The sequence below is a fragment of the Marivirga sp. genome (assembly GCF_051117495.1).
Lineage (GTDB): Bacteria > Bacteroidota > Bacteroidia > Cytophagales > Cyclobacteriaceae > Marivirga.
This window is the reverse complement of record NZ_JBNPEF010000022.1, coordinates 1-57,671: the sequence shown is the minus strand read 5'-3', so window position 1 is coordinate 57,671 and position 57,671 is coordinate 1. Positions and strand designations below refer to the sequence as shown.

The window sequence follows — 57,671 nt, the reverse complement described above, 5'->3', positions numbered from 1 at the left end:
ATCATTTTCTATTTTAACGGTACTCATCCGGATTATCACCAGCATACTGATACTGTGGAAAAAATTGAATTTGATTTATTGAAGAAAAGAACTGATTTAGTATTTTACACTGCTTGGGAAATAGCCAATAGAGAAAACCGTTTGACTATTGATGAAGTGGAAGAAGAAACCGAAGAATAAATTTATTATGAAAAAGCTATCAACCCTTATTTTGATTTTAATGATTTCAGCCTGTGGGCTAGTAGAAGTTTGTGTGGTTTGTACCGAAGCCAATACAGGCATAGAGGAGGATTATTGTGGTTCTCCAGAACAGGTTCAAGAGTTTGAGGATGAACTGGAGGATACAGGAAATCAGTATGGCCAAGATTGGAATTGTACCGGAGCTTAAAAATAATAGTAGATATAAATTAAAAAGCTAAGCTAAAAATTTTCTGCTTAGCTTTTTAATTTTTAATAAATCTCAACGGCTTTTATAAGGGTATTAAATCAAACACTTTGCTTCTTTAGTAGCCAGGCGGTTATTTAATTGGTATTAATAATTATGTCAGTAATAAAAAGATTTTTTAAGAGGAACTCCCATAACAAATTATTTAAAGGGCTGGCTGGCTTTGGAAGAGCACTAAACCGGTTATATGAAAATAGAAACCATGACTTATACAGTAACGGAGAATTTACTGTTCTAAAAAAAATATCTAAACTCAAGCCCGCAGTGATTATAGATGGTGGAGCTAATATAGGTAAATACACGCTAGTTTGTAATGAATTGATGCCCAATACCTTAATATATTCACTTGAGCCTGTGAAAGATACTTTCAAACTCTTATCACAAAATGTAAGTACTCATGAAAATATTGTAGCTGTTCAAAAAGGACTTTACAAAACCAATACCAGCAAAGAAATTAATATTTTTAATTCCAATACTCATTCTTCATTGGTTGACATACAGGGCTTATCTTACGAATCGACTCAAAAGCAGACAATTGAACTGACAAAAGGGGACGATTTTTTGAAAGAACATAAAATTGATGAGGTTGACCTATTAAAAATTGATGTGGAAGGCGCTGAATTTGATGCATTGTTGGGTTTCGATGAACATATTTCGAATGGAAAAATAAAGATGATTCAATTCGAATATGGATATATTAATATCACTACTAAAAAATTGTTAATAGATTTTTACAATTATTTCGAGAGCAAAGGCTACTTACTAGGAAAAATTTTCCCGAAAACGGTCGAGTTCAGAAAATACGAATTTAAATACGAAGACTTTTTGGGGCCCAACTTTATTGCCGTTAAGAAAACCGAAACCGATTTGATAAATCTTTTGGAGAAAAAGTAAACAGTATTTTCTTACTCATGGGGTAAGGAATTTTGTTTATCTTCTCGATAGATTGTGTACCTCTATCCCTTTTTGAGTAGTCATTTCTTCAATAGCACTTTTGATCTGGATAGAAGTTTCTTTTCTTGTTTTATAAGGAAAATATTCTAATCCTGTTTTGTCCTTAATCCCAATTAAATAGTAACCTATTTCTATTTTCTTAACATCATCCCAATTGAAGAAAACTGAGTTTTTGAAAACGCCTGTTTTGATTTTAATTCCAGTATCTGAGATTAGAAAATGAGGGGCATATCTTGAGCTAGGGGATAATTCAAAATGGGCTCTGAACAAGAATATACAAGCTGATAAGAAAAATAATACGCCTGAAATGATTTTATAGTTAAACTCAGTATCTATAAGAACAAAACTGATGATATAATATAGTGAAGAAATCATCATTAGCCCGCCTGCTATATAATTTAATTTTATAGCAGTTTTTTCAGACATACTAATGTCTCCTGATCCTAAAGTAAATCTTTGGCTTTGCTCTATTGATGGTGTTTCCATTGGTTCTGGACTTTGGTTAGAAGACATTATAGTCGTATTGTAAAAATAAGTTTACTTTCTTAAAAGATTCTCCACCTCTATTCCTTTTTGAGTAGCCATTTCTTCAATAGCCCTTTTGATTTGAATTGATGTATCTTTTCTGGTTTGATAAGGATAATATTGCACTCCTGTTTTGTCTTTAATTCCAATTTTATAAGAACTAAGCTCCACTTTCTTAATATCATTCCAATTTATCAATATAGATTTTTTGAATACCCCTGTTTTTACCTTAATAAAATCATCAGAAATCATAAAATGCGGGGCGTATTTTGAAGTAGAAGATAACTCGATTCGAGCTTTAAGGAAAAACAAAAGAGCAGTGAAAATATAAATGAAGCTAGTAAAAAAGTGTCTGCCTAGTTCATGCTCTTTTTCCATATAATTGATAAAATATGAAATTGCGGTCAACATAAACAATCCACTCAATACATAATTCAACTTCTTAATTGCATCATCTGAGAATTTCACCCTACCAGCCCCTAAATTAATCCTTTGACTTTTCTCTATTGATTGTGTTTCCATTGGTTCTGGATTACAGTTAATAGTTCTTGATAAATTTCTTGTGGGCAAGATAATATTTCCCTGCCAAAAATGTAATCTTTATCACCATTAAATCGGCTTACTTTTCCCCCGGCTTGTTGTACAATGAAGGCACCTGCCGCAACATCCCAAGCATTCAGGTTGTATTCAAAATAACCTTCATATCTTCCGCAGGCCACGTAGGCCAAATCCACTGCTGCACTGCCAAATCTTCTTAATCCATGAGTGTTTTGCATTAAATGTTTTAAGATTGATAAATAGTCATCCATTTTATCAAAGTCATTATAGGGAAAACCAGTTGCAATTAAACTTTGAGAGAGGTCAATATTTTTAGAAACAGAAATAGGCTTTCCATTCAACTTTGATGATTCGCCTTTAACGGCCTCAAAACACTCATCTCGATTAATTTCCAATACTATTCCGGAAACTATTTCATCATTTTCTTGCAATGCTACACTGATTGAAAATACAGGCAAACCATGTACAAAATTAGTGGTGCCGTCCAAAGGATCAATTATCCAATTATACCTTTCTCCTTTTTTATTGGAGGTACCTTCTTCTGCAATGAAACCTGATTCGGGCAAGATTTCACCTAGGCCTTCTACTAATCTTTTCTCCGCTTCTTTATCGACATAACTCACCAAATCGTTAAATCCTTTGTGCTCTACTTTAGCAGTATTGAAGTTTTCGGATTCTTCTCTTATGAATTCACCTACTTCTTTGACTAGCTTTTTTGCTTCTTGATGAATAGTGTTTAGTTTCATCTTTTTAGTTTATATCTTTTTCGTTTGGTAGAAGATTTAATCATTGCATAGCGTGACCTCAAGTAATAAGTCGGTCTTAGACCGTTATACATTCATTTTTTTGGTTCTGTATAAAAGGTTAAAGGACTTAAAGGCAAAATATAAAACAATAGGCAATACTGCCGTATGCATGGCTTGTGGCAGGGTATAGAAAAATCCCAATACCATAAATTGAACAATTCCGAATAAAGCGTAAAATACCGTATGCCATTTTTTTGCTGGTTTTTTGAAAAGTAAAAAGGCTAACACCACATTTAATGGAAAGGCCCAAATCATGTTCCAGTTATTGACCGTTGCCACATGGTCCGATAGAAACCATAGAAAGAAGATTAGACAACCAACAAGCCCTGTAATGACAAATAATAACCTGTTGAACCAAACATCGCTTAATTTGGATTTATGATGTCTTACGCTCAAGAAAATCCCAAATAAACAAAGAAACCAAGTGACATATTCAGGCAAAATTTGAAAGCCAACAGTGGCTTGATCTTCTTCTGCCTCATAAATGATGATTTTTTCTTCCACTATCGGTTTTCCATTATAAGTAGCTTCGTCAAAATGGAACATCAAAAGATCGGGCAGGAACATCTCATTCCTTTTGTCGGCAATTTGGTCTGTAGGTTGCCCTAGGACCAAATCGATACCGAAATCTTGCCAAGGTTTGTCTGCTAAATAGATATCTAAATACTCTCTAAAAGTAAGTCCTTCAGCTTCTCTTTCCCAAACCAATCCTTCACCTAAAACATCTTCCAATAAATCCCTGAAGCGTGTTGAGCAATTGTCAAAGAAAAAATCATACTGGTAAAATCGATTTTCTGGTCTGATGTTTTCTATCAGAAAGCTATAGATTTCATTTTTCTGTTTCGGGCTTAGGTTTAGTTTTTGCTGAATTACACTTCTTTTCTCGGCCTTAGCAGAATTGATTAAATATGATATTCTTCCGGCAGAGAGCATGTAATCAAGCTTCCCCCTTACAAATTTCATATAGAAACCAGGCGTTTCAAAATCAAATGTCCCGTAATTGAAAACTACGCTTAGGCCTTTACTTTCATCTTCTACCCATAGCGCAGAATGACCAAAACCTGAATAAAGCTCATCTCCTGGTGCAACGGTAATCAAACTCATTTTAGCGTCATCTGAAAGCGTATTTTGAGCTGATATTGAAAATGAAAAAGTGGATACAATTAATAATCCTATAAAAAGTTTTTTAATCATGATTTTGCATTTAATACCAATACAATTTCTCCTTTAGGGGCAGTTTGCTCAAAATGTTCAATGAGTCCTGCCAAGGTATCGGTTATGGTTTCTTCAAATAATTTTGTGAGTTCTCTGGAGACAGAAGCCATTCTTTCTTCGCCCATCACTTCGGCCAGTTGTTTCAATGTTTTCAGCAAACGATGTGGTGATTCATAAAAGATGATCGTTCGCTCTTCTTCCTTTAAATTTTCTATTCTGGTTTTCCGTCCTTTTTTATGTGGTAAAAAGCCTTCAAAAATAAATCGGTCATTTGGGAAGCCAGATTTGATAAGAGCGGGGATTAAGGCAGTAGCGCCTGGAAGGGATTCCAGTTTAATGTCATTTTTTAAAGCTTCACGAGCCAATAAAAAACCCGGATCTGATATTCCGGGTGTTCCAGCATCTGAAATCAATGCCATGATTTTTCCTGCTTTTAGTTCTTCAATTACTTGCTCAACTTTCTTATGCTCATTATGGATATGAAAACTCTGCAGTGGTTTTTTGATATCATAATGCTTGAGCAGTTTTCCGGAGGTTCTGGTGTCTTCGGCTAAAATAACATCTACCTGATTTAGGATGTTGACCGCACGATAGGTCATGTCCTCCAGATTGCCAATGGGGGTGGGCACCAAGTAAAGTTGTGTTTTTGATTGCTCCATCCCCAAAATTAAAGATTTTATTAAACTAATTTATCAATTTCCTCGGCTAGCTTTTTATCTTTTTCTGTTATGGTGTTACCTTCATCGTGCGTGGTCAGCTCAAAGCTTACCTTATTGTAAACATTAGACCAGTTCGGGTGATGCCCCATTTTCTCAGCTATGATGGCCACTTGAGCCATAAAGCCAAAAGCTTGCGTGAAATCTTTAAATTCAAATGTTCTTTTAAGCGTATTATTTTCTTCTTTCCACATAATATTAACTTTTAGTGTATTTAACCGATCAGAAAATGATTTGTTACAGTACCTAAAGCTATAAGGCAATTACTCCTTTTACCTTATTGGTTTCCAGATACTTTTCAATAATCTGCTCTGCAGAGTTGGCTAACATTTTAATGGTTAAACTCACATACTTGCCTTTACTAGAAGGTTTAACTATTACCTCATGATTTTCAAATATATCTTTGATTTCATCTTGCTGTTCTGCAGGCACAATAAATTTGAACATATAAAGGCTAGGCCATTCGGTAACAGCTTCCAGTTTTTCTTTAAATGATGCTATTTCTTTCTCAGTACTCATTACTTTTCCTTTTCTTTTTCCATAAAAAAAGGGGCTAAAAAAGCCCCTTTAAATATTAATGATTTAATAAATTAAAAGAACTTATATCTTTCATCTACAATGTCAGCTTTTTCTTCAATTGCTGATTTAATTTCAAAGGACACGTTGTTGCTTCTGCTTTGTGCCAATTGGTTTTTGTATGAATTGTAGTCCGCTATTTCCGGAGCCGGAGTTCTATTCAATACATTTACGATTACTATACCATTATTGGCCTCTAAAGGTTGCGATTGCGTATTCAATTCAATTCCAAAAACAGTCCCAATAACTTTAGGTGCCTGACCAACATTTGGAATAGAATTTGAAGAAATTTTTAAGTCTGTGGTAGAATAAACATTAGCATCTGAACCATAGGCTTCCGCTTTTTCATTTAAACTACCTGATAATTCGGCTAATTTTTCTTTAATGATATCTGCTTTCATTTCTTGCTTCAATTCTCTAGCAACAAAGGCTTTTGAATCTTCAAAATTAGCTTCACCTTTATCGGTTTCATTTGTCAGAACTGCCACAACAAAATGAGAGTCTGTTTCGAAAACCTCTGAGACTTTTCCTTTAGAAGCATCAGTAAAGGCCCATCTTACAATCGGTCTAGACGCGCCTAGATTTCCTATAGTTCTTTGGTTTGGAGACATTTTCCCAGAGCTTCTAACGCTGTAATTACTTTCCTCAGCAGAAGCTACGAATTCTGCATAATTTGCATTGGAAGCTGCAAATAAGTCTGCTTTTCTGTATAAATCGTCCCTAGTGGACTCAGATGGTAAAATATCTCTGTGGATAGTGGCAATTTTATAGGTTTTTGCGGTTTTTTCTTCCGTTACTTTTATAACGTGGTAACCATATTGAGTTTTAATTACTCTATTGATTACACCAGTTCCAGAATAATTAAAAACAGCTTCGTTAAATTCATCTACCATTTGACCTTCCTTGAACCAGCCTAAGTCACCACCTCTTGTAGCAGAAGGTCCGTCACTATTGTCCTTAGCTAGTTCAGCAAAATCTTGTCCACTCCTTGCCTTTTGCAATACTTCTTGAGCCTCTCTTTTAGCTTTGGCATCAGCTTCATCGCTATCATCTTCAGCTTCAATTAAAATATGGCTTGCTTTTACAGATGAAACCGTGTCGTCATAAATTTTAGAAGTTTTATATAAGATGTAAGCACCGTCTTCAATATATGGTCCTATTACATCACCTTCTTTTAATATATTAGTATTAGAAGCTAATATTTTTGGCAGCTGTGCTATTGTATAAGTTCTAAATGAGTTGCTTCTGTCAGAATTCATTCTAGCATAAGCAGAATCATCTTCTACTTTCTGAAATTCTTTTTTAAGCTCTTCTACTTCTTCTTTTATATAAGTAGAGTCTTTTCCTGAAGGCAATAATTCAAAGCTTACATAACTAATAGTTCTTGAAGCATCAGTTTCATACTTTTCTTTATTCTCATTGAAATAGCTTTTCAATTCCGCCTCAGTTGGTGTTACCAATGAATCATTTACAGAGTAGAAAGGTACATATAAGTAGTCAACTTCTGCTGTTTCATTTTCTTTTTGGTAAGCTTTTTGAGCTTCAGCAGTGGTAATGTAGCTAGTTTTTCCTAATAGCGCATCGTATTTGGTCCTTGCTCTTGCAGGCACCAATGAAGACTCAAATGAATACCACTGTGCTTGCTGTTCAGCAGGAGCTTGTGCAATATTTCTAATGATATTGACTACTTGCTCTTTATTGAATTCACCGGTTTCAGGGTTTGTAAAATTTTGCCTTACAATAGGGCTGATGTTATTTCCTTGCACCATGTCCACTAATTCTTCATTAGTAACCTCAAGTCCTAATTCATCATATTCTTTTTGAAAAGCTTTTTCGATAATAAGGAAATCCCACGCCTGCTGACGGATAGAATTCATTTCCTGATCTGTAGGAGTCCTTCCGTTTCCAGCTCTGAAGTTGTTTTTAAACTCCTCTATTTTTCGCTGATATTCCGGTAAGTTGATGGTTTCCCCAGCAATTTCACCCACATCATTAGATCTTCCGCCACCTAAAAGCATTGAGTCTGGCCCAAGTAAATCGGTTAGCAAGAAAGCTAGAATGGATAATCCTATTAGGGCGATCAATACCGACCCCATTTTTACTCTTAATGTATTAAATACTCCCATGTTTGTTTATTTCAAAGATTCGCAAAATAATAGTATAAATGATTAATATCAAAGTGATTCCATTTATTACTTTTAGCTTAATTTGGGTTTGTGATAATTAATTTTACTAGATTGATTCTGTTTTCTTCCATACTTTCGATCACAAAGCGGAAAGGAGGACTACTCACTTCATCTTTTAACTGCGGAAAATTTTCTGTTATAGATAATATAAAACCTCCTAAAGTGTCATAATCTCCTTCAGGTAAATTCAATAAATATTTATCATTTATATAATCAATTTCCAATCTAGCACTAAAAATAAATGTGCTGGCTGAAACTTGTTCCTCTACCAAGTCCTCATCATCATGTTCATCCTGAATTTCACCAAAAATTTCTTCGATAATGTCTTCCAAGCTTACAATGCCGGATGTGCCACCGAATTCATCCACCACCAAAGCCAAACTTTTATGCTCTTGAATGAATTGTATCATCAATTCATTGGCGGGCATGGTTTCCGGCACTATGATGATAGGTGTTAATATTTCTTTGATAGAGGAAGGCTTTTTAAATAAGGCTAGTGAGTGACAATAGCCTATAACATCATCAATGGTGTCCTTATAGATCAAAACTTTAGAATGCCCGCTTTCACTGAATGCATCTTTCAGTTCTTCAGTTGAATCTTCAATATCGACTGCTACCACTTCAGTTCTGGGGATCATACACTCCCTCACCTTTATGGTTTTAAATTCTAGCGCATTATTGAATATTTTTTTATCCAATTCCACTTTGCTTTCCTGATGATCAAGTTGGACGGTATTTTTTACAAAGTGGTCTAAATCAGTTAAGCCAAAAACCGGCTTATCTTCTTCATATTTCAATCTTAAAACATATTTGATAAATATTTTAGATAAACTGACAATGAAAAATACTATTGGATAAGTAATATAATAGATAAGCCAGAGTGGAATGGCAAAAAATGATAATAAGCCATTTGGATTAAGTAAGAAAATACTTTTAGGAGTGAACTCGGCTACAAAGAGTACAAAAATGGTAGCAATAAAGGTTTGTGCTAGGAGAATAAAAATATCGTTTTGGAAGAATAAAGGTAAATTGGTAATTAAAACCGGTTCAACCATTTTGGCCATATAAATACCATAGACTACCAATGAAATGGTATTCCCAATTAAGGTCGTACCAATAAAAGAAGAGGGTTTCTCTAAAAATTTTGACAGTATTTTACCTGAAATTATTCCTTGCTGACTTTGCAATTCGATATGCAATTTATTGGAGGAAATGAAAGCAATCTCTATTCCTGAAAAAAATGCAGAGAAGAGTAAAGATATGATGATATAAATAAAATAACTGCTTTCCATTTTCTATTTAGAACCGCCCTCTGTTCTGTTTTTTTGTTTAAGATATCTATGTAAAAGTAACAGACTTATGGATAACATAAAAATCCAGTAGGAATATTCAAAACCTACTGTAATGGATTGGTGGATCCCGATTACGAATAAGGCAAAAGCCAAGCCTATAATAATAAAATTAGGCTTAGAAGGCTGCGGTTCAGATTCCTTCCCTTTAATTGTCATCTTTTTTCGGCTCATCGGCTCTTTTTATGATTTTTTTAGCGGGTAATTTTTTTGTGGTATCACCCGTGATTTTTTTTGTCGGTTTAGGAGTAGTTGGTGCTTTATTCACTTCTTTTGAAGTTGAGTCTTGCTCCTCCAAATAGATAGTACCACTTGGTTTTAAAATTCTATAGCTTGAAAAATCTTGTTTTGCCCGCAAACCAGTACCTGTCGATATTTGGTCTTCTGACTGTATCCTCACAAAGGTTTCAGTATAAATTTCTTCCTTTTCAGGTTCCCAGTATAATTCCTCTGAATTGAGTTTTCTTGGTTCTATATAACCAATAACTTCCACATCACCTTCTGCTTTATAAATATTCGTTTCTTTGGTGTAGTATGCTGAATTTGCCTCTAATGTGGATGACATGGTTCCGTCAGGCTCATAAAACTCTATATAAATATCATTGGGGAATTCCCTGTCACCATTTTCAAAATCCAATTGTTTTGAGGCACTTACAATAACCCTGACTTTAGCTGAATCAGAATAGATGATTTCAACAGTATCTGCTTCCATAATGGGACCAGAATATTCTTCAAATTTTTGTTTTGATTCCAAACCCGAGGAGCACGACTGTATGATTAGAAACAGTATTAAAAGATGAAAATATTTCATGTGTATTGGTTTATTTTCAACAGTCACATGGAATAGTCAAAGTTCAAAATCATTGTTCACCAAACTTCAATGACCTGTTATATTCATTTCGGTTGGTATGCCATATTTATGACTATTTCATATTGTAAAAATAAAAAAAGCGGTCAAGATAATGAACTCAAGACCGCTTTAGTAAATTTTATTAAAAGATTAATCTCTTATTTTAACAGTAACAGTTTCACCAATCCAACATCCAACTTTTACTTCATCACCTATTTCGTAATCATAGTTGAAGATATCTTCGTTCGAAGGAAATTGTTCCTTGGCAACCGCCATTCTAGTAGTGGCTCCACCTTTTTGATACATTTCATATGCAGCGATATAAACAGCTCTGTCTTTCACTACATCATTACCGCCTTTACATTCAGTAAAGCTGTTCAAATAAAGATCACCGATAATAGCATAAGCCTCTTTTCTGGACGGATCTTCATCTAAAGCATCGTATGCATAGCTTCTAGCTTGTGTTTTATTACCCATTTTAGAAGCGATATCAGCTAACTCGATATGAACATCGGCTTTTTTGATATTATCCTCAGTTAATTTTAATGCTTCTTCAAAATATGTTTTTGCATCATTCAAATTATCGTTTGCTTTAGACCTTAAAGCAATCATTCTTGCCAACCCAAATTCCGGAACATTTTTATGCACTACTTTTGCCGCTCCAAGAAATGAATCAGAACCGGTACATCCTCCAGCAAGTGCAAATTTTACGATTCTTTCAGCATCCTCTAATTTTTTGCCGTCTTCAATAAACTTAGGATATAGTTTTTCGTCAATTATATTACAATCAATGGTTACGGAAGCATTGAATAATTTTTCCACATAGTCTCTGGCTCTCTGAATATTCTGTTCATTTTCTCCATTGGCCAACATTTCGTCAAGTATCTCTTGTACTTGATCATAAATCTCGATTACGTCCACATCAGTTAAAGGACCTCCTGTTAATTTATAACGTCTAACAGCATCCATATAATGGAAAGTATTGGAAATGAACCCTTTGGCTCCAACCATCTCAATAGCCTCTTTATGGATTTCATATAAATCTTTATATCTGTCCTTTCTTTCTTTCCAGACATCATAAGCACCTGCTGCTTTTCTGTTAGTTACATTTTCTACATCATTGAAATATTTCATTCTCAAATCGTAGAGTAAAACAACAGAATCTTGTAGGTTTTCCTGTTCTTTTCCAGTAGTGGTCTGAGCTAAATTCTCATATATTTTTACTCCTTGTATATAAATAGAAGGATTAAGATCAGGAGTTTCTTTAAGCAACCATTCCAATGGTGGTTTTGCCGCCTCATATTTTTCTGCTGTAAGCATATCAGAATACAGCGCATTTTTTTCAACGGCTTTTGCTTTCTTTTCCGGATCTTCTGGCCAGTTCCAGCCACTTTGCCCAAGCATTGAAGCTTGAACACCTATTAATACTGCTAATGTTAATAGAATCTTTTTCATCTTTCTTAAAATTTAATCAAACTGTCTTCGTAAAAACCATCTATCGTTAAAAGTAAAACTCAAATTAAAATTTAAATAATTTTCTTGTACTAAATTATTTAAAAGTGTTCCCCTTTGGCCTACTTCAAACGCTAAATTAACGTTTGATATGTTATTTATAGGTAGGGTAGAACCAAAAGTTATGCCAAATGAATTTATTGAGTTATTATTAATAACTAATGGGCCGTTGGAAATGTTAAGTCCTGCTCTGTAAGTTATTCTCTCATAGTACTTTGTACCGGATTGAGCGTCTGGGGTAAACTCTCCTCCAAAATTTAGTTTCATGAGTTCTCCAAAATTATTGTCTGAAATTCCGAAGCTATTGTATGCTGACCAGTCCTGATAAGAAACATCAGCAAGTATAGCCCATGCATTTTGCTTCATATAACTTAAACCAATACTTATTTTTTGCGGAACTATGGTGGTACCTTCTCTATCAGACTCTAAAAATGAATTATCAGTGTTTTCAGCCCTTAAAGGATTTTCAGTTAAACTTAAAAGCTGTAAAAATGAATTTCTGGTGGTATTTAAACTTGCCTCTAAATCGTAAGTAGCGCCTAAAGACAAATAGTTTTCACCTAATTTTTTGGTGAAATTAGCGCCCAATACAAATGAAAAATCAGAAAAATTGTCAGTGTATTCGGCTGAAACTAGATATGGGACATTTAATGTGTCTCCTTCATTGATGATATCTTCATATATAGTCCTATCAGTAAGATTTCCGAAATTATAATTTGCTTCTGCGCCAATGGCTATGTTTTTGGTGATGTTCCATCCGTTGGCCAAACTAAATTGCGAGATAGTTCCTTCTCCTTCAAACCTAGATGTTTTAGCTTGTGGGTCAGGTATTTGATCAGAACTTCTTCTCAAAATTTCATAATTTTTAGAGGAAAGAGGTCTTAAGGCCACTGAAATGGCATATTTCCCGGGAACAATAGGGAAAGCAATTGTCGCATATTTTAATCCCCCATTAACTTGTGTGAATCTAGTTACCTCATCGCTTATATTGTTTTGAGATATGCTTAGCCCGGCTTCAAAAGAAGTGAAGCGTTGCCCTCCTAATAAAGCAGGGTTCAAAACAGGAATAAACCATGGGCTTTGATATGCAATACCTGCATTTCCCATTCCATTATTGGAAACATACCCTTTTTCTGCCATCAAGCCTATTCCATATGCGGAGTATGGCGAGGACATCTCCTGGGAATATGATGATGAAATAAAAATTATGGAAAAAATACTGGCAACTAAGCCGGTCTTAATTTGACACATTATATCTTAAAATTGCATTTAAACCCACTAAAACTAATTCAGGGATTGCAAAGATGGGGGCTTTTATTTTAGATTCAAAGAATTTTGCATCTCCACCCGTAATTATTGTCGTGAGCGGTGAATATTTCCTTTTAACCAGCTGAATATAAGCTTCTATCTCTGCCTGAATTCCGAATACAACTCCACTTTGCATAGCGCCTATAGTATTGTTTGCTATGTAAGCATCAATTGGTTCAGGTTTTACCAACGGTAATCGGGCGGTAAAATTATGCATACTCTTAAATCTCATGTGCAAACCTGGTGAAATAGCTCCCCCGTGGTAGATATTTCCTTTTTCAAGTACTTCATAGGTAATACATGTGCCCAGATCAATTGTTAGTGTATTTTCTTCTGGGTGTAATGCTTGAGCTCCAGCTACTGCCGCAATTCGGTCTAAGCCAATTGTAGTTGATTTATATTCGTTTTTAAAAGGCAGGCTTGTTTGTTGATTTAATAAAATTGGGTTTTTAAGGTTCTTTAATTCTTTTAAAATATCTTCGTAAGAAATATTGACACTGGAGATAATCACAGCATCAGTTTCTTTGGAATCCAAAAATTGGTTGAGCTCAAGTAGAGAATTAAAAGTTTCGGTAGATTCTAATCGGTCTTCCTTAAAAAAACCTATTTTCGTTTTAGTATTGCCTATGTCTATGGCTAAGTTCATATTCCTTTTTTTGAAAGCCTAAAAGTAAATAATTTTATGCAAAAACTCACCTACAAAGCTATCGGTCTAATGTCAGGAACCTCCTTAGATGGTTTGGATATTGCATTTTGTCAGTTCGAAAAGTTAGCAGATAATAAATGGAAATGGGAAATATCAAAGGCAGAAACCAAAAGCTACCCTGAAAAAATCAAATCAAAATTAAAGGATGCAATCAGGTTAAGTAGCCTAGATTTACATTTGCTAGATGTTGAATTAGGAAAATGGATGGGGAAAGCTGTAAAGGATTTTATACATACAAATAATTTAAATGTCGATTTCATAGCTTCTCATGGGCACACAGTTTTTCATTCGCCCGAAAATCAAATGAGCTTGCAAATTGGGAATCCTAATTTTATTCATGCAGTCACTCAGTTTCCTGTAATTTCGGATTTCAGAAGCTTGGATTTGGCAAAAGGAGGTCAAGGAGCTCCACTCGTGCCCATTGGGGATGAATTATTATTTAGTGAATATGATTTCTGTATTAATTTGGGAGGTATAGCCAATTTGTCATTTAAAAATAAAAAAGGCAAAAGAATTGCCTATGATTCAGGTGTGTGCAATATTTTATTGAACACATTGGCCAATCTTAAAAAATTGGAATATGATGAAAAGGGCTTAATTGGCCGATCAGGATCGATAATCCCTAAGCTTTTAAATGAATGGAATGATTTTTCTTTTTTGAAAAGGGATCACCCTAAAAGCCTTGGGATAGAGTCGGTAGAGCTTGAAATTCTTGCAAAAATTGATCCTTCCCGTTACAAAGTTGAAGATATGTTGGCCACTGCCATAGAACATATAGCTACTCATATAAGTAATGCTTTAATTTCAGCTAAAACTGAAGGTGAGGTTTTATTAACAGGAGGAGGTGCTTTCAATGAATTCTTGATGGAAAAAATCCAATCCAAACTGCCTAAAAATTTTAAGTTGAAGGTAGCGGATCAAAAATTGGTAAACTATAAAGAAGCCTTGATTTTTGCATTTTTAGGGGTTTTAAATGTGAGAAACGAATTTAATACCTTGTCCTCCGTTACCGGTGCTCATTCCAATAGCGTATCTGGTCAAAAGCTTGGCAATATTTGAAATATATTTTTGTAGTTTTGGCGTTTTGGAAACTTAGATGAATTCATTCATCAAAACTTTTTGTGAAACGACTAATACGTAAAATATGAAAGAACTCTTAGAGAAATTTGAGAATAAACGACCTGAAGTAGTATTTGAATGGAATGATCCTGAGACGGAAGCAGAAGGATGGGTAGTTATCAATTCACTGAGAGGGGGTGCGGCAGGAGGCGGGACCCGCATGAGGCCTGGGCTTGATAAGCACGAAGTGGAATCATTGGCCAAAACAATGGAAGTGAAATTTACCGTTTCTGGTCCCGATATAGGGGGTGCAAAGTCCGGGATAAATTTCGATCCTAATGATCCTAGAAAAAAAGGAGTGTTGGAAAGATGGTATAAGGCAGTATTTCCTTTATTAAAAAATTATTATGGTACCGGAGGAGATTTGAATGTGGACGAAATCCATGAAGTAATTCCTATCACTGAAGAATATGGTTTGTGGCATCCGCAGGAAGGTGTGGTAAATGGTCATTTTAACGCTACCGAGCCAGAAAAAATCAAAAAATTAGGACAGTTAAGACAGGGTGTGATTAAAGTAATTGAAGCCCCCAATTATAGTCCGGATATTAGAAGAAAATATACCGTAGCAGATATGGTGACGGGTTTTGGTGTATCAAAATCAGTTGAGCATTATTATCATATCTGGGGTGGGAAACTTCATAAAAAAAGAGCCATTATTCAAGGATGGGGGAATGTGGGAGCATCCGCAGCCTTTTTCTTAGCACAAGCAGGGGTTAAAGTAGTGGGAATAATAGATAGAAATGGAGGGTTAATTAAAGAGGATGGCTTTTCATTGGAAGAAATTACTCATTTGTTTTTAACTCGAAAGGGCAACGAACTAATAACAGATGATTTAATCCCATTTGAAGAAATAAATAAAAAGATTTGGTCACTGGAGGCAGAAATTTTTATTCCGGCCGCAGCATCAAGGTTAATTACCAAGGGACATGTGGAGGAAATGATTGCTTCAAAATTGGAAGTGATTTCAGCAGGTGCAAACGTACCATTTGCCGATAAAGAAATATTTTTTGGCCCTATAGCAGATTTTGCTGACAATCAAGTAGCTGTAATTCCTGACTTTATTGCGAATTGTGGAATGGCCAGAGTCTTTGCTTATTTGATGACAACGGATGCCGAAATTACGGATGAAGCTATTTTTGAGGATACTTCTCGAACAATTGAAAGAGCGCTCCGTAAAACTTTTGAGGCAAGCAATTCGAATGTGAATATTTCAAAGACTTCTTTTGAAATCGCCTTAAGTCAATTAATTTAACATTTAATTAATCAATTCCCCTTAAGTATATTTATAGGAAACTTCCTAAATTGGGGATTCTTGAAAAATCATTTGCATGAGAACATCGATATTTTCTATTTCAGCAATTATTTTGACCTTTTTATTTTCGACTATTTATACTCCTCAGGCATTTTCTGAGGAAGTAAATGTAGCTACTGAAGTTGTTGATGAAAGTAATCAGGACGAGCATTCTGCTGAAGTAGAAGGTGAAGAAGAGGCACATCATTCTGCCCCTGCTTGGACAGTGATTCCATTCGTTTTGTTGCTATTAATGATAGCAACGGGACCTCTATTTTATGAACATTTCTGGCATAAAAACTATCCCAAAATAGCTGTCATTTTAGCAGTATTAGTGGTGAGTTACTATTTGTTTGTAATTCATAATGTCCACAGCCCTGTTCATGCCGGATTTGAATACATTCAGTTTATATCTCTTTTAGCTTCACTTTACATAGCATCGGGCGGCATTGTAATCAATGTCAATAAAAAATCAACCCCAATAGTCAATATTGTGATGTTGCTAATAGGAGCGGCAGTTTCCAATTTAATAGGAACAACGGGGGCTTCCATGCTTTTGATCAGGCCTTTTATTCGTTTAAATAAGAACAGGATTAAAGCTTATCATATTATATTTTTCATTTTTATGGTCAGTAATATTGGTGGTTCCTTAACCCCAATTGGTGATCCGCCCCTTTTCTTAGGATTTTTGAAAGGAGTGCCGTTCTTCTGGACTTTAGAACATAACTGGCCAGCATGGATTTTTGCCTTGATCATTTTATCAATAGTATTCTATTTTCTTGACAAAAGGAATAAGTCTGGTGCCGAAGAAGATGAGAAAGAAGTTTTTGATAATAAGATTACCATCAATGGGAAAAGAAATTTCCTTTGGTTGACAGTGATTATAATATCTGTTTTTATAGATCCAAATGTATTTTCATGGGTGCCTGGTATTACTTATGATGGACAGGAATTTTCCTATATCAGAGAAGTAATTATGTTAAGCGTAACCTACTTATCCTATAAATTCGCAAAAGAAAATGTTCATGATCTAAATGAATTTAGTTTTGAACCGATTCGGGAAGTGGCTTTTATTTTTATTGGAATTTTCGGAACAATGATGCCTGCATTGGATTTGGTAGGTGATTTTGCCAAATCAGAAACAGGAGCCGCTTTGATTACGCATAACACACTTTATTGGGGAACGGGTGTTTTATCAGGTTTCTTAGATAACGCACCTACTTATTTAAATTTCTTGGCAGCTGCCATGGCATCCCAGGGTGGTAGCATTTCTGTATTAGCGGAAGTAACACAATTCGCTAATGGAGGAGTTTTTCATGATTCTGTAGCAGATTTAACAGCTATCTCTATTGCAGCGGTATTCTTTGGCGCCATGACTTATATTGGGAATGGACCTAATTTTATGGTGAAATCAATTGCGGAGCAAGTTGGAATTAAAATGCCTTCTTTCTTCGGGTATATTGTGAGATACTCTATTCCGTTTTTATTACCACTTCTATTTTTGGTGTGGTTGTTATTTATTAGGTAAAAGCAAAGGCAGGTCAAAAGCCTGCCTTAATTCTTTATTTTTGACCGTATTCCTTTACTGCCTCTATAAACCATTTTACATGATCTGGATTGATGTCCGGATAAACCCCATGGCCTAAATTGGCAATATGTCTTCCATTGCCAAATTCTTCAAGCATTCTTTTGGTCTGTTTTTGAATCGTGGCTTTATCAGCATAAAGCACGCAAGGGTCAAGGTTTCCTTGTAGTGTTTTATGATCTCCAACAATTCTTCTCACTTCTTTAGGATCCATTGTCCAGTCCAAACCAATGGTATGATACTCAAGACTGCTTAGATCTGCGAAAGCGGCATGAGCATCTTTTGCAAAAATGGTTTTAGGAACTTCTTGAATGGCATCAGCAATTTTCTTTAAATATGGAATAGAAAATTCCTTGTACTGGTCATGCGATAGAATACCAGCCCAACTATCAAAAACTTGCACTAAATCTGCACCAGCCGAAATTTGAGCTTTTAAATAGGCAATGGTGCTATCCGTGATTTTTTGTAAAAGTTGATGAGATAATTCTGGTTCCGTATAAAGCATAGCTTTTGCCTTAGAAAAAGTCTTGCTTCCGCTACCTTCTACCATATAGGCAAAAATCGTCCAAGGTGCACCGGCAAAACCGATCAGAGGAACTCTACCATTTAATTCATTCTTAGTGATTTCGATGGCTTTGGTAACATAAGATAGGCTCTCCTTAACATCTGCAACTCTTAATTTTTCAACATCTGCTTTTGATTTTATGGTTTCAGGAAATTTAGGGCCTTTTTTCTCAATCATTTCATAAGGCAATCCCATAGCTTCAGGGATCACTAATATATCCGAGAAAATAATAGCGGCATCCACACCCAAAATATCCACAGGTTGAATGGTAACTTCAGCTGCCAATTCAGGAGTTTGAGCTAATTCGATAAAACCACTTACACTTGCTCTTACTTTTCTATATTCAGGTAATATTCTACCCGCTTGCCTCATGAGCCAAACAGGAGTTCTTTCTACTTTTTCGCCTAACGCTGCCCTCAACAGCAAATCGTTTTTTAATTCCATGCTGCAAATATACATTCATATTATGCTTCTGAATTATAATAATGCTAAACTTTTCTGTTTCTTTGCCGATTAATGCATTAGGCTAAATACAAACTGCTATGTCAATACTTTTTAGTGATTTTAAAGGATGGAAGGAATATTGTGAGGAGAAAAATGTTAAACTTTTTGAACCCGTATTGGAATATGAAAAGGATCAAAAGGGCAAGGATGCGGAATTTGTATGGGAAAATCTGCAGAAAGCCTATGATGTAATGCGAGATGCTGTTAAAACTGGTTTAGAAGAAGACATGCAGTCACGCTCAGGAATGATCAATAATGGAGCTAAGAAGGTATATCAAAATCCTTTAACAGTTCTTGATCCTAATTTCCAGAAATTGATAGCCCGGGCACTGGCTGCCAAAGAAGTCAATTCCTGTATGGGAAGAGTTGTGGCTGCCCCAACTGCAGGAGCTAGTGGAATTTTGCCCGGCACCATGTTTACCTTACAAGAAATTCATGGGCTTGAAGACAGGAAAATTTTAGAAGGACTTTTGGTAGGTGCTGGAATAGCCTTAATCATTGAACAAAAAGCTTCTTTAGCAGGAGCTGTTGGCGGTTGTCAAGCTGAAACAGGAAGCGCTGCCGCTATGGCATCAGGAGCCATTGTTTATTGTTTGGGCGGTGACATTGATCAGGTCTTTAATGCAGTGGCTATAACCATTCAGTGTATGTTAGGCTTGGTATGTGATCCAGTTGCGGGTTTAGTTGAAGTGCCATGTGTAGTCAGAAATGCAAGTGCGGCCGCTATTGCCAATTCATCTGCTCAAATTGCCTTGTCCAATGTGAGTGGTGTTATCCCTGTAGATGAATGTGTGGATGCATTGGGCGAAGTGGGACAGAGCATGGAAACTAAATACAAAGAAACCGCAATGGGAGGTTTAGCCATGACATTGACAGGTCAAAATATTTCTAAAAAAGTATTGATTCAGGATATAGAATTGCTTCCTGATGAGGATGAAGTGGAGTGATTGAATACAGCTATGAAATCACATTGATAGTATAATAGATGTAAATTCCTAAAAGGATTAAACCTTCATAGCGATCGACTATTTTATTGAGTGCCATAAAAGGTAAAATCAATAAAGTTATGCCCATCATCCAAATCATATCAGAGTTGACAATTACTTCACTCACTTCTATTTCTGCAATTAGGCTAGTAATTCCCAAAATGGAAAGTATATTAAAAATATTGGATCCCATTAAATTTCCCAAAGCCATATCAGTCTCCTTTTTAAAGGCGGCCACAACTGAAGTAACCAATTCCGGTAAGCTTGTTCCCAATGCAACGACCGTAATTCCAACTATTCGCTCACTTATGCCCATATAAATGGCTAAATCTTTGGCACTGTTAACAAACCAATCCGAACCGAAATAAAGTCCTGCTCCACCTATCAGTATCAAAGAAAAATCTTTAAGCATATTTTTTGTTGAACCCGGAGTGGGTGACTCAACCTCGATTCCCAAATCTTGAGGGCTTATATGATTTTTTCTTGATCTGCGGATGATGAAGATAATATATAGAGCTAGAAGTAATATAAAGCCCAATCCCTCATAGTCATTTACATAACCTTCTTGAACCAAAAAATATAGCAATATAGTACAGCCCATTGTCATAGGCCAGTCAATCTTTATCGAATCAGAATTAACCGGTATGGGGGCTATTAAGGCTGTTACTCCCAATACTAATGCAAGATTGCAAATATTGGAACCGATTACATTACCCATCGTAATGTCAGGGCTTCCTGCCAATGCGGCCTGAATACTTATTAATAATTCGGGAGCGGATGTTCCAAAAGCCACTATAGTTACACCGACCACCAAAGGGGACATTTTCAACCTCAATGCAATTCTAGAGGCACCTCTAACCAATAGCTCTCCTCCTAAGATCAGAACAGCTAAGCCCACTATAAGCAATATGGTATTTGATAAAGGCATTTATTAATTTGTGTGTTTTTGACCGTAACTTAAATCCCCTGCATCTCCCAAGCCCGGTAAAATATAAGCTTTTTCATTGAGTTCTCTATCCAAAGAACCTAAATATATATCATTATTTCCTTTTATATTTTCAGTGATGAAATTCACCCCTTCCGGAGTTCCAATTGCGGCCGCTATTATGATTCTTTCTGGCCTTGCAATTTTTGTAATGTGATCCAAGGCCTTAACCAATGATTTCCCCGTAGCTAACATAGGGTCTGCTAAAATTAAAGTTCTGTCTTTCAATGGAGGTAAGGCCTCATATCCCATTTCTATTGTGAAATCATTGCCGTCAGAATGTTTTCTGTAAGCGCCAATGAAACCTGAGTCTGAATGGTCGAAAATATTAAGAAAACCTTGGTGAAAAGGTAGTCCAGCACGCAATACACTCACAATCACGGGGAAATCGTGCATCAAGGCTACTTGGGTTTTTTCTAGTGGAGTTTGTATTGTTTTTTGTTGAAAATATAAAGATTTTGAGATTTCATAAGCCAGTAATTCCGCTATCCGCTCTAGGTTTCTCCTAAATCTATAGCGGTCTTTCTGAATATCGACTTCTCTCAACTCAGCTAAAAAATGGTTCGCAATGCTATTTTCTTTATCTAAAATATACATTTATGGAGTAGGTTGACAATAATTTGTGCCAAAACCTAAATATAATTTTATTTTTTAAGAAAAAAATTAAAAAATGGAAATATCCCCATACTTATTGCTTTTCTACTCTTAAAAGATTTTAACTTTGCGCGAATGACAGATTTTAAACTACTTCAGCAATTATGCGGTATTCATGCTCCTTCAGGAGAAGAATACATGATGAAAAATTTCTTGCTTCAATATATAAAGAATAATTATGGTGATTGGAAAGTGGAACCCAAGCTCTATCATGGCGAAGATTTCCAAGATTGTTTAGTGTTGGTTTTTGGTGAACCTAGAACCGCGGTTTTTGCACATATGGATTCTGTAGGCTTTAGCGTTCGATATGAAAACCAGTTGATTCCAATTGGCGGACCGGAAGCCAAAAATGGCTACAAATTGAAAGGGGAAGATTCACTAGGACCTATTGCATGTGAATTGGAGGTCAATAATGAAAACCAAACTTTTTATAAATTCGGTAGGGGAATTGACAGAGGAGCAAGTTTAACTTTTGAATGCGATTTTAGGGAAACAGATGATTACATCCAATCATGTTATTTGGATAATAGATTGGGTATTTTCAATTGCCTTAAATTAGCGGAAAATTTGGAAAATGGCATGATTGTATTTTCTGCTTATGAAGAACATGGCGGGGGAACAGTGCCTTTTTTAGCTAAATTTATGGTCGAAAAATATGGAATCCATCAAGCGCTAATCTCCGATATCACTTGGGTGACCGAAGGAGTTAAACACGGAGAAGGTGTGGCTATTTCCATGCGTGATAGAAATGTTCCCAGACAATCTTTTGTGCAAATGATTATCAATATGGCAGAAAACTCAGCTATACCTTTTCAATTAGAGGTAGAAGCTAGTGGAGGCAGTGATGGCCGTGAATTGCAAGAATCCCCTTACCCAATTGATTGGTGTTTTGTGGGCGCTCCTGAAGATCATGTACATTCCCCAGATGAAAAAGTACATAAAAAAGACATTGAATCAATGCTGGCCATGTATCAACTCCTAATGAGCGAATTATAAAATGGTTAGAATATTAGACAAAGAATTTGAGCCCTACATTTCTTCCGAAGAAATCAAAAAAAGGATAAATGAGATGGGTTCTGAAATAAGTAAAGCTTATCAAGATAAAAAACCCCTTTTGGTCAGTGTATTAAATGGGTCTTTTATTTTTACAGCTGATTTAATCAGGACAATAGACACGCCAATTGAAGTGACTTTTATTCGAGTGGCCTCTTATGAAGCCTTGAAGTCAACAGGAAAGGTAAGGGAAATACTGGGCTTAAAGGAAAACGTTTTCGGCAGAGACATACTGATTCTTGAAGATATTGTAGATACGGGTACCACACTTGAGCATCTATCAGAAGCATTTCAAGATTTGGGCACGAAATCCATAAAAGTGGCCACCTTGTTGCATAAGCCTGATGCTCAGGAAAAAGCATCCAAACCTGATTTTGTTGGCTTTGAAATTCCCAATAAATTCGTGGTAGGTTTCGGCTTAGACTACGAAGGAATGGGTCGAGAGTTAAAGGAAATTTATCAAATAAGCTGAGCTCAGTTTTAAATCCTTCTGAAAAGTGCTTAGACTGTAATATCGGAATTTTTATTTTTTATTTTCCTTTAAAATAAAATCATCCGTGATCTCTAATTGAGAATTTACTGGAGATAGCCGATAAATTTGGCAATTTTAAACATAAAACTTTTATATTTGATTTTCTATTAATACACAATCATGTTAAATATTATATTGTTTGGCCCTCCCGGAGCGGGAAAAGGCACGCAGAGCGAAAAAATTATTGATAAATATAAATTAACCCATATTGCAACAGGAGATTTATTCCGTAAGCATTTGGGAGAAGGAACCGATTTAGGAAAGTTAGCCCAGAAATACATGGACGAAGGAAATTTGGTGCCTGATGAAGTGGTGATCGGTATGGTGGATGAAAAAATTAAAGAAACCCAGGCGCAAAGTGGTGGTTACATTTTTGATGGTTTCCCAAGAACAGTTCCACAGGCAAAAGCTTTAGATACTTTATTGAAAGAGAAAGGTGAGAAAATTGCTGGAATGATTGCCTTGGACGTTCCGGAAGAAGAATTGAAAAAGCGAATTAAAGAAAGAGGAAAAACTTCAGGACGGGCAGATGATCAAGATGAGAAAAAAATCGAAAACCGTATAAAAGTTTATAAAGATGAAACCTTGCCTGTTGCCAATTATTATGATGGCGAAGGAAAGTATGTGAAAATCCACGGAGTAGGTACTATAGACGAAATTTTCAGTAAAATTTCCAGTGAAATAGATCGATTAAAGTAATTAAATTTCATTTTTAAACTTCAATTAAAGCGGTTCTAAACTTCATTTCAGAAATTTTTATTTTTATTTTTTCGAAAAGAAAATAATCCGAAATATTAATGTGAAGCTGATTTAATTAATCAATATCATAAATTTAAAGTAGCCGGCTAATTCAAAATTAGTCGGCTTTTTTATTTCCTGCCTAAATTAAACTAAATTTGCGCCTTAAAATCTTGTCCTATGGCCAATCCCAATTTTATTGATTATGTTAAATTCTGTTCTCGCTCCGGAAAAGGAGGGGCAGGTGCTGTTTCCATGCGAAGAGAAAAGCACGTTCCCAAGGGCGGGCCAGATGGCGGAAATGGAGGCCGAGGGGGAGATATTATTTTAAAGGGCAGTTCTCAACTTTGGACTTTGCTTCATTTAAAATATAAAAAGCATGTAATAGCCGATGCCGGAGCCCCTGGTGGAGGAGCCAGAAGTTCAGGTGCTGATGGTGAAGATGTTATTTTAGAGGTGCCATTAGGAACTGTTGCAAAGGATGCTGAAACAGGTGAAGTCAGATTTGAGATTACAGAAGAAGGAGAAGAAAAAATATTGACTCAGGGTGGAAGAGGAGGATTGGGCAATGCCAATTTCAAAACGGCCACCAACCAAACCCCCCGCTATGCGCAGCCAGGAGAAGATGGAAAAGAAGAATGGATTATTTTGGAGCTGAAATTACTGGCAGATGTTGGATTAGTTGGATTTCCCAATGCTGGAAAAAGTACTTTGTTGTCCGTAGTTTCTGCGGCAAAGCCAGAAATTGCCGATTATGCCTTTACAACATTAACCCCTAATCTAGGTGTGATTCCTTATCGCGATCATAGATCATTCGTGATGGCGGATATCCCAGGTATTATTGAAGGTGCCGCGGCCGGAAAAGGGTTAGGCACTCGCTTTCTGAGGCATATCGAAAGAAATTCCATTTTGCTTTTCATGATTCCTGCAGATAGTAAGGATGTGAAAAAGGAATATCAGATTTTAATTAACGAACTAAAGGAATATAATCCGGAATTGTTGGATAAAAACCGATTATTGGCGATTACAAAATCGGATTTATTGGATGAGGAGCTTATGGATGAATTAAAGCATGAATTGCCCAAAGAATTACCCTTTATTTTTATTTCATCCTTAACGCAATTCAATATTGATACACTTAAAGATATGATATGGAAGGCTTTAAATGCGTAATGCCATCTTGTCAGTGAACTACTAATTGGCAAACTCCTTGTTCCCAAATGCTGAAATTAGATTAAATAACATAATACAGTTATGGCTAAAGAAGAATTAGACGAAAAAGATTTGAACAAAGAAGCAGAAACTGCAGAAGATATAAAAGACGAGCAAAATTCTGAGGAAGAAACTCAAGACGACAGATCAGAGGAAGAAATAGCGGCAGAAGCAGAGGCTCAAGCTCAAGATGAAGAATTGTCAGATTTCGAGAAGTTAGAGATAGAACTGGCAGAGTCTAAGGATAAATTTTTAAGGCTTTATTCTGAGTTTGAAAATTTCAGAAGAAGAAATGCCAAAGAAAGATTAGAGTTAGTGAAAAATGCCTCTGAGGAATTGATTTCAGATTTATTACCTATAATGGATGACTTTGAACGAGCTGAGAAATCCTTTGAGGATCAGTCGGATAATGAGGCACTAAAAGAAGGGTTTACTTTAATTAAAAATAAATTCGAAAAGACACTCATCAATAAAGGTTTAAAAGCTATGGATAGTGATGCAGGAATCGAATTCGATCCTGAAATTCATGAAGCTATAACTAAAATACCAGCCCCTGATAAGAAATTAAAAGGAAAAGTGGTGGATGTAGTGGAAAAAGGCTACTTATTGAACGATAAGGTAATCCGATTTGCAAAAGTAGTTATTGGAGAATAAATAGTGCCTATCAGGCAATTATTAAAGGTATTTTGCCCAGATAATTTTGGGCTTTATACCCAATACCAAATAAGAAACATTTATGTTTTTAATGATTAGAATATAGATAAGATGGCGAAAAGAGATTATTACGATATACTAGGTATTAGCAAAGGAGCTTCGGATGCAGAGATTAAGAAGGCTTACCGTAAAGTAGCCATCAAATATCATCCAGATAAAAATCCTGATAACCCTGAAGCAGAGGATAAATTTAAAGAGGCAGCGGAAGCTTATGAAGTTTTGCGTGATCCGCAAAAGCGTCAGCGCTATGATCAGTTTGGTCATGAAGGCGTAAAAGGCGGAGCTGGTGGCTTCGGAGGCGGAGGTATGAATATGGAAGATATCTTCTCACAATTTGGCGACATCTTCGGTGGCGGAGGTGGTGGCGGCTTCGAAAGCTTCTTTGGCGGAGGCGGAGGTGGCCGTAGAAGCCGTGGAAGAAGAGGTTCCAATCTCCGTATAAAGCTTAAGCTTGATTTAAAAGAAGTTGCACACGGAGCTGAAAAGAAAATTAAAGTAAATCGTTTAGTAGCTGCCGATGGGGTTACCTATAAATCTTGTGAAACCTGTGGTGGTTCAGGACAAGTAAGAAGAGTTACCAATACTATGCTGGGTCAAATGGTTTCGGCCAGTACATGTCCAACTTGTCATGGTTCCGGTAAGTTTATTGATAAAAAGCCACCTCATGTGGATAATACAGGTCTTCAATCGAAAGAGGAAGTTATTTCTGTGAAAATTCCCGCAGGAGTTACCGATGGCATGCAACTTTCAATGTCAGGTAAAGGAAATGAAGCGCCTATGGGCGGAGCTGCAGGGGATTTGGTAATCTTGATTGAAGAAATAGAGCATGATGTATTGAAGCGTGATGGTAACAATATTATCTATGATTTATATATCAATTTCGTGGATGCCGTATTGGGAACCACGGTAGAAGTACCGACCATAGACGGAAAAGTAAAAATTAAGATCGAGACTGGAACTCAATCCGGTAAAATATTGAGACTGAGAGGCAAAGGTGTAGGTGATGTCAACGGATATGGAAGAGGCGATCAACTCATTCATGTGAATGTGTGGACTCCTAAGAAGGTTTCTGATGACGAAAAGGAAATGTTGGAAAGCATGAGAGCTTCAGATAATTTTAAGCCGAATCCTACAAAAGCTGACAAAGGGTTTTTTGATAGGGTAAAAGAGTTTTTTAATTAAGTCTTTTGGGTTTATTAGAACATCTGCCTTTATAATTTTATTTAATGCAGAGGCACTAACTTGCAATCAAATGACATTTAAGCCACTATTCTTAAAAGAGTAGTGGCTTTTTTGATTTTATCCACAACTAATTGATTCAAGCTACCGTAATAACCCCATTATGAATAGGGTTTTTCATTTTTCAATATCATTTCTGGCAATACCATTTTTTGCTTTTTCGGTTTCAGGTCAAGAACTTCACAAACATTTTGAATTATCTGATTCAAAGGGCGTTGACAAAATTGAGCTGAAAGTTTCTACTAAAGCCGGAAAATCCTTTTTGAATGCCGTTAATAATGATGAGCCTATCGTAATCTTAGGTGCAAGCGAAAATGATGTGGCGGCAAGTTCATTTAAAATTGTAAAAGAAAATAATACTCAAAAGGTTGATGCTCAATTAACCTGCAAAAGCCATTTAGGGTTAAATTTTACTGAATCTGTTGCCAATAGTTTTTTTTCTACTGCAAACCAGGTTCATGATATTTGGCAGATCAATTTATCGGAACATCAAGCCTTTGACTTGGATTTAAGTTATTTAATGGGCGATGCGAATGTTGATTTAAGTAGAATGGCGGTAGAGCGTTTAAAAATCAATTCTGGAAGTGCAGATGTAAAGGTTAGCTATACCGAAAAAAGGATGAACAGCGTGGCAATGGACACCTTTTTTGTAAAGGTTAATTTTGGAAGCATTGAAGTAGAGGATTTAAATTATGCCTTAGCAAAGGATATTATCGCAGAAGTTGGATTTGGTTCCATTTCCATTGATTGCGGATCTGACTGGAGGATTAACAGCAGAGTAAATGCCTCAGTGGGCGCAGGAAATTTGAAGGTTGTTTTACCACCTGAGGATATTCCTGTAATTATCAGAATTCATAATTCCCCGCTTTGCAATATTAAAATGGCTCCAAATTTTGAAAAAATAGGACATAATGCCTTTGGAAACAAAGCCTATGCAGATAATCCTGATGAAAGCATGGAATTCATATTGGATGTAGGCATGGGCAGTATTGTTTTTATGAATAGATAATGAAAGGAAATTAGATGCAGGCTGTAAAATTGCACAAATATGCATTTCAGTACCAAAGATCGGATATTGAGCTTTATGAGCTTAGAAGTTGGTAGAACCTATGTTTGATACTTTATCAACATTAAATCAAGCTTGATTTTTAATATTTTTCCCCTATATTTAAGCTAGAAGTTCAAAAATCACCAAAACTTACATTGTACTTTCCGATTTGAAATGATTTTATTTGATGTCATGAAAAAAATAATGCTAGTTTTTATAGCGCTATATATATTCTGTTCATGCGAAGGGGATAATGATACCTCAAACCCCACCCCTTTTTTAACTGATTACAGTAAGATAGAGAAAATCTTAACTCTCAAAAATGATCATCATGATACCATCTACCAAAAAGAATTTCTTTTAGATCAATTTGGCAGAGTATATGAATACAATTTTTACAATCCAGATTATTCAGAAAATAAATTTAAGACAACATTCACTTATGATGATCAGCACAGACTGCTTGAGCAACGCAAAAATGGCGATGCTTTTATAAATTATATTTGGATGGGAGATACTGTAACTTTAGAAGTGGTCTCTACCGGGGAAACACAAACTGTTATTTATGATAATCAAAAAGTTCAAAGACTGAAAGGTTCAGATACCGTATATGTGGATTTTGTCTGGAGTGGGGATAATTTTTCGGAATTGTATTATAATGATGAGTTAAAAACAGAATATCATGGATATGATCAAAACTATATCAACCCAGACTATTATCTTAAATCAATTGAATTAGAATTTCTTCAAACTATTTTACGTCCTATTTCCAAACATCCCTATAAATTCAAAACAGATCAGCCCTGGAGTGGAGATGACTTTTCAGTGCCTTTGCGAACTTATGAGTTCTTCTATGAATATGACGAAAAAAACAGGGTTAAGAATGAACATAATGATGTCAACCGCATATACACAACCCACTTTATATACTACGATTGATATAGACTTTTTTGCTCAATGCTAAATCCTTTCTGGTGTTTTTATCCTAAATGATCCCTGCCTTTTGTGGTTTGGACTTAGGTATTAGCTAAAGCCTTAAACTATTGATTTACAGTTTGAAAACCTTCAGAGAAAGCTTTTTAACTTTCGATTTGTTTTTCTTTTGCTAACTTCAAGGTGAAATAAAGGCCTTGGGAACTGAATTGGAGATAAATGTAGTCTAAGATTTAAAAGGATGAAGAATTTTAACGTAAATCTATTTTTGATAGTCATCTTCATGGTACTTTTCGTCTCATGCAATACTGAAAATAATAATCCCCTAGCAGACTGTGAGAATGAGGAGTTTTTCTGTGAGTTCGACTCCAGGAATTTTGAAATGGGTTTCAGCACTTGGCCCTACGCTTCTACTGTAGCATCTGTTGAAAATACTTATGACTTCATTGGAGTAAATGGGGATATCTATTCAGAACATATTGATTCCAATATACCTTGGAATGCATGGATCAATGATTTGTCATTACCCGCTAAATTTACAAATGATATAGCGTCTAGAGCTTCTAGGAAAATACCTGATGCCAAACTCACAGTTTCTGTAAGTTTATTGAATAGTTCAAGAGATGAATTGGCTTTTGATTATGACGGAAGCATACCGGATTATATGGCCTTAAATGATAAAGAAATTGAAGATGCTTATTTTAAGCACTTACATTATATAGCTGAGCAATTAAATCCTGATTATTTGTTGTTGGCCATAGAGGTGAACGAATTATTGAAAAATGCCCCTGAAAAATGGGAGGCTTATAAATTGCTAATGGCCAATATTAGAAAGAGAATTCAAGAGGAATTTCCCACACTGCAAATTTCAGAGTCAATTACTTTGCACAATTTTTACCAGCCAGATGTTCCTAATCCAGATGGTTTTATTGAAGAAATAGCTAATTATGCTAACACTATGGATTTAGTATCGATTAGTTTTTATCCGTTTTTTAAAGGCTTAAAGTCAGAGCAAGACTTTATGAAAGCATTCGACTTTTTGCACGAAAAGATTGAAAAACCGATTGCCATAGCAGAAACAAGCCATTTGGCAGAAGATTTATCTGTAGAATCCTTGGATTTGTTTATTTCAGGCAATGAATCCGAACAAGAGGATTATCTGAAGACATTATTAACGCAGGCGCAAATCCACGATTACGAATATATCATTTGGTGGGCCCACAGAGATTTTGACGCACTTTGGGAAACATTTCCTGAGGAAGTTAAAGACCTTGGGAGGATATGGAGAGATACAGGCTTGGTGGAGGATGATGGAGTTGAAAGAAAAGCATTTCTTAGGTGGAAAGCGGTTTTTATTAAATAAATCATATAGATTCCAGATGCCGAATAATTGATTTCCTTAAAAAAAAAGCCCATCAAGCTTTTACCTAAGCCTGAGTTCTTCTGGCAAAAAGATGGTGAATACCCTTATGTAATCAGCCTTATAAAATTCTTGGGATAGGTTTTTATTGTTTTGGAAAAAAGGGGGAAAATTTACTTGAATATGCAAGCAAACAAATAGATATTAATGCTTTATGAAGCAACCTTCAATATTGTTAATGCATCATATCTAAAAAAGTGATGAAAAAATTATTGTATTTATTCGTTTTCATATTTTGTAGTAATTTTTCCTTTGCTCAGGAAAATTTTGAATTAAGAAAACCTTCTTCCTTTTTCCCAAAAGAAAGAAAACAAGTCTTGCTTGTAGGCACTTTCCATTTTAACTATCCGGGTTTGGACGCAGTAAAATCCAAAGATGAAAATAAAATTGATGTTTTGGAAGAACCGAAAAAATCTGAAGTTACAGAGCTTGTAGGTTATATTAAGAAGTACAAGCCGACCAAGATCGCCATTGAAGCGCATGATAATTGGAATGCCAATGAAAAGCTGAAAAGATATAAAAAGGGAGAATTTAGAAATAAAAGGGATGAAAGATATCAATTAGGGATGAGATTAGCTACCGAATTAGGTTTGGATACGCTTTATAATATTGATGCTGAGTCTTTTGATAAGGATTTACAGGAAGTAGATTCCTCTTATGTTCAAGCATTGTTTAAGGATTATGATTTTAAAAGTGAAGATCAGTACATGCAAATGTATTATGACCTAATAGGATATGATGATAGTCTGCCCTCTAAACTTAATTTACTAGAATATTTTAAATATTTAAATTCAAAGGAATATCATGATTTGGGTTATGGTGCTTATTTGGTAGGTGATTTTAAATTAGGAAATACTAGGGGAGCAGATATTTTGTCTATTTGGTGGTACAACAGAAATTTGAGAATTTTCAGAAAGATTCAAGAAATCGATGCCACAACTGAAGATAGAATTTTAATCATTATTGGAAATGGGCACGCCTCAATTTTAAGACATTTGTTTGAAAGCACTCCTGAATATGAATTTATCGAGTTTGAATCACTAGATTAGTGTAATACAATTTATTTTATTGGTTAGTATTTTAAATATTGGAAAAGGGCTATTTAGATATAAGGAAGGTATTGATTAATGAAGTTGAGCTACTGCAACAAATCAGCAAACAGACTTTCATGGAAACCTATTCCTCGGGCAATACAGAGGAGAATATGATGCGGTATTTGGAAGAGGAATTTTCAATTGATAAACTAGCATCTGAATTAAAGGATCAATATGCTACATTTTACTTTGCCCGCTATGATTCCAAGATAGTGGGATATTTAAAAGTAAACTTCGGTGATTCACAAACTGAACTGCATGATAAAAATACCTTGGAAATCCAGCGGATTTATGTTTCAAAGAAGTTTCAGGGAAGTGGAATTGGAAAATCGCTTTATGAGAAAGCCATTAAAATAGCCCAGGAAAAAGAAGTTGATTTTGTATGGTTAGGCGTATGGGAAGAGAACCCAAAAGCGATAAGGTTTTATGAAAAAGTAGGTTTTGAAGCTTTTGATAAGCATATTTTTGTATTAGGGGATGAAGAACAAACGGATATCATGATGAAGAAGGTAGTTTGATATTCATTATTTTACTCTGGCTTTAATTTTTACCTAGGCAAAAATATTATGTAAATACAATGATTGATAGAATACTGATAAGACCTACTAAAATTTTCCTACTAGATAGTTTAGGAGCATTGCTCACCACAATTTTAATAGGCGTGGTCCTGACGAATTTCCAAGAGTATATAGGCATGCCCTTGGACATATTATTTACTTTGGCTGGGGTAGCTTTAATTTTTTGTGTTTACTCTATCAGTTGTTTTGTGTTCTTAAAAAAGAACTGGAAGCCATTTTTGAAAGCGATTGCCATCGCCAATTTATTGTACTGCCTAGCGACTACCGTTCTGATTATCACATTCTATCCTCAACTCACCATTTTAGGCCTTCTCTATTTTATCGGGGAAATAATCGTGATTGTGGTATTGGTTTATTTTGAGTTCTTAGTTTGGCATAAAACTAAAAATTATTAATTGTAACCAAACTCCCCATACTCACTTATCACCGTCACCTGTTTTTGCTCTGAAGCTTCCACTCTACCAATGATTTGAGCATCAATATTGAATGATTTAGAGATGTCGATGATCGATTTTGCATCCTTTTCATCCACATAAAGCTCCATTCGGTGGCCCATATTGAAAACTTTATACATCTCTTTCCAATCCGTTCCGGATTCTTCTTTGATCATTTTGAAAAGTGGAGGAGTGGGAAATAAATTATCTTTTATGATATGTAAGCCTTCTACAAAGTGAAGTACTTTGGTTTGAGCTCCACCACTACAATGCACGATGCCAGCTATTTTGCCGGGCAATTCTTCCAATACTTTTTTGATAACGGGAGCATAAGTTCTGGTAGGAGACAAAACTAATTTTCCAGCATTCAAATCTACTCCTGCTACTTTATCGGTTAATTTTTTAGAACCCGTATAGATTAAATTATCGGGAACAGAAGGATCAAAACTTTCTGGATATTTCGCCATCAATTCCTTGCTGAATACATCATGACGTGCTGAAGTCAAACCATTACTGCCCATTCCGCCATTATATTCATTTTCATAAGTAGCCTGGCCATAAGAAGCAAAGCCTACTACCACATGTCCGGCTTTAATATTATCATTTGAAATCACTTCTGATCTCTTCATTCGAGCGGTCACTGTACTATCTACAATGATTGTCCTTACCAAATCGCCCACATCTGCTGTTTCACCACCCGTGCTGATGATGTTCACGCCATTATCTCTCAGCATTTGTAAAACCTCTTCTGTTCCATTAATAATGGCAGAAATGACTTCGCCTGGAATTAGGTTTTTATTCCTTCCTATAGTGGAGGATAACAATATTTTATCAGTACAACCCACACATAACAAATCATCAATATTCATGATGATCGCATCTTGTGCAATGCCTTTCCAAACCGAAATATCACCAGTCTCTTTCCAATACATATAAGCCAAGGAAGATTTGGTGCCAGCTCCATCTGCATGCATAATGGTGCAATATTCCTCATCCCCAGTTAGGTGATCAGGTACAATTTTGCAAAAAGCCTGAGGGAAAAGTCCTTTATCTAAGTTTTTGATGGCATTGTGAACGTCTTCTTTAGAGGCAGAAACCCCGCGTTGGTTATATCTATCGGACATGATGCTAAATTTTCTTCAAAATTAAAGTTAATGCTTAAAGGAAACCAATGCTTGGCTATTTTTTTATATTAAAAAGCAATCATTATTGTAATCTATAAGATTGCTTAGATAAAGATAATGCTCGGAAACTATAAAAATTAATTATATTGAAGTGTACTTGAGAAAAAATCTACTAATATGAAAAAGAGTTTAATATTAATTATGCTTTGTTATAGTCTGGGCGCTATAGGTCAGTCCACTCCAAAATGGATGCGATATGCTAAAATTTCCCCTGATGGCAATAAGATTGCTTTTAGTTACAAAGGAAATTTGTATTATGTTGAAAAAAATCAAAGTCTTGCTATTCCGATAAGTATTGACGAAAGTTATGAATATGAGCCTGTATGGTCGCCTGATGGAAAATACATTGCTTTTGCTTCCGATCGGCAAGGCAACTATGATGTATATCTCCATAACACAGATGATGGACAAACAAGTCAACTGAGCTTTCATTCCGCAAATGACATCCCTCAAAGTTTTACAGCTGATGGTCAGTCCATTTTATTTACCTCAGGAAGAAAGATGAACGCGAAAAACGTGCAGTTTCCTTATGGAAGGTTTTCTCAATTGTATAGTGTTAGCATAGAAGGTGGAATGCCTCAAATGGAGATACCATTACCTTTAGATGATGTAGAAGTTAAAAAAGATAATAGCAAATGGCTATACATGGATTTAAAGGGTTATGAAGATTATTGGAGGAAACATCATACTTCGGCTATTGCGCGTGATATTTGGTTATATAACACATCAGATCAAAGCCATGAACAGCTAACAGATTTTGAGGGAGAAGATAGAAATCCTATTTGGGCAGCTGATCAGGAAAGTATTTTTTATTTAAGCGAGCGATCTGGAACTTTTAATGTTTGGATATTAAAGCCCGGAAGCGATGATTTGCCTTCTCAAATATCCTCTTTTGATACTCATCCAGTACGTTTTTTAAGTAGCTCAGAAGATGGAACGCTTTGCTACACTTACCATGGTGAAATATATACACAAAAAGAAGGGGAAGACCCCGTGAAAAAAGCAATAAGGATTCCATATGAGCAGGCAACAGTAAAGAAATTGAAGAAAATCAATTCGGGAGCAAGTGAAATGGCACTTTCACCAAATGGCAAAGAAATCGCTTTTATTGTACGTGGTGAAGTATTTGTTACAGGAACAGAAACGGGTCTGACAAAGCGTATTACCAATACCCCTGAGCAAGAGAGATCGGTACATTTTCATCCGGATGGAAAGAAATTAGTCTATGCCGGAGAGCGTAATGGTAGTTGGAATTTATATGAAACAAGCATTAAAAACGAGGAAGAACCCTATTTTTATGGGGCCTCACTATTAGAAGAGAAAACCTTGTTAGCTGATACTAATGAAACTTTCCAGCCAAAATATTCACCGAACGGAAAAGAAGTAGCCTATTTAAGTAATCGTACTACTTTAAAAGTATTAGATCTGACTTCAGGTGAAAGCAGAATGGTCTTAGGAGGCGATAAAAATTATTCTTATTCCGATGGCGATCAGTACTATGCATGGTCTCCAGATGGGAAATGGTTTACAGTAGATTTCATTGAAAAGCAACGTTGGGTATCTGAAGTTGGTCTGGTTAAGGCAGATGGTTCTCAAGAAATTAAAAATGTAACGGAAAGCGGATATACTGAGGCTGGTGCAAAATGGATCAATGAGGGAACAGCCTTGTTATATTATTCCGATAAGCAAGGGTTTAGATCTCACGGTAGTTGGGGTTCTACAGGAGATGCTTATGCGATGTATCTCACCAAAGAAGCTTATGATAATGCGCAGATGAGCAAGGATGAATATGATTTGTGGAAAGAGCAGCAGAAAGACCAGAAGGAGGAAGAAGGAGAGGAAGACAAGAAGAGTAAAAAGAAAAAATCTGACCAAGACGAACAAAAAGAGATAAGTATAGAGTGGGATAATTTAGAAGATCGGGTTGAAAAACTAACCTTATCATCTTCTTTTATTTCTGATATGATTGCCTCTCCTGATGGAGAAACGCTCTATTACATATCAAGCAGAGATAATAGCTACGACCTCTGGCAATTAGATATTCGTGAGAATAAAACCAAAACCATTGGTAATTTTAAAGGAGGCGGAGCTTCACTTGCTTTAGATAAAGAAGGGGATAATTTATACCTAATGGTGGGAGGTAAATTTTATAAAGTGGAGACGAAATCAGGAAATAGTAAACCAATAAGTTTTACAGCCGAAATGTATTTGGATGAAGAAGCGGAACGTGCTTATTTATTTGAGCATATGTGGCGTCAGGTTTTAAGAAAGTTCTATAAGGAAGATTTACATGGAGTCGCTTGGGATCAAATGAAATCTGATTATGAACCTAAATTAGCACATATTAATAATGACCGTGACTTTGCCGAAATGATGTCTGAATTATTAGGGGAGCTGAATGGCTCGCATACTGGTTGCCGTTATTATCACCGAAATAATGAGGGTACGGAAACTGCCTCTCTCGGAATTTATCCGGATTGGAATTACACTGGAGCAGGAATCAAAATTGAAGAAGTAATCAATAAATCTCCACTTTCACTTGCTGATCAGGATATTACAGCTGGCATGATCATCACTAAAATTGATGGGGAGAGTATTGCCGCAGACGAAAATTACTATCCTTTATTAAATCACAAAGTAGGTAAAGACATTGTGTTAGAAATTAAGGATGGTAGCAATACCAAAACAGTAAAAGTTAAAGGGATAAGTTTTGGTCAGGAATATAACTTACGCTACGATAGATGGGTAGAGTCCCGTAAAAAAGCCACTCAGGAATTATCTGATGGCAGATTAGGCTATGTTCACGTCAGAGGTATGAATTCATCAAGCTTCCGTGAAGTGTATGCTGAATTATTGGGTCGTTATAATGATAAAGAAGCAATAATTGTGGATACTAGATTCAACGGTGGCGGTTGGTTACATGATGATTTAGCCACCTTATTGAATGGGGAGCAATATGTGAAATTAGTACCAAGAGGACAATATATTGGTTCAGAACCGCAAGGTAAATGGCAAAAACCATCCACAGTAATTATTGGTGAAGGAAATTATTCGGATGCACATTTCTTTCCAGTAACTTACAGAGCGTTAGATATTGGTAAAACAATCGGAATGCCTGTACCTGGTACAGCAACTGCCGTTTGGTGGGAAACACAAATTAATCCAAATATTGTGTTTGGTATCCCTCAAGTGGGTGTGGTAGATATGGAAGGGAATTATATGGAAAACTTCCAGTTTGAACCAGATGTAAAAGTGAAAAATATGCCTGGAGAGTTAGTTATTGGGGAAGATAGTCAACTTAAAAAGGCGGTTGAAGTTTTGTTGGAAGAGATAAAAGAATAAAAGATTAATCAAGAGCTGTATTATGAATCCAAAAGCTGTGTATTTATATCAGCTTTTGGATTTTCACATATTCAGTGTCAATATGATCAAAGAGTTTTATTAAATTTTAATGGATAAAAAATACAAAAGCCATGAAAACCACACCCGAACATGATGAAAGAATGGCGAAAATGACCTTTTCTTCTGTTTATCCGCATTATGTGACCAAAGTGGAGAAGAAAGGAAGAACAAAAGCTGAATTGTACAATGTAATTGAGTGGTTGACTGGGTTTGATAAAAATCAGCAACAAGAAATGGTGGAAGCTAAAGTCACTTTTGAAGAGTTTTTTCAAAAGGCCAATTTAAATCCAAATGCTAAACTAATTAAAGGAGTGATTTGTGGCTATAGAGTAGAGGAAATAGAGAATGAATTAACTCAAAAAGTGAGATACTTAGATAAGTTAGTGGATGAATTGGCTAAAGGCAAAAAGATGGATAGGGTTTTGCGTGAACCCTAATCAATAAAAGCAGAATAATGAATACGAAAGTTTAGTTTATTCCGAATCCTCTTATATTTGTGCCCTCACTAATTGAACATCATAAATGAAATTCCCTGCGGCACAAAGCATTCTTCTAATAATTGCGGCTTTAGTAACCCTGCTAACTTGGCTAATTCCTGCTGGGAGTTATCATTCCTTAAGTTATCAAGCCACTTCTGACCAATTTCAAATTGAAAGCCAAGATTCCACTTATTATGTCAAAGCTTCTCAAGAAAGTTTGGAAGATTTAAACGTTAAAATTCCACTGGAAAAGTTCACTAGCGGTGCCATCTACAAACCCATTAGTATCCCCAATACTTATCAGCAGTTACCTTCACGCCCTCAGGGATTTATTGCTTTTTTGTCGGCACCTATCAAAGGGATAATCGAAGCAGCTGATATTATCTTTCTAGTATTGATTATTGGTGGATTGATAGGTATTATGAACGTAACCGGAGCTTTCAATGCGGGCATGGGTTGGCTTTCCAAAGCTTTGAAAGGAAGGGAATTTTTACTGATTATTTTTACCACTTTACTTATTTCCTTAGGAGGTAGTACTTTTGGTTTGGCTGAAGAAACACTGGCTTTCTACCCAATTTTAATTCCCATTTTCATTGCAGCGGGTTATGACTCTATGGTCGGTTTGGCAAGTATTTTCCTGGGGTCTGCCATAGGTGTAATGTGCAGTACCGTTAATCCATTTGCCACCATCATTGCTTCTGATGCCGCGGGAATCAGTTGGACGAGTGGGTTGGATGGAAGAATGATTATTTATATAGTCTGTATGACCGTCACTATTGCTTATATATTAATTTACGCCAGAAGAGTGAAAAGAAATCCTGCTAATTCATTAGTAGATGCCAGTGCGACAAAATCATTATCATACATAAAAGAAGCAAGTGAAGGAAATATTGTTAGGCTGACCATAAGACTAAGACTTATCCTACTCATTTTTACAGCCTGTTTTGTTATCATGATTATGGGAGTTTCTCAGTGGGATTGGTGGTTTATAGAAATGACCACGGTCTTTTTTGCCGGAGCTATTGTGATTGGTTTTATTGCCAAAATGAAAGAAAATGAATTTATTAATTCCTTTCTACAAGGTGCAGGGGATTTGTTGGGAGTGGCTTTTATCATTGGCTTAGCAAGGGGAATCACCATCCTGATGAATGATGGCCTGATCAGCGATAGCATTCTTTTTTATGCAAGTGAATTGACAATGGGCATGAATAAAGGTCTTTTTGTGAATGTGCTTTTCTTTATTTACCAAGGCTTGACCTTTTTCATTCCTTCAAGTTCGGGTATGGCGGTTTTAACCATGCCAATTCTATCCCCTTTGGCTGATAATGTCAATATTGGAAGAGAAGTCATTGTAAATGCTTATCAATTAGGGAATGGATTATTCAACAGTATAAACCCAACGGGCTTGGTTTTGGCTTCCTTAGGCTTAGTAAAAATAGGATATGATAAGTATTTGAAATTTATGTTACCACTTTATGCAATTTTAGCACTTATTGGGATGATTTTTTTGACGATTTTAAGTTATTGATTGAGTTAAGGAAATTGTAAAACCAGAAAACTATTTCAATAAAAAAGCCGAATCAGATTGCTCCGATTCGGCTTTTAATTTTAAATTATAATTATATTAAGCTTCAACAGCTTTTTTCTTTTTCTTAGCTAAATCCAACACAACAGGAGTTGCAATGAAGATGGAAGAGTAAGTACCTACTAAAATACCCACCAACAAAGCAAATGAGAATCCTCTTAGTACCTCTCCACCGAAGATGAACAAGATTAAGATTACCACTAAAGTAGTAACGGAAGTCATTAATGTTCTACTGATGGTATTGTTAATGGCAGTATTGAAAGTCTCCACATTGGATGCTTTAGATTTGATGCCTAAGGTCTCTCTAATCCTATCAAATACAACCACTGTATCATTGATAGAGTAACCAATTACGGTCAAAATTGCCGCAATAAATACCTGATCGATTTCAAATGAGAATCCAAGCAGTTTTGCAATGGCAAATGCCGACAATACAAATAAGGTATCATGGAACAAGGCTACGACAGCACCTAAACCAAATTGCCACCTTCTAAACCTGATTAGGATATAAATAAAGATTGCGATCAAGGCAAATATTACTGATTCTTGTGAAGAATTTCGAATGTCATCCGCAATGGTTGCACCAACTTTGGAAGAGCCACTGATCGTGAAATTGGAATTATCAACAGCAGTTTCATCTTCCACGTATTTCATACCAGTTGCTTCGGCAATTCCATCAATGATTTTAGTTTTTACTTCAATATCCGCTTCTGTGGATTCTTCGTTAACCAAATAAGAAGTCGTCACTTTTAGGATATTATTGGCACCGTAAGTTTTAACCTCAGTCCCTGCATCCTCTAATTTTCCATCTAAAGCTACTTTCAAGCTTGTAGTCTCTACTTGCTCTGCAAATCTAACGATATAAGAACGGCCTCCAGTAAAATCAACACCTAAAGTCAATCCTTTGGTTACCATTAGAACAATACCGATTGCAATCACAATTCCTGATCCGATATAAGCCATTTTTCTTTTGCTCATAAAGTTGAAATTAATATTGCTCAATAAGTTTTTAGAGAAAGGAGTAGCAAATGAAATTTTGCTTTGATCTCCCTTTTTGCTCATCCAGCTTACAATTACTCTGGTGATGAAAACTGCTGAGAAGAATGAACAAGCAATACCAATCATTAAGGTAATAGCAAATCCTTTAACAGGCCCTTGACCCAACCAATATAAGATGGCACCAGTTAAGAAGGTAGTTACATTGGCATCTACAATTGAACTGTAAGCCTTTTCATAACCAGAGGTAATGGCTTTTAATAATGGAGAGCCAGCTCGCATTTCTTCTCTAATCCGCTCAAAAATCAGAACGTTGGCATCAATGGACATACCGATCGTTAACACAATACCTGCAATACCTGGTAGTGTAAGGGCCGCATTCAGCTGTGCTAAAATTCCCAAAATAAAGAAGATGTTGAATACCAAGGCAATATTGGCAATTAAACCACCTTTGGCATAATAGGCTATCATAAAAATTAATACCATACCCAAACCAGCCACAATGGAAATAATACCTTGAGCTCTTGCTTCTTTACCCAAAGTTGGGCCAATGATTGCTTCCTCCACAATTCTGGTTGGAGCAGGTAGTGAACCAGCTTTTAAGATGTTTGCCAAATCCTTAGCCTCTTCCATCGTGAAATTACCTTGAATGATGGATTTCCCATTAGGGATTTCACTGTTCACCACTGGCGCTGAATAAACATAATTATCCAAAACAATCGCAATTCTATTATTGATGTTTTCTCTTGTGATTTTCGCCCATTTTCTAGCTCCAGTTGGATCCATGCTCATATCAACTGCTGGTTGACCTACTTCGTCAAAAGTTTGTCTGGCATCGTTAACCACTTCACCAGTTAGTAAAGCTTGGTTTCCTCTTTGAGTTCTGACTACATAAAGCTCCAATAACTCCGTTCCATCATCCAATTTTCTTGGCTTCACATCCCATAGAAGCCTTGTGTTTCTAGGAAATAGCGCTTGAATATCTTCTCTTTGGATAATATCATTGATTTTAGCCGTATCCGTAATTTCATAAATTAATCCGTTTTGGCTTCTGATTAAACTGAAAAGTGGTGATACGTTTTGAGCATTTTCCAATGAATCAAGATTAGCGTCAGCTGTATCCGTTTCTTTTCCTTCAACTGCAGTGGTATCAGCCTCATCATCTTGCAATAGATCAGCCAAGTTTCCGCTTTCTTCTTCTGAAGCTTCAGTTGAATCATCTGAACCCAATTCATTTTTCTGATTGGCCTTTTGTTCTGCTACTAAAATTTCATTGGCTGCTGTAAGTGCTTCCGAAACCTCATTGATTGCTACTACTTGTAAAAACTCCAACTTCGCAACACCTTGCAATAGTTTCTTAACTCTTTCCGGATTGTCAACGCCTGGTAATTCAATTTGAATCCTACCAGTATTTTCTAATTTTTGGATGTTGGGTTGAGAAGTACCAAATCTATCTATCCTTGTTCTTAAGATATTGAAAGAACGATCAATTGCATCATCAACCTCAGAACGAATAATCCTTAAAACCTCAGTATCATCTGTCTGAAAGCTAATTCTATCCCTATTAGCGGAAGTCGCAAAGAACTCACTTAATTTTTTGTCAGGGTTTTCTTCCTGAAAAGCTTGATAGAATAAATCTACAAAAGAACCTTGACTTGTTTTTTGTCTTTCTCTTGCGGTTTCTAAAGCATTAATTAATGCTTCATCCTCATTATTACCACTTAAGCCTTTTATGATATCCACCGGAGACACTTCCAAAGTTACGTGCATACCGCCTTGTAAATCCAGACCTAAGTTTAACTCCATATCCTGAACTTCCTTATAGGTGAATTCTACTCCTAAAAGGTTGTAAACAGGAACATTATAAACGGAATCTAAATAATTCTGTCTCTTGGCATAGTCAATATTTCCAGCCTCATCTGTGGCTTGTTCTGTGGCATCTTCTTTTATGCCGTTTGAAACGAAGGTAAATGACAAATAATAGACACATAATAATGTGACTATGGCTGTCATAAACACGATAAATCCTCTGTTTTTCATCTGTATTTATTGTTTATTTAATTATTGTGATTTTTTAAATCGGTCATAAAAAATGAATGCGATTTAAATTTTAATTTTTTAAAAAAATTGGGTGAAATCTTGATATGAAATAGTCAAGATTATGATTTGATAGCTCAAAAACTATTATGGCGCATTTGGTGATATGATGAGCCTAAATAATGTATGGAAAAAATTATGATAAGCTTTTTCCACGTATTCCAATAAAGTAAAATCCTCTTTATCGGGATTTGGAATTTCTAGTAAAAGATCAAAAGAGTGGAATAAATTAAATTGCATTACCGGCAAAAGCACGTCATAAGCCATGACATGATATTCCGCATTTGGTTTTTCTTGATCTTTTTGCTCTGTTTTATCTGCCTTTTCAGAGTTTTCTGCAACATAAGGTTGCTGAAAAAACAATAACATAGCCATTGCCAGTCCAAATATTAGACTGCCATTTCTCTTAAAAGATTGTATGTTATTTTTGTTTTTCATTCTATGGGATGCAAATGTAGTTAAAATTCAGGAATTTCAATATAAATATCCAAAATCAAGCTTATTTAAATAAATTGGAATATACTTAAATCTGAAAGGAAGTTTGAAATGAAATTTTAAAGTATGCTTCCGCTTTACCTTTTTAAGATTATTCTAAAGGTCGTGCCTTTATTGATAACTGATTCTTTTACCGATATTTTACCATTATGGTAATTCTCAATGATTCTCTTAGCGAGGGTAAGGCCCAGGCCCCATCCTCTTTTTTTGGTGGAAAAACCAGGTTGGAATATCTCTTTTATTTTGCTGGAAGGTATTCCTTTTCCCGTATCGCTGATATCAATTAAAGCATCTCCGTATTTTCCTTCTTTTAAGGTAATGGTGATTTCCCCTTCACCGCTCATGGCGTCAATGGCATTTTTGCATAAGTTTTCAATCACCCAATCGAAAAGAGGCTTGTTGATATCGGCTGTAACTAAATCATCTTTGGAAATAAAATTGATTGCTACTTTTTTAGAGGTTCTTTTTTGTAAATAATTTACAGTCGATTGAATTAATTTAGAAATGTTTTCATCTTTTAAAACGGGGACGGAACCAATACTGGAAAATCTTGATGTTATTAATTCCAACTTACTGATGTCTTTCTCTAGTTCTTTTGTTACTTCTTTGTCTTTTAAATCATCATCAATTTTCATGATTTCCAGCCAAGCCATTAAAGATGAAAGTGGCGTCCCCAATTGATGTGCCGTTTCTTTTGCCAATCCGACCCAAACTTGATTCTGCTCTGCTTTTCTGGAATAAGAAAATGAAACGTAACCAAAAAATACAAAGGCGGCAATTACGGAAAGTTGAATATAAGGGTAGTATTTCAGTCTGTATATTAAATCAGAATTTCTATAATAAATATACTGATTATCACTTGAGTCATTTGATTCGGCTCCTGTAATCAAAATAGGCTCATATTCTTGCTCCATTATTTTGAGCTCATTTTTCAAAATTTGTTGCATGGCCTCCTTATCATTTTTACTACTATCGACTTTGATATTCCGGAAAATACTAGGGTTCCCATTGGCATCAGTCACAATTACCGGGATGGAATTATTTGGAGTAACGATTTCTTGAAAAATGAAGATTAAATTCTCGCTATTGTCAGGATCACTAGTGTATTCCAAAGTCTTTGCCCATAACTCAATGGAGCGTTCTTCTCTTTCCTTTAATTCTTCCACTATACTATTGGTATAAAGGACTGAAGCAATCCCTATAATCAATGAAAACACCAAGGCTATCCATTTTAAAGCAGCTTTGCTTTGATAAAAGGAGGAGGCATTGCCCATAAAAGGGTTTTCGGAACGGTTTACCATTGGTGTTAAAGAAGAAAATTATAAAGTTAAGCGAATAACGTAAAACTTTCACATTATTACTTCATGCTAAAAAGGAATTTGTTCGTTAATATAAGTATCAGTATTACATAAAGTAACCCTTAAGAAACTTTTTCGATAGATAATGTATGGAAAATATCGTGCAAATTGAATTATTTGGGCTTCGAATTGACGAACCTATAGTGACACTCACAGACCTTTTAGTAAGCTTTTTGTGTTTTTTATATTTCTACAAAATGTCCAAATCAAATGATAAAGGGAAGGTTTTCACCTATTTTAAATATTATTTCTTAGTTATGGGTTTGGCTACCACTTTTGGAGGTATAATAGGACATGCCTTTTACTACGAATTTACCAAAGTTTGGAAATTGATTGGCTGGATCATCAGTATGTTTGCCATAATGCTTATTGAAAGGGGGGCTATTGAGCATACCAGAATTGTCTTAAATAAGAAATATGTAAAGATTTTAGGAGTGGTCAATATTATAGAATTCCTGATTTTTCTAGGCTTGGTTTTATTTACATTGGATTTCTTCTATGTCCAACTTCATTCAGGCTATGGATTAATGTTCGTGGTATTTACTATTGAATTCCTATTGTTTCTGAAAACTAAAAATAAAGCAACACAATACATAATGGCAGGTATTGGCTTTGCGGCACTTTCGGCCTTGGTATTTGCAACCGAATTCAGTATTCACAGGTGGTTCAATTATTTATCATTAAGCCATGTAATGATGGCGGTGGCCACTGTTTTTATTTATGGTGGAGTGAAAAGAATTAAATTAAAAGATAATCAACCTAAAGAATATGCTTAGAAATTCTTTATTTAATGGAATAAATGAAGCTTCCATCTTTCATTATTTTGATAGATAGGGCTAGTCCTAGTTTTTATATTTATGCCTTTATCGAAATAGGTTAGATTTTCAAACATGATTCAAGTGGCTAGTGTGCGACCAACCATGGAATCCTCCTCGGTCGATCTGGCACATCGACCAAAAACCAAGATGAATAGTTTAAGTAAACCTGACAAAGTAAGATTAGTATAATTAGACATAAAAAAAGCCCGCCATCCTCCGATGGCGAGCCCTACTATGGAAACGACTAATTGAATACTTATTTAGAGGGTGATACTATGTTTAAAGTTCCTATCACCACTTTGAACTATGAATTGATAATTCCCTTTATCTAAAGAAGAGATATCATACCTTTTTTCAATTTCTGAACCATTGCCTAAATCTTCTTTATAAATAACATTACCTTTTTCATTGGTAATCATCACTTTAGTTGATTTAGCATTTAAATTCAAGTAATTGAAATCCACATTACCATTTTCATTTAATTTAAAGAATGGCTTGTGAACAGTAGTAAATTGGTCATGAGCTACCATTACAGAATCCCATGTGATTGTAATGGGCAACACTTCGATGTTTAATGCATTTTCAAGTTCTATTTTATAATGACCTGATGCTAAATTCTTTAAATCAAAGTTTTTCAAAATACCATTTACGTTTTCTACCGTTTCGCTGTAAATCACTTGGCCGAATTGATTTTTAATTTTTATATTAGTCATATCAGACTGAGCAGAGCCCACTCTTAAAGTGATCATTTTGTTTTCCTTGCTGGTCAATTTCACAAATGGGAAACCATCTGCAAAGCTCATTAATGGTAGTGCGATCAATGCGATGGCGATTACCGATTTTTGAATTTTTAAATTTTTCATAAGCTTTTTGTTTAAAGTACAATACAAATGTAGGGCGCTTTTTTGCAAGTAACTATGTGAAGATTTTCCAATATTAATACTATATTAACCTTTCGGTATTACCTTATTGTTATTGAGAGGTAAAATTCAATAACAATATGTAGATTTCAGCGTTATATAGGACATTATGCAATTTTATAAGCCAACACTCGAACAAATTGAACCAACCTTTGGAAGTTCTGTATTAATTAAAAAATTCGAACAGTCGAAACCCAATAAGGATCCTTTTTGGCATTTTCATCCTGAAATAGAATTGGTTTTTGTGAGAGGGGGAAATGGAAAACGCCATATTGGCAATCATATTTCTTATTATCAAGATGGTGATTTGATGTTGATTGGTTCTAATTTGCCTCATTATGGTTTCACGGATAGCCTTACTGGAAATGAATCAGAAACCATTATACAGATGAAAGAAGATTTTCCCGGGCCCGTTTTTCTAAACCTTCCTGAGATTCAGCCTATCAAACAATTGATAGAAAATGCCAAGTTAGGAATTGTTTTTACAGGTGATACCAAAAAGCGGATAGGAAATGAAATAGAAGCTTTGGTTGACAAACCCGCATTTGATAGATTAATTGGGCTGATTCAAATTTTAAAGGAGCTTTCTGAGATTAAGGATTATTATTTATTAAATTCTGAAGCGGTTTCTATTGAGGCAAAGGCCGTGGATCAACAAAGAGTAAACCTTATATATGATTTTGTAAAGGATCATTATAAAAGAAATATCCCATTAGAAGAGATTGCCGCTGAGGCCGCCATGACTGTTCCTGCTTTTTGTCGATATTTTAAAAGAATATCCAATAAAACATTTACTCATTTTGTAAATGAACATAGGGTAGTCCATGCTTCAAAATTACTTTCTGAGGGGAATCTAAATATCACGGATATTTGCTATGCTTGTGGTTTTAATAATATTTCCCATTTCAATAGGCAATTCAAGGAAATCACAGGCAAAAGCCCATCCGATTATAGAAAGGAGATAAGAAGAGTTGTTAGATAAATTTAATAATGTAGTAATTTTTACCTAAAAAGTAGAGCGGTTTAAGGAGATTACAAGAAAGTTTATCTAAAAAAAACATATTTTAATTATTTTTCGAAACATTGAAATTGAACAAAGCATCTATTATTTATTATTAAAATAAGATGCTTATGCCAATATTTACTTTAGTTTACAACAATAATTCAACTAAAAACTTCGAAGCGGAAAGCAAAGAATCTCTTATCAGGGATTTTAGTTTGGCAGATGCTACTGCTTTTCAAGAGAATGTGAAGGAAATCCGTTGGGAAGAAGAAAATTATTGTTGCGTTGAGTGCATTTCTAGTGGTAAAATCAACAAAACAGCAATAGAAAATTAATAAAAAATGATTAGGTTATAACTTTACTCCCCATCCACAAATCCCTGTAAATAGCTATATTTTTCTGTTAATTTGCCATTTTCCGCTATGGTTGCATTTTTGATTACATCTTCTTTGTCATTTCCCAAAAGATGAGGTAGCACATTTTCAATCAATTCATGTCCAAAACTTTCTGAAGCATCTCTAGGAAGTTCACAAGGGAGATTATCCACAGCCATTACAGTAATATTGCTTTCACCACTAAATTCAGGCTCAATTGTATCAGTATTGGGATTGTAATCATAGACAGGCTCATCCACTGTGGCGGGTTTTTTAGTGCTTGGAATAGAACCTTCTATGTCACAGGTGATGTCTCCAATAATTCTGGTTTTGAATTCAGGGCGCATGGCATCTTCTTTCGTAAATAAAACCGGTGCACGTGGATCCCAAAAAGCTCCTGCAATTAATACGTCAGCTACTTTGGCATATTTTAGGAAATCTCCTTCATAAAGCCCAGGGTTTTCATGGAATTCATTTCTATTATATGGGCTTCCATCTTTTTTCTTATGGTAAGTGTGGCTGTTCAACTGCGCAAATACAGGTCTGTCAAACCGCTCATTCAAAAATTCATAAGGGGTTACCTGTAAAATATCCAGTCCATACATGACTTCCATTGCTCCTTTGGCTACCCTACCACCCCCTGTAATGGCAATTTTGATTGCGGGGAGTTCCACTTTATCATATTCCGTTTTCATGTCTGCCAAATCGTAGCATTCATGTGCACGTCTAATATTGAATAGATTATATCTTTGGCCAAAAGTCCAAATTGTGTTGTATGCTCCCACTATCCCGGCAAATCGACCAAATGCCACAATTCTTTGATTGGTTTTAGGATCGAGCAAACATTCATAATCTACCAGTTTAATATTTTTCTTTAAAATTGTTTGTAATAGCTCTTGGTTATATTCTTGTTCTTTAATGGTGTGTGAAAAGAAAAAGTAAGTTTTTTCAGGTATTAATTTATCAATCGGAACTTCTTTAACCCCCATTAAAATATCACTATCACTTATGTCATCCACCATTTCAATGCCATGTTGCAGGTATTCTTCAGGCTTGAATACCCGCACATCACTTTTCTGTACCTTAACTTCAACTTCAAAATGGCTGGCCACTTTTTGACACTGAGCCGGAGTTAAAGGCGATCGCTTATCTACAGGAATTTTATCTTCTCTAATGATACCTATCTTCAACATAAAAAAATGAAATAATTACAATTGGAATAATTTCTAAAGTTATTAAAAATAGTGAAGGCTACATGAAATCAACATTAAAAATTCAGCTTTGAATTTTCAATCAATAAAGGAGGATGTTCCCAAAGTGTTCAGGAAGATCAAGTATGATATAGCCTGCCAAACTTTTCAACCTAGTAATTTAAAAGCAAATAATTTATTGATGAGAAAATAGTCCGTGCACCTCAGTATCAATTTTACTTACTATCAAGGCAAAATCTTCCACATTATTCAAATAATCAAGTTGGTTGACATCAATGATGATGAGTTTTCCAATATCATATTGTTTTACCCATGCCTCATAATGTTTGTTGAGGTTTTTCAAATATTCAATTCTGATGGTTTCTTCATAGTCCCTGCCTCTTTTTTCTATTTGACCAACTAATTTTGGGATATCAGCTCTCAAATAAATAAGCAAGTCCGGTGGGGTAATAACCGGAGACATGGAATCAAACAACTCTAAATAATTTTTATAATCGCGGTCAGACATATTGCCCGATTCATGTAAATTTTTGGCAAAGACATAGCAATCCTCATATATAGAGCGATCTTGAACAACTGTATGTTCACTTTCTCTAATTCTTTTTACTTGTTTTAACCGGCTATTTAAAAAATAGACTTGAAGATGAAAAGCCCATTGTTTCATGTCATTATAGAAGTCAACTAAATAGGGATTGTCTTCTACCGCCTCAAACTCAGTTCGCCAGCCATAATGGTGCGATAATTTGTTAGCTAATGTAGTCTTACCGGCTCCTATATTCCCGGCAATGGCTATATGTTTTAATTGATCAATTCTGTTTTCCATCTGAGCACAAAAGTAAAAAATATATGCTTTTCAAGAGTTATAAATAAAATTTAATCTTCAATAAATTATTATATAACTATTTGGGCCAATAGCAAAACAATTGTTTAACATTTAATGAAAATTTAGTATTAATGTTAAACATAAATACATAAAACATAAACATAATTATTTTTTTTAAACAATTATGAATAGCTTGTGTTTAAGGAAAATAACTAATTATTAAACACTATTAATTTTTAACACTATGGACTTATTATTCTTAGCAGATGTCATTGACATCAAATCGGATGATCCGGTAGCATTTACCTTCTTTACAGGGTATATGGCAATGTTCGCAGCTTCGGTGTTTTTCTTTTTTGAAAGACAGCAAGTTGATGGAAAGTGGAAAACTTCACTTTTAGTGTCTGGTTTAATTACCATGATTGCGGCTGTTCATTATTATTACATGCGTGATTACTACGCATCTACTGGTATGAACCCAACAGTTCTTCGTTATATTGACTGGACTCTAACAGTCCCGTTGATGTGTGTAGAATTTTACTTATTATTAAGACCTGCTGGAGCAAAACAAAGCTTTATGTGGAAATTGATTTTAGCATCTGTTGTAATGTTAGTAGCGGGTTATATCGGTGAAGCATTTACTGATGGTACAATGTTCCACTCAGTGTTATGGGGTGTAATATCCACTTTGGGTTACATTTACATTTTATATTCTGCATGGGCAGGAGAAGCAGCTCAATTGGCGAAAGCTAGCGGAAATGAATCAGTACAAAAAGGAATAAAAGCTTTGGCATGGTTTGTATTAGTGGGTTGGGCAATTTACCCAATCGGTTATATGGCAATGCCAGGCGGATGGTTAGGTCAAGACGGTTTAGGTTTATTACAACCTTCAAGTATGGACTTAATTTACAATATTGGTGATGCCATCAACAAAATCGGATTTGGTTTGGTTGTTTACGGTATTGCAATGAGCGAAACTAAAAGAGCTAAAGCATCAGCTTAATCATTTTTTTAGTTGAAAATTAGTTATAAAGGGGAATCAATTTTGATCCCTTTTTTTATTCAATATTTTCAATTGCTAAGCGTAAAAACTTATTGACAGGATAGGCTTTCTCAAATTTGTCAGCACAGAATTCAACTAATTCTTCGGAAGTAATTTTACTAGGTGGATATTGTTTCATAAAGTAAAACTGCTTTTGATACAGAATAGGAATTTCTTTCCCATATTCTTTAAAGGGAGCTTTAAGAATTTTATTCTTTTTCCCTTGAAGCGCTCCAAATTCTTTTTTAAAACCTTTCGCATTCAGCGCTTCCTTTAAATTCCCTTCATTGTAGAGAATTTCCTGTCTGACTTTATATATATTTTCCGTAGAAAGATCATAAAGGCCTCCGCCTAGCCAAATTCCCTCGGCATCAAAATGTACATAATAGCCAGGAAATTCTTCTTTTTTCGAAATTCTGGAAATAAAAGCTGCCACATTATTTTTATAGGGCTGTTTGTTCTTTGAAAACCGAATATCCCGATTGATCCTGAAGATGGCATCTTTGGGCTTTATCATTATTTCAGGGTCAAATTTTTGAATGGCAAGGATCAATTCACCCACAAATGATTTGAATGGCTCTTTGATTTCTCTTTCATACCGTTTTCTATTTTCATCAAACCATTCTTTATGATTGTTTTTCTCTAGTTCTTCGAAAAATTTTATAAAATCCTCAGTGAAATATGCCATAGTTTCTAAATATAATGGAACTAAATTAGCAATAAAAAATTGTTATGTTTGTTTAAGGTTTATTCAATTATTTTCTTCTGAATGGAAAATTACTATAAATTATTAGGGGTGAGTGAAATGGCTACTTTATTGGAGATAAAGTCTGCTTATAAAAGATTGGCCAAAGCTTACCATCCTGATATCAATCCTTCAATTCAAGCAGAGGAAAAATTCAAATTGATATCTACTGCCTATACGGTATTGAGCAATCATGAATTACGACAAGCTTATGATTTAAAACTTGCACAGGCACGCTTAAATGCTAAAAGAGCCAGTATAAGGGCACAAGAAAAAAAACAAAGCGCTTATAAAAATCCCTATCAAAATTATACTTATAGGCCACCGGTATATAGACCATCAAAAGATAAAAAAACGGAAAGAAAAGCAACCTTCTATGCCTTAGGTATTGTAGCTTCAGTTGCGATTTTGCTTTATATTGGCGTGAGTATTTTTGATTTTATTCAAGATAGAAAGCTTCAAAATAAAATCAGTCAGTTTGACGAACAAGTGCAACATGCTGATAGCCTTTATTATTCAGGAAAAGTGCAAGCAGCCTTAAATTTTATTGATAAAATTAAATCTTCCAATGAGGACTTTCAGGCTATAAAAAGGTACGAAATAGATTATTTGACTTTTAGAAGAGATCAAGCCAATATAGATTATAAAAATAAAGCCTTTCAAGATGCATTATGGGGGTATCTTTTTTTTATGGAATATAGCCAAAGTCAAAATCCTGATATGCAGTACAAATTGGCTGTTTGTTACAGAAATCTAAGAGAGCCCAATAAAGCTATTTTCATTCTCAATGAACTGATGAATAATAACTATAAAAGAATGCGGATGATTGCTTTGATTGGTGAAATTTATAAGGAGGAATTAAATGATCAGGAAGTAGCCATGCAATATTATCAAATGGGGTTGAGCAGTATTTTAGCGGAGTTTAAAAGTGTCTATGGAAATGCATATAGATTATTGGTTTCTGCAGAAAGGACTCCTGAAAGTTATAAATCTATCTATTTTAATGCAGCAGAAATTCTTTATCATCAGGAAGATTATAATCAAGCTTCCAAACTACTGGAGTGGGTTACATTCTTTAAACCCCAAAAACAAATAGCTTATAAATATTTAATCCATAGTTACTATCAGTTGGGAAATAAAAAGGAAGCTTGTGATGTTTTTAAAAAGGCAGAAAAGATGGATATTCGCCTACAATTAAAATTCGAATTAAATTGTAACTAAATGAAGTCTTAAAGGTCATCTCTAAATGATTATCTAAATTGACAACATTTGGTCAGATTAAATCCAAGATTCCATACAAATGAGAAACCTCTTAATTTTATTTTTTCTCTTAAAGCTTTCGATAGGCTTTGGCCAAAGTAATTTAGCTCAAGAACATCTTTCCATCCTAACTTCTGATTCCCTAGCAGGCAGAGGGTTCACAGAAAATGGCCAACAAAAAGCTGTAAATTTTATAGTTGATCAATTAAAGTCCTTTAAAGTAGAAGCAGGAGGGGAGAACGGGTTTACACAAGAATTATCATATCCAGTTAATACATTTCCCGGAAACGTACAGTTTTCAGTAGAGAATCAAAATGCTGTTAAAATTTATGCAACGGCCAAAGATTATCTTTTTCATTCAGCCTCAGCATCTATTGAAATGAAAGGGAAAATACAGAAAATTTCCATGGAACATCAATTTTCAAGAAAAGACAAAAAGGAAATATTTTACATTGAAAAAGGAGATGAAAATGCTAAGAAAATAGAGGAGCTAGTGACATCATTTTTGTTTGAATCTAAGTCAAATGGGAACTTATTGATTATTCAAGATAGCACTAAATGGAGTTGGTTTCCTTCTCCTCAATCATCTGAAAATGCGGTTATATACATTAAAGATAAACTTAAGGATAAGGCAGAGATTAGAGCGGTTAATGAGTCTGAATTTATATCGAATTTTAGGTCTTCAAATGTAATTGGAAAGATTCAAGGTCAAAAAAGTGATTCTGCTATTATGTTTTCTGCTCATTATGACCATTTAGGGAAGATGGGAAGTGCTATTTTCAGGGGGGCAAATGATAATGCATCAGGTGTGGTGATGTTGTTGGCACTGGCAAAATATTACGGGGAAAATCAACCCGAATTTGATACTTATTTTCTTTTTACCACTGCAGAAGAGATTGGATTGTTAGGCAGCTACTATTTTATTGAAAATTCTCCATTTGATTTAAGGAAAATTAAGATGTTGGTCAACTTAGATATGGTAGGAACAGGAGATGAAGGCATAACAGTGGTAAATGCTAAAAAACAAAACCGCTACTTTGAATTATTAGAGAAATTGAATAATGGAAGGATAACGGAAATCAAAGCAAGGGGAGAAGCTTGCAATAGCGACCATTGTCTGTTTGACAGAATCGGTATTCCTGCTGTTTTTATTTATACTTTAGGCGGAAAACAGGCCTATCATGATATTTATGACAATGGCGAAGGCTTAAGTTTAGCAGCATTTGACGAATTGCATGATTTGCTTATTGAAAGTATAAATCAATATTGATCATGCACTCAAACTAAAAATGGAACGAATTTCGGCCTCATGCTGATAGTTTTTGCCTTCGATAGCTTGCACAAAATGCTTGCTTAACTCAGCTCTGCTGAAAAATTGTTCTGCCGTAATTCTAGATGCTTTTTGATATTTCCTCAATAGTTCCGGAGAGTCAATAAAGGGCTTTATTTTTTCTCCAAATTCAGCCGGAAAATCCGAATCTGCAAAAAATCCGATATGTCGCTTTTCCACCAATCCTCTTATCCATCCTTGAATGTTGGTGATAATTAATTTACCTGAGGCAATAGCATCAAAGAATTTATTGGGGGAATTAGTCCTTAAAACTGGCTTGTGCAAAAATGATACATAGCAAGCATCTGTTACATTCATCACATCCCTTACATCTTCTTTAGTACCATAAGGAATAAAGAAAATATTTTTCAACTGATTTTTTGCTACATATGCTTTTACATCTGGCAGACTGGATCCTTCACCCATTATCAAAAACCGAATGGGTAGGTGAGCAGATAGTTCAGCACATTTTATCAAGCTCATTAAATCATTTACTGGTCCAACAGCCCCAAAGTAACTTACCACGAATTTGTTTTTTACCCCATATTGCAAAACCAAATCCTCATCTTTTTCTTCCACCAATTCAAAGAAGTCACAATCAGCCATATTGGGGATTAATTCCACCTTTACTTCCGAGGCTCTTTTTTCAATATGGTTTCGCATACCAGGGGAAAGGGCAATGACTCTCTCGGCATTTTTATAAAATTTTAATTCCTGTTTTTCAAGCCAAAATTTTAGTAATGGATTTTTAATTACGCCCATCTGTATTGGGGCTTCTGGCCACAAATCGCGCACTTCGAAAATATAAGGAATGCTAAATTTGTTTTTCGCCCAAAGAGCAATAAAGCCAACAGTAAGTGGAGTGCTGGTAGCAATTATTTTATCATAATCATGATGTTTCAAGATAAATTTCTTGCATAGCAGAATGAAATTAAGGAAAGCTTTAATTCTTTTAATGAAGCCGAATTGGTTTTCATAATGTACTGGCAAATAATGCACCATTAACCCATCCATTTTTTTAGAAACGGTTTTTATTTCATTATGAGCAGTCAACATTTCTACTTCATGCCCTTTGGCCTTTAGGGCTTGAGCCATGAAGTAAGAGCGATTGGCACCGCCTTCATCTGGTGTTTTAAAATATTGATGGATATATAGGATTTTCATTCAATCGCTAAAGTAGTGGGTTTACCCTAATTACAACAAAAAAGAGGGTATAAAATTCTTTTGGTTTTCGAAACTAGCAATATGAAGATTTAAGAATTACCAAATTGATTTAAAATCAGAGGCTTTTATATTGGCAGTCATGTTTTTGTTAGAGGTTATTTTCATTCGATTCAAATCCTTCTTTCCAAAATAAAGTGCTGTCATAACCAGTTCTCCTTCATTTATGAAAATCTCCAAAGAAGAAGCATCTTTATAAATTTCTATTTTTAACTGATCTGAACTGAAGTTCAATGGAGCTTTTTGAACTGTTTTAAATTTTGGTGAAAAATTATGATTTTCAATCAGTGACCGGTCTAATGATACTATATCCTCCTCGAAATTAATATTGAATAATAATTCCTCACCATTGTCATTAAAGAAAGTAATTTCAATTCCTTTATGATCTTCAAATGAGTTTTTAAAATTTATTTCAGTCAATTCGGAAGCTTTTTTTATTTGAAAGCTATCTTGTTCAACAATTTCCCAATCATAGGATTTTTTTTGAAGGTGGTTTTTGTAATTTTCTATTGGCTTATTAATTAAACGAAGCGTACCATTTACATTTGCTAATGATAATTCTCTGGCTATCGTCATCGCACTTCTCCAATTTTCGGTAGGTACTATGTTGGCATAATCCCAATTGCTCATCCAGCCTAAGAATATCTTTTTATCATCTACATTAGACCATGTGACCCCTGCATAGTTATCGGTGCCGTAATCAATCCATAATGTTTCTTCTTGTGCTGTAGTAAAATTTTCCCCATCAAAATCGCCAATAAAGTATTGGGTAGCTGAACCACCGTTTGGCCCTCCTGGATTAATACTTACGAGCAATACCCATTTTTCCTCACCTGCAATTTCAAGCGGAAATAAATCAGGACATTCCCAAACACCTCCGTGTGCCCCCTTTTCTTGACCAAAATCACTTTCAAAATTCCATTCCAGTAAATCAGTAGAAGAGTAAAAACTAATTTTATCCTTAACGGCAAGCGACATAATCCATTTTTGACTTTTTTCGTGCCATCTTACTTTTGGGTCTCTAAAATCTTTTATTCCTGGGTTTTTAAGGACTGGATTACCTTTATATTTTTGCCAGGTTCGTCCACTGTCAACACTAAATGCAATCCCCTGGGTTTGGTATTTATTGCCTCCTGCTTCTTCTAGTTTTGCATTGTGGTAAGTGTAAATGGCTATCAAGGGAGGATTATCTTTAGTACCTAATCCGGATGTATTATTTTGATCTAAGACCGCACTTCCACTAAAAATTGTCCCTAAGCTATCAGGATAAAGCGCAATGGGTAAATGTTTCCAGTGCACCAAGTCTTTACTAACAGCATGTCCCCAATGCATTGGTCCCCAAACAGTAGAGTCAGGATTATGCTGGTAAAACAAATGATATTCTCCTGCATAATAGACCATTCCGTTGGGGTCGTTCATCCATCCGGAAGCAGGTGTGAAATGATATTGAGGTCTATACTTTTCTTGATATTCAGAGGACTTACTTTGTTCCTCCTTTTGATCGACCTCCATACAAGAAGTTATTAAAATAGAGACAAATAAAAGTAGGAGGTATTTTTGAAGATTCATAAAACTAAAATGATTAAGGATTATAATTGGAATTAAATATAACCATATAAAACAGTTTAAGGCAAATATGTAATGCAAATAAGTATATGATGTGTTAGATCACAGATAACCTTTTACTTTTAATATTTTCCACAATCATGTCAGCATGCACACGGCTATTCTCTATAAACCATTTATTGGTTTCCATTCCACCGCAGATAACTCCTGCTAAATAAACACCCTCTACATTGGTCTCCATGGTTTTAGCATCATAAACTGGAGCAAAAGGAGGTTCATTTATTTTTTTGACTCCCATTTCACTTAAGAAGTGATAATTAGGCTCATATCCTGTCATGGCCAATACAAAATCATTTTTTAATGTCTTTTTGCCTTCTGGAGTTTCGATATCAATTTCATTTTCCCGGATGGCTATAATTTCACTTTGGAAATATGCTTTTATACTTCCTTCTTTAATTCGATTTTCAATATCCGGTTTAACCCAATATTTCACAGTTTTACGGATTTCTTCCTCCCTAATCACCATGGTGACTTCCTTGGCGCCTTTTCGATAGCATTCTAAAGCAGCATCTACAGCAGAGTTGGCCGCGCCCACAATGGCTAATTTCATATCGTAATATGGGTGGGCTTCTTTATAATAATGAGAAACTTTTGGTAAATCCTCTCCCGGAATTCCTAATTTATGGGGTAGATCATAAAAACCAGTAGCTACAATAATATTTTCAGCTTGAACTTCAAATTTATCGGTAGTAATTTTAAAACCATTATCGTTTTTATCTACCTTTTTTACAGCATTGTATAAAGAGGTATTCAATTGATGTGAACTGGCAACTCTTCTGTAATATTCCAATGCCTCCATTCTAGTGGGTTTAGGGTTGTGGGAAATAAAGGGAACTCCACCAATTTCCAATTTATCGGAAGTACTGAAAAAAGTCATGCCATAGGGATAATGGTAAAGCGAGTTTACCAATGTGCCTTTGTCAACGATCAGATAAGATAAGCCTTCAGACTCCGCTTTTATTCCACAAGCTAAGCCAATAGGCCCTGCGCCAATTATTAAAACATCTATATTTTGCATCTAATTAATATCTTGAGTTGCTATCAATATCTTAATTAATACGATAAGTGTACTGAAAGTTTTGGGAAATGCGCTTTTTATGAAGATTCTTATGATTTAAGAAGAAAGACAGCCACCAGCTAGAGCAGTCTACTCCAAACAAGTTTTTCGCTTAAGCGAAAAACCTGTTGTTTTCTTTTGCCTCTCGTATGTTTGATTCAGTTTACCAGCAACGAAATAATAGATAAATTTGGCAAAAAACAAGGAAAGGGTAGGAATAGCATTTTGTGTGAGATAACAGTTTTGTATATCGGA

The 57,671-nt window shown here is 35.3% G+C and carries 56 protein-coding genes (1 of these 56 running past the window's edge); 28 read left to right on the top strand and 28 right to left on the bottom strand.

The genetic code is table 11. The features are described 5' to 3' along the window. The 3 genes from ACFE0M_RS12365 to ACFE0M_RS12355 all read left to right on the top strand — a co-directional run. On the top strand, positions 1–180 hold the 3' portion of the coding sequence (locus tag ACFE0M_RS12365; RefSeq protein WP_434546080.1) for a M28 family peptidase. 1,281 nt of this gene lie to the left of the window's left edge; only the last 180 of its 1,461 coding nucleotides appear in the window; its start codon lies off the left edge, out of view; its stop codon occupies positions 178–180. A 7-nt stretch (positions 181–187) separates the two neighbouring features. After that, positions 188–388 carry a hypothetical protein gene (locus tag ACFE0M_RS12360; RefSeq protein WP_434546079.1) on the top strand — a complete coding sequence of 67 codons (201 nt, stop codon included), beginning with the start codon at positions 188–190 and terminating at the stop codon, positions 386–388. A 153-nt stretch (positions 389–541) separates the two neighbouring features. After that, on the top strand, positions 542–1,339 hold the full coding sequence (locus ACFE0M_RS12355; RefSeq protein ID WP_434546078.1) for an FkbM family methyltransferase: 798 nt from the start codon (positions 542–544) through the stop codon (positions 1,337–1,339). Positions 1,340–1,375: 36 nt separating this feature from the next. Here the strand turns inward: ACFE0M_RS12355 and ACFE0M_RS12350 are convergent, their stop codons facing one another. The 14 genes from ACFE0M_RS12350 to ACFE0M_RS12285 form a co-directional block, all read right to left on the bottom strand. Next, positions 1,376–1,885: a hypothetical protein gene (locus tag ACFE0M_RS12350; protein ID WP_434546077.1), complete on the bottom strand. Its 510-nt coding sequence runs from the start codon at positions 1,883–1,885 to the stop codon at positions 1,376–1,378. A 51-nt stretch (positions 1,886–1,936) separates the two neighbouring features. After that, positions 1,937–2,446: a hypothetical protein gene (locus ACFE0M_RS12345; RefSeq protein ID WP_434546076.1), complete on the bottom strand. Its 510-nt coding sequence runs from the start codon at positions 2,444–2,446 to the stop codon at positions 1,937–1,939. Further along, positions 2,428–3,228, bottom strand: coding sequence for an inositol monophosphatase family protein (locus tag ACFE0M_RS12340; protein WP_434546075.1), 801 nt, complete (start codon positions 3,226–3,228; stop codon positions 2,428–2,430). Before ACFE0M_RS12340 ends, ACFE0M_RS12345 begins: the two co-directional genes overlap by 19 nt. A gap of 84 nt (positions 3,229–3,312) precedes the next feature. Next, positions 3,313–4,482, bottom strand: coding sequence for a DUF4105 domain-containing protein (locus ACFE0M_RS12335; protein ID WP_434546074.1), 1,170 nt, complete (start codon positions 4,480–4,482; stop codon positions 3,313–3,315). Continuing rightward, the gene (rsmI, locus tag ACFE0M_RS12330; protein ID WP_434546073.1) at positions 4,479–5,162 is read right to left on the bottom strand and encodes a 16S rRNA (cytidine(1402)-2'-O)-methyltransferase; all 684 of its coding nucleotides are present in this window, start codon (positions 5,160–5,162) and stop codon (positions 4,479–4,481) included. The genes ACFE0M_RS12335 and rsmI overlap by 4 nt, the downstream gene beginning before the upstream one ends. 20 nt (positions 5,163–5,182) lie before the next feature. Beyond that, positions 5,183–5,413: a 4a-hydroxytetrahydrobiopterin dehydratase gene (locus ACFE0M_RS12325; RefSeq protein ID WP_434546072.1), complete on the bottom strand. Its 231-nt coding sequence runs from the start codon at positions 5,411–5,413 to the stop codon at positions 5,183–5,185. Between the two features lie 58 nt (positions 5,414–5,471). After that, the gene (locus tag ACFE0M_RS12320; RefSeq protein WP_434546071.1) at positions 5,472–5,738 is read right to left on the bottom strand and encodes a DUF493 domain-containing protein; all 267 of its coding nucleotides are present in this window, start codon (positions 5,736–5,738) and stop codon (positions 5,472–5,474) included. Positions 5,739–5,809: 71 nt separating this feature from the next. Beyond that, on the bottom strand, positions 5,810–7,921 hold the full coding sequence (locus ACFE0M_RS12315; RefSeq protein ID WP_434546070.1) for a peptidylprolyl isomerase: 2,112 nt from the start codon (positions 7,919–7,921) through the stop codon (positions 5,810–5,812). A 77-nt stretch (positions 7,922–7,998) separates the two neighbouring features. Further along, positions 7,999–9,273: a hemolysin family protein gene (locus ACFE0M_RS12310; RefSeq protein WP_434546069.1), complete on the bottom strand. Its 1,275-nt coding sequence runs from the start codon at positions 9,271–9,273 to the stop codon at positions 7,999–8,001. Between the two features lie 3 nt (positions 9,274–9,276). Further along, on the bottom strand, positions 9,277–9,489 hold the full coding sequence (locus ACFE0M_RS12305) for a hypothetical protein (RefSeq protein WP_434546068.1): 213 nt from the start codon (positions 9,487–9,489) through the stop codon (positions 9,277–9,279). After that, on the bottom strand, positions 9,479–10,141 hold the full coding sequence (lptC, locus tag ACFE0M_RS12300; RefSeq protein ID WP_434546067.1) for an LPS export ABC transporter periplasmic protein LptC: 663 nt from the start codon (positions 10,139–10,141) through the stop codon (positions 9,479–9,481). The genes ACFE0M_RS12305 and lptC overlap by 11 nt, the downstream gene beginning before the upstream one ends. Before the next feature lie 189 nt (positions 10,142–10,330). Then, positions 10,331–11,635, bottom strand: a complete 1,305-nt coding sequence (locus ACFE0M_RS12295) for a tetratricopeptide repeat protein (protein ID WP_434546066.1) — start codon at positions 11,633–11,635, stop codon at positions 10,331–10,333. 12 nt (positions 11,636–11,647) lie between these two features. Next, positions 11,648–12,868 carry a hypothetical protein gene (locus tag ACFE0M_RS12290; RefSeq protein WP_434546065.1) on the bottom strand — a complete coding sequence of 407 codons (1,221 nt, stop codon included), beginning with the start codon at positions 12,866–12,868 and terminating at the stop codon, positions 11,648–11,650. Positions 12,869–12,929: 61 nt separating this feature from the next. Continuing rightward, the gene (locus ACFE0M_RS12285) at positions 12,930–13,646 is read right to left on the bottom strand and encodes a type III pantothenate kinase (protein WP_434546064.1); all 717 of its coding nucleotides are present in this window, start codon (positions 13,644–13,646) and stop codon (positions 12,930–12,932) included. 36 nt (positions 13,647–13,682) lie between these two features. On the opposite strand from ACFE0M_RS12285, the gene ACFE0M_RS12280 reads away from it, so the two are divergent. The 3 genes from ACFE0M_RS12280 (at position 13,683) to ACFE0M_RS12270 (ending at position 17,644) form a co-directional block, all read left to right on the top strand. Then, entirely contained in the window at positions 13,683–14,765 is a 1,083-nt protein-coding gene (locus ACFE0M_RS12280) for an anhydro-N-acetylmuramic acid kinase (protein WP_434546063.1), read from the top strand. An 85-nt stretch (positions 14,766–14,850) separates the two neighbouring features. Then, a complete protein-coding gene (locus ACFE0M_RS12275; RefSeq protein WP_434546062.1) occupies positions 14,851–16,077 on the top strand; it encodes a Glu/Leu/Phe/Val dehydrogenase dimerization domain-containing protein in 1,227 nt (408 codons plus the stop codon). A 76-nt stretch (positions 16,078–16,153) separates the two neighbouring features. Continuing rightward, a complete protein-coding gene (locus tag ACFE0M_RS12270; protein ID WP_434546061.1) occupies positions 16,154–17,644 on the top strand; it encodes a sodium:proton antiporter in 1,491 nt (496 codons plus the stop codon). A gap of 34 nt (positions 17,645–17,678) precedes the next feature. Here ACFE0M_RS12270 and hemE read toward each other — a convergent pair whose 3' ends face one another. Beyond that, positions 17,679–18,710, bottom strand: a complete 1,032-nt coding sequence (gene hemE, locus ACFE0M_RS12265) for a uroporphyrinogen decarboxylase (protein WP_434546060.1) — start codon at positions 18,708–18,710, stop codon at positions 17,679–17,681. 98 nt (positions 18,711–18,808) lie between these two features. Here hemE and sdaAA point away from each other — a divergent pair, with 98 nt between their 5' ends. Then, a complete protein-coding gene (gene sdaAA, locus ACFE0M_RS12260; protein ID WP_434546059.1) occupies positions 18,809–19,717 on the top strand; it encodes an L-serine ammonia-lyase, iron-sulfur-dependent, subunit alpha in 909 nt (302 codons plus the stop codon). Positions 19,718–19,727: 10 nt separating this feature from the next. On the opposite strand, the gene ACFE0M_RS12255 is transcribed toward sdaAA, so the two are convergent. Next, the gene (locus ACFE0M_RS12255) at positions 19,728–20,684 is read right to left on the bottom strand and encodes a calcium/sodium antiporter (protein WP_434546058.1); all 957 of its coding nucleotides are present in this window, start codon (positions 20,682–20,684) and stop codon (positions 19,728–19,730) included. Positions 20,685–20,687: 3 nt separating this feature from the next. After that, positions 20,688–21,338, bottom strand: a complete 651-nt coding sequence (gene upp, locus ACFE0M_RS12250) for a uracil phosphoribosyltransferase (RefSeq protein ID WP_434546057.1) — start codon at positions 21,336–21,338, stop codon at positions 20,688–20,690. Between the two features lie 132 nt (positions 21,339–21,470). On the opposite strand from upp, the gene ACFE0M_RS12245 reads away from it, so the two are divergent. From ACFE0M_RS12245 to ACFE0M_RS12190, 12 genes are all read left to right on the top strand, one after another. After that, entirely contained in the window at positions 21,471–22,391 is a 921-nt protein-coding gene (locus tag ACFE0M_RS12245; protein WP_434546056.1) for a M20/M25/M40 family metallo-hydrolase, read from the top strand. Position 22,392: 1 nt separating this feature from the next. Next, positions 22,393–22,920 carry a hypoxanthine phosphoribosyltransferase gene (hpt, locus tag ACFE0M_RS12240; protein WP_434546055.1) on the top strand — a complete coding sequence of 176 codons (528 nt, stop codon included), beginning with the start codon at positions 22,393–22,395 and terminating at the stop codon, positions 22,918–22,920. A gap of 180 nt (positions 22,921–23,100) precedes the next feature. Then, positions 23,101–23,679, top strand: a complete 579-nt coding sequence (locus ACFE0M_RS12235) for an adenylate kinase (protein WP_434546054.1) — start codon at positions 23,101–23,103, stop codon at positions 23,677–23,679. 219 nt (positions 23,680–23,898) lie between these two features. Beyond that, positions 23,899–24,891, top strand: a complete 993-nt coding sequence (gene obgE / locus ACFE0M_RS12230) for a GTPase ObgE (RefSeq protein ID WP_434546053.1) — start codon at positions 23,899–23,901, stop codon at positions 24,889–24,891. A gap of 81 nt (positions 24,892–24,972) precedes the next feature. After that, positions 24,973–25,584, top strand: a complete 612-nt coding sequence (locus ACFE0M_RS12225; protein ID WP_434546052.1) for a nucleotide exchange factor GrpE — start codon at positions 24,973–24,975, stop codon at positions 25,582–25,584. A 111-nt stretch (positions 25,585–25,695) separates the two neighbouring features. Continuing rightward, a complete protein-coding gene (dnaJ, locus tag ACFE0M_RS12220; RefSeq protein ID WP_434546051.1) occupies positions 25,696–26,826 on the top strand; it encodes a molecular chaperone DnaJ in 1,131 nt (376 codons plus the stop codon). Between the two features lie 160 nt (positions 26,827–26,986). Then, on the top strand, positions 26,987–27,892 hold the full coding sequence (locus tag ACFE0M_RS12215) for a hypothetical protein (protein WP_434546050.1): 906 nt from the start codon (positions 26,987–26,989) through the stop codon (positions 27,890–27,892). A gap of 231 nt (positions 27,893–28,123) precedes the next feature. Further along, positions 28,124–28,870: a hypothetical protein gene (locus ACFE0M_RS12210; protein ID WP_434546049.1), complete on the top strand. Its 747-nt coding sequence runs from the start codon at positions 28,124–28,126 to the stop codon at positions 28,868–28,870. A 235-nt stretch (positions 28,871–29,105) separates the two neighbouring features. Then, a complete protein-coding gene (locus tag ACFE0M_RS12205; protein WP_434546048.1) occupies positions 29,106–30,227 on the top strand; it encodes a glycosyl hydrolase 53 family protein in 1,122 nt (373 codons plus the stop codon). A 257-nt stretch (positions 30,228–30,484) separates the two neighbouring features. Beyond that, positions 30,485–31,333, top strand: coding sequence for a DUF5694 domain-containing protein (locus ACFE0M_RS12200; protein WP_434546047.1), 849 nt, complete (start codon positions 30,485–30,487; stop codon positions 31,331–31,333). Between the two features lie 38 nt (positions 31,334–31,371). Continuing rightward, positions 31,372–31,896 (top strand): GNAT family N-acetyltransferase, encoded by a 525-nt coding sequence (locus tag ACFE0M_RS12195; protein ID WP_434546046.1) that lies wholly within the window; start codon positions 31,372–31,374, stop codon positions 31,894–31,896. 59 nt (positions 31,897–31,955) lie between these two features. Next, positions 31,956–32,351, top strand: coding sequence for a hypothetical protein (locus ACFE0M_RS12190; RefSeq protein WP_434546045.1), 396 nt, complete (start codon positions 31,956–31,958; stop codon positions 32,349–32,351). Here ACFE0M_RS12190 and ACFE0M_RS12185 read toward each other — a convergent pair. Continuing rightward, entirely contained in the window at positions 32,348–33,514 is a 1,167-nt protein-coding gene (locus ACFE0M_RS12185) for an AIR synthase related protein (RefSeq protein WP_434546044.1), read from the bottom strand. The genes ACFE0M_RS12190 and ACFE0M_RS12185 overlap by 4 nt on opposite strands. Before the next feature lie 177 nt (positions 33,515–33,691). Here ACFE0M_RS12185 and ACFE0M_RS12180 point away from each other — a divergent pair, with 177 nt between their 5' ends. The 3 genes from ACFE0M_RS12180 (at position 33,692) to ACFE0M_RS12170 (ending at position 38,983) form a co-directional block, all read left to right on the top strand. Beyond that, a complete protein-coding gene (locus ACFE0M_RS12180) occupies positions 33,692–36,916 on the top strand; it encodes a S41 family peptidase (RefSeq protein WP_434546043.1) in 3,225 nt (1,074 codons plus the stop codon). 131 nt (positions 36,917–37,047) lie between these two features. After that, positions 37,048–37,413 (top strand): DUF2200 domain-containing protein, encoded by a 366-nt coding sequence (locus ACFE0M_RS12175; RefSeq protein ID WP_434546042.1) that lies wholly within the window; start codon positions 37,048–37,050, stop codon positions 37,411–37,413. Between the two features lie 85 nt (positions 37,414–37,498). Next, positions 37,499–38,983, top strand: a complete 1,485-nt coding sequence (locus ACFE0M_RS12170) for a YfcC family protein (RefSeq protein WP_434546041.1) — start codon at positions 37,499–37,501, stop codon at positions 38,981–38,983. A 96-nt stretch (positions 38,984–39,079) separates the two neighbouring features. Here the strand turns inward: ACFE0M_RS12170 and secDF are convergent, their stop codons facing one another. From secDF to ACFE0M_RS12155, 3 genes are all read right to left on the bottom strand, one after another. Next, entirely contained in the window at positions 39,080–42,076 is a 2,997-nt protein-coding gene (gene secDF / locus ACFE0M_RS12165) for a protein translocase subunit SecDF (RefSeq protein ID WP_434546040.1), read from the bottom strand. 144 nt (positions 42,077–42,220) lie between these two features. Beyond that, a complete protein-coding gene (locus ACFE0M_RS12160) occupies positions 42,221–42,571 on the bottom strand; it encodes a hypothetical protein (protein WP_434546039.1) in 351 nt (116 codons plus the stop codon). A gap of 134 nt (positions 42,572–42,705) precedes the next feature. Further along, a complete protein-coding gene (locus ACFE0M_RS12155; RefSeq protein WP_434546038.1) occupies positions 42,706–43,929 on the bottom strand; it encodes a sensor histidine kinase in 1,224 nt (407 codons plus the stop codon). A 146-nt stretch (positions 43,930–44,075) separates the two neighbouring features. Here ACFE0M_RS12155 and ACFE0M_RS12150 point away from each other — a divergent pair, with 146 nt between their 5' ends. After that, complete coding sequence (locus tag ACFE0M_RS12150) at positions 44,076–44,762, top strand: DUF6962 family protein (protein ID WP_434546037.1); 687 nt, start codon at positions 44,076–44,078, stop codon at positions 44,760–44,762. A gap of 302 nt (positions 44,763–45,064) precedes the next feature. Here the strand turns inward: ACFE0M_RS12150 and ACFE0M_RS12145 are convergent, their stop codons facing one another. Further along, positions 45,065–45,667: a DUF3244 domain-containing protein gene (locus ACFE0M_RS12145; protein ID WP_434546036.1), complete on the bottom strand. Its 603-nt coding sequence runs from the start codon at positions 45,665–45,667 to the stop codon at positions 45,065–45,067. Positions 45,668–45,833: 166 nt separating this feature from the next. On the opposite strand from ACFE0M_RS12145, the gene ACFE0M_RS12140 reads away from it, so the two are divergent. Both ACFE0M_RS12140 and ACFE0M_RS12135 read left to right on the top strand, forming a co-directional pair. Continuing rightward, complete coding sequence (locus ACFE0M_RS12140) at positions 45,834–46,706, top strand: AraC family transcriptional regulator (RefSeq protein ID WP_434546035.1); 873 nt, start codon at positions 45,834–45,836, stop codon at positions 46,704–46,706. A gap of 149 nt (positions 46,707–46,855) precedes the next feature. Then, the gene (locus ACFE0M_RS12135; RefSeq protein ID WP_434546034.1) at positions 46,856–47,062 is read left to right on the top strand and encodes a hypothetical protein; all 207 of its coding nucleotides are present in this window, start codon (positions 46,856–46,858) and stop codon (positions 47,060–47,062) included. Positions 47,063–47,085: 23 nt separating this feature from the next. Here ACFE0M_RS12135 and ACFE0M_RS12130 read toward each other — a convergent pair whose 3' ends face one another. Next, positions 47,086–48,294 carry an NAD(P)-dependent oxidoreductase gene (locus ACFE0M_RS12130; RefSeq protein ID WP_434546033.1) on the bottom strand — a complete coding sequence of 403 codons (1,209 nt, stop codon included), beginning with the start codon at positions 48,292–48,294 and terminating at the stop codon, positions 47,086–47,088. 193 nt (positions 48,295–48,487) lie between these two features. Continuing rightward, positions 48,488–49,135 carry a deoxynucleoside kinase gene (locus ACFE0M_RS12125; protein ID WP_434546032.1) on the bottom strand — a complete coding sequence of 216 codons (648 nt, stop codon included), beginning with the start codon at positions 49,133–49,135 and terminating at the stop codon, positions 48,488–48,490. Positions 49,136–49,379: 244 nt separating this feature from the next. Between ACFE0M_RS12125 and ACFE0M_RS12120 the strand changes: the two genes are divergently transcribed. Then, positions 49,380–50,138, top strand: coding sequence for a bacteriorhodopsin-like (locus tag ACFE0M_RS12120; protein ID WP_434546031.1), 759 nt, complete (start codon positions 49,380–49,382; stop codon positions 50,136–50,138). A 55-nt stretch (positions 50,139–50,193) separates the two neighbouring features. On the opposite strand, the gene ACFE0M_RS12115 is transcribed toward ACFE0M_RS12120, so the two are convergent. Continuing rightward, on the bottom strand, positions 50,194–50,865 hold the full coding sequence (locus ACFE0M_RS12115; protein ID WP_434546030.1) for a DUF2461 domain-containing protein: 672 nt from the start codon (positions 50,863–50,865) through the stop codon (positions 50,194–50,196). An 81-nt stretch (positions 50,866–50,946) separates the two neighbouring features. Here ACFE0M_RS12115 and ACFE0M_RS12110 point away from each other — a divergent pair, with 81 nt between their 5' ends. After that, a complete protein-coding gene (locus ACFE0M_RS12110) occupies positions 50,947–52,143 on the top strand; it encodes a DnaJ domain-containing protein (protein ID WP_434546029.1) in 1,197 nt (398 codons plus the stop codon). Positions 52,144–52,222: 79 nt separating this feature from the next. Further along, positions 52,223–53,452, top strand: a complete 1,230-nt coding sequence (locus ACFE0M_RS12105) for a M28 family metallopeptidase (protein WP_434546028.1) — start codon at positions 52,223–52,225, stop codon at positions 53,450–53,452. Here ACFE0M_RS12105 and ACFE0M_RS12100 read toward each other — a convergent pair whose 3' ends face one another. From ACFE0M_RS12100 to ACFE0M_RS12090, 3 genes are all read right to left on the bottom strand, one after another. Then, complete coding sequence (locus ACFE0M_RS12100; protein ID WP_434546027.1) at positions 53,453–54,676, bottom strand: glycosyltransferase family 4 protein; 1,224 nt, start codon at positions 54,674–54,676, stop codon at positions 53,453–53,455. It abuts the gene before it with no gap. 96 nt (positions 54,677–54,772) lie between these two features. After that, on the bottom strand, positions 54,773–56,245 hold the full coding sequence (locus ACFE0M_RS12095; RefSeq protein ID WP_434546026.1) for a glycoside hydrolase family 32 protein: 1,473 nt from the start codon (positions 56,243–56,245) through the stop codon (positions 54,773–54,775). Positions 56,246–56,396: 151 nt separating this feature from the next. Beyond that, positions 56,397–57,377 (bottom strand): YpdA family putative bacillithiol disulfide reductase, encoded by a 981-nt coding sequence (locus tag ACFE0M_RS12090; RefSeq protein ID WP_434546025.1) that lies wholly within the window; start codon positions 57,375–57,377, stop codon positions 56,397–56,399. Between the last annotated feature and the right edge of the window lie 294 nt (positions 57,378–57,671).

Bases quoted from the DNA above. Each gene is read 5' to 3' on its own strand.
- ACFE0M_RS12130 (WP_434546033.1), bottom strand. From the start codon at position 48,294: ATGTTGAAGATAGGTATCATTAGAGAAGATAAAATTCCTGTAGATAAG.
- upp (WP_434546057.1), bottom strand. From the start codon at position 21,338: ATGTATATTTTAGATAAAGAAAATAGCATTGCGAACCATTTTTTAGCT.
- ACFE0M_RS12355 (WP_434546078.1), top strand. From the start codon at position 542: ATGTCAGTAATAAAAAGATTTTTTAAGAGGAACTCCCATAACAAATTA.
- ACFE0M_RS12345 (WP_434546076.1), bottom strand. From the start codon at position 2,446: ATGGAAACACAATCAATAGAGAAAAGTCAAAGGATTAATTTAGGGGCT.
- hpt (WP_434546055.1), top strand. From the start codon at position 22,393: ATGGTTAGAATATTAGACAAAGAATTTGAGCCCTACATTTCTTCCGAA.
- ACFE0M_RS12350 (WP_434546077.1), bottom strand. From the start codon at position 1,885: ATGGAAACACCATCAATAGAGCAAAGCCAAAGATTTACTTTAGGATCA.
- ACFE0M_RS12285 (WP_434546064.1), bottom strand. From the start codon at position 13,646: ATGAACTTAGCCATAGACATAGGCAATACTAAAACGAAAATAGGTTTT.
- ACFE0M_RS12150 (WP_434546037.1), top strand. From the start codon at position 44,076: ATGGAAAATATCGTGCAAATTGAATTATTTGGGCTTCGAATTGACGAA.
- ACFE0M_RS12295 (WP_434546066.1), bottom strand. From the start codon at position 11,635: ATGAAAAAGATTCTATTAACATTAGCAGTATTAATAGGTGTTCAAGCT.
- ACFE0M_RS12105 (WP_434546028.1), top strand. From the start codon at position 52,223: ATGAGAAACCTCTTAATTTTATTTTTTCTCTTAAAGCTTTCGATAGGC.
- ACFE0M_RS12125 (WP_434546032.1), bottom strand. From the start codon at position 49,135: ATGGAAAACAGAATTGATCAATTAAAACATATAGCCATTGCCGGGAAT.
- hemE (WP_434546060.1), bottom strand. From the start codon at position 18,710: ATGGAATTAAAAAACGATTTGCTGTTGAGGGCAGCGTTAGGCGAAAAA.
- secDF (WP_434546040.1), bottom strand. From the start codon at position 42,076: ATGAAAAACAGAGGATTTATCGTGTTTATGACAGCCATAGTCACATTA.
- ACFE0M_RS12190 (WP_434546045.1), top strand. From the start codon at position 31,956: ATGATTGATAGAATACTGATAAGACCTACTAAAATTTTCCTACTAGAT.
- rsmI (WP_434546073.1), bottom strand. From the start codon at position 5,162: ATGGAGCAATCAAAAACACAACTTTACTTGGTGCCCACCCCCATTGGC.
- ACFE0M_RS12185 (WP_434546044.1), bottom strand. From the start codon at position 33,514: ATGTCCGATAGATATAACCAACGCGGGGTTTCTGCCTCTAAAGAAGAC.
- ACFE0M_RS12255 (WP_434546058.1), bottom strand. From the start codon at position 20,684: ATGCCTTTATCAAATACCATATTGCTTATAGTGGGCTTAGCTGTTCTG.
- dnaJ (WP_434546051.1), top strand. From the start codon at position 25,696: ATGGCGAAAAGAGATTATTACGATATACTAGGTATTAGCAAAGGAGCT.
- ACFE0M_RS12275 (WP_434546062.1), top strand. From the start codon at position 14,851: ATGAAAGAACTCTTAGAGAAATTTGAGAATAAACGACCTGAAGTAGTA.
- ACFE0M_RS12280 (WP_434546063.1), top strand. From the start codon at position 13,683: ATGCAAAAACTCACCTACAAAGCTATCGGTCTAATGTCAGGAACCTCC.
- ACFE0M_RS12115 (WP_434546030.1), bottom strand. From the start codon at position 50,865: ATGGCATATTTCACTGAGGATTTTATAAAATTTTTCGAAGAACTAGAG.
- ACFE0M_RS12325 (WP_434546072.1), bottom strand. From the start codon at position 5,413: ATGTGGAAAGAAGAAAATAATACGCTTAAAAGAACATTTGAATTTAAA.
- ACFE0M_RS12310 (WP_434546069.1), bottom strand. From the start codon at position 9,273: ATGGAAAGCAGTTATTTTATTTATATCATCATATCTTTACTCTTCTCT.
- ACFE0M_RS12305 (WP_434546068.1), bottom strand. From the start codon at position 9,489: ATGACAATTAAAGGGAAGGAATCTGAACCGCAGCCTTCTAAGCCTAAT.
- ACFE0M_RS12320 (WP_434546071.1), bottom strand. From the start codon at position 5,738: ATGAGTACTGAGAAAGAAATAGCATCATTTAAAGAAAAACTGGAAGCT.
- ACFE0M_RS12090 (WP_434546025.1), bottom strand. From the start codon at position 57,377: ATGCAAAATATAGATGTTTTAATAATTGGCGCAGGGCCTATTGGCTTA.
- ACFE0M_RS12120 (WP_434546031.1), top strand. From the start codon at position 49,380: ATGGACTTATTATTCTTAGCAGATGTCATTGACATCAAATCGGATGAT.
- ACFE0M_RS12210 (WP_434546049.1), top strand. From the start codon at position 28,124: ATGAAAAAAATAATGCTAGTTTTTATAGCGCTATATATATTCTGTTCA.
- sdaAA (WP_434546059.1), top strand. From the start codon at position 18,809: ATGTCAATACTTTTTAGTGATTTTAAAGGATGGAAGGAATATTGTGAG.
- ACFE0M_RS12100 (WP_434546027.1), bottom strand. From the start codon at position 54,676: ATGAAAATCCTATATATCCATCAATATTTTAAAACACCAGATGAAGGC.
- ACFE0M_RS12140 (WP_434546035.1), top strand. From the start codon at position 45,834: ATGCAATTTTATAAGCCAACACTCGAACAAATTGAACCAACCTTTGGA.
- ACFE0M_RS12175 (WP_434546042.1), top strand. From the start codon at position 37,048: ATGAAAACCACACCCGAACATGATGAAAGAATGGCGAAAATGACCTTT.
- ACFE0M_RS12360 (WP_434546079.1), top strand. From the start codon at position 188: ATGAAAAAGCTATCAACCCTTATTTTGATTTTAATGATTTCAGCCTGT.
- ACFE0M_RS12155 (WP_434546038.1), bottom strand. From the start codon at position 43,929: ATGGTAAACCGTTCCGAAAACCCTTTTATGGGCAATGCCTCCTCCTTT.
- ACFE0M_RS12335 (WP_434546074.1), bottom strand. From the start codon at position 4,482: ATGATTAAAAAACTTTTTATAGGATTATTAATTGTATCCACTTTTTCA.
- ACFE0M_RS12225 (WP_434546052.1), top strand. From the start codon at position 24,973: ATGGCTAAAGAAGAATTAGACGAAAAAGATTTGAACAAAGAAGCAGAA.
- ACFE0M_RS12160 (WP_434546039.1), bottom strand. From the start codon at position 42,571: ATGAAAAACAAAAATAACATACAATCTTTTAAGAGAAATGGCAGTCTA.
- ACFE0M_RS12200 (WP_434546047.1), top strand. From the start codon at position 30,485: ATGAAAAAATTATTGTATTTATTCGTTTTCATATTTTGTAGTAATTTT.
- ACFE0M_RS12135 (WP_434546034.1), top strand. From the start codon at position 46,856: ATGCCAATATTTACTTTAGTTTACAACAATAATTCAACTAAAAACTTC.
- lptC (WP_434546067.1), bottom strand. From the start codon at position 10,141: ATGAAATATTTTCATCTTTTAATACTGTTTCTAATCATACAGTCGTGC.
- obgE (WP_434546053.1), top strand. From the start codon at position 23,899: ATGGCCAATCCCAATTTTATTGATTATGTTAAATTCTGTTCTCGCTCC.
- ACFE0M_RS12110 (WP_434546029.1), top strand. From the start codon at position 50,947: ATGGAAAATTACTATAAATTATTAGGGGTGAGTGAAATGGCTACTTTA.
- ACFE0M_RS12270 (WP_434546061.1), top strand. From the start codon at position 16,154: ATGAGAACATCGATATTTTCTATTTCAGCAATTATTTTGACCTTTTTA.
- ACFE0M_RS12215 (WP_434546050.1), top strand. From the start codon at position 26,987: ATGAATAGGGTTTTTCATTTTTCAATATCATTTCTGGCAATACCATTT.
- ACFE0M_RS12235 (WP_434546054.1), top strand. From the start codon at position 23,101: ATGTTAAATATTATATTGTTTGGCCCTCCCGGAGCGGGAAAAGGCACG.
- ACFE0M_RS12180 (WP_434546043.1), top strand. From the start codon at position 33,692: ATGAAAAAGAGTTTAATATTAATTATGCTTTGTTATAGTCTGGGCGCT.
- ACFE0M_RS12170 (WP_434546041.1), top strand. From the start codon at position 37,499: ATGAAATTCCCTGCGGCACAAAGCATTCTTCTAATAATTGCGGCTTTA.
- ACFE0M_RS12245 (WP_434546056.1), top strand. From the start codon at position 21,471: ATGACAGATTTTAAACTACTTCAGCAATTATGCGGTATTCATGCTCCT.
- ACFE0M_RS12205 (WP_434546048.1), top strand. From the start codon at position 29,106: ATGAAGAATTTTAACGTAAATCTATTTTTGATAGTCATCTTCATGGTA.
- ACFE0M_RS12145 (WP_434546036.1), bottom strand. From the start codon at position 45,667: ATGAAAAATTTAAAAATTCAAAAATCGGTAATCGCCATCGCATTGATC.
- ACFE0M_RS12340 (WP_434546075.1), bottom strand. From the start codon at position 3,228: ATGAAACTAAACACTATTCATCAAGAAGCAAAAAAGCTAGTCAAAGAA.
- ACFE0M_RS12095 (WP_434546026.1), bottom strand. From the start codon at position 56,245: ATGGAGGTCGATCAAAAGGAGGAACAAAGTAAGTCCTCTGAATATCAA.
- ACFE0M_RS12290 (WP_434546065.1), bottom strand. From the start codon at position 12,868: ATGTCCTCGCCATACTCCGCATATGGAATAGGCTTGATGGCAGAAAAA.
- ACFE0M_RS12315 (WP_434546070.1), bottom strand. From the start codon at position 7,921: ATGGGAGTATTTAATACATTAAGAGTAAAAATGGGGTCGGTATTGATC.